This window comes from Kribbella sindirgiensis (assembly GCF_004331435.1).
GTDB classification, from domain to species: Bacteria; Actinomycetota; Actinomycetes; order Propionibacteriales; family Kribbellaceae; genus Kribbella; species Kribbella sindirgiensis.
In genome coordinates this window covers 223,425-281,095 of record NZ_SJKA01000003.1, presented here as the reverse complement: position 1 = coordinate 281,095, position 57,671 = coordinate 223,425, and the positions used below count along the sequence as shown (strand labels likewise).

Below are 57,671 nucleotides of genomic sequence, written 5' to 3'. Positions count from 1 at the left end.
CCGTACAGGAGGTCGACGAGCAGGTTCGCGCCGAGGACCGCGAGCGTGATGATCAGGAAGACGCCCTGCATCAGCGCGTAGTCGTTGTTGCCGACAGCAAGCAGAAGCGCGGAGCCGATCCCCGGGTAGGAGAACACCGCCTCGGTGACGATCGAGCCGGCGACCACGAAACCCAGCGAGATCGCGAACCCGGAGATGGACGGCAGGACCGCGTTCCGGGCCACGTACCGGGACCGGATCCGGCGCGGTGTCAGGCCTTTCGCCTCGGCGGTCACGACGAAGTCCTCGGACATCGTCGAGACCATCATGTTCCGCATCCCGAGCATCCAGCCGCCGACCGACGAGATGACGATCGTCAACGCCGGCAGGGCTCCGTGGTACAGCACGGACTGCGCGAACGGAAGGCTCCAGCCCGGCGTCACGGAGTACACGTCGTACCCGCCGCTGAGCGGGAACACCGGCCAGGTGCTGCCGAGCAGGAAGAGCAGCAGCAGCGCGAGCCAGAAGTACGGCACCGACTGCAGCATCGTGGTGACCGGGATCAGGTTGTCGACCCAGGAACCGCGCCGCCAGCCGGCGGCGCGTCCCAGCAGGATTCCGATCGCGAACGAGATCACCGTCGCGAGACCGATCAGGCCCACGGTCCAGGGCAGCGTCTGGCCGATGACCTGGGACACCGGCGCCGGGAAGTACGCGATCGACGTACCGAGGTCGCCGGTGACCAGGTGGTGCAGGTAGGTCCAGTACTGACTCCACAGCGACGAGTGCGTGTCCGTGCCGAGCAGTGCCTCGATCGCGGTCCGGGTGGTCGGCGTGACCGGTCCCTTGGTCGCGAGCTTGGACAGCATCAGGTCGACCGGGTTCCCCGGCATCAGGCGGGGAACCAGGAAGTTCAGCGTCAGGGCCGCCCAGAGGGCGACCACGTAGAAGGCGAGTTTCCGCAGCAGGTAGCGCACAGCCGGCCCGGGCTCAGCTGGCGGGCTTGATCGTCTTGAGGACGATGCCTGCGTCCCAGGCCTTCCACGCGGCGGGCAGGACGTACAGGTTGTCCTTGGTCGGCCAGCCGGTCGCGCGCGAGGTGTTGAACTCGGTGAGCATCGAGTTCACGTAGACCGGGATGTAGGGCAGCTGGTCGGCGATGATCGACTGGATCTTCGCGTACTCCACCTTCTGCGCGGCCTGGTCCGTGGTACCGGCGGCCGTCTTGAGCGCGGCGTCGACCGCCGGGTTCGAGAACCGGGACTGGTTACCGGCCGACGCGGACTTGCCGACCGGTGCGGTGTTCGTCGTGGCGAGCTTGCTGTCGTAGGTGAAGTACGGGTTCGTGGACGCGCCGAGGCCGACGGAGTCGAGCGACAGCTGGAACTTGCCGTTGGTCTGGGCGGCGTTCCACTCGTTCCAGGACACCTGACTGGGCTTGAGCTCGATGCCGACCGCGGCCAGCTGCTGCTTGAGCGTGTCGTTGATCAGGATGTAGTCGCTCCACCCGGTGACGGTCTGGACGGTCAGCGACAGCCGCTTGCCGTCCTTCGCCCGTACGCCGTCACTGCCCTTCGTCCACCCGGCCGCATCGAGGAGCTTGCCCGCCTCTTCCGCGTTCGCGCTCTGCGGGAGTTTCGCCGTACCGGCGTCCGCGATCCAGCTGTCGTCGCGGCCCGGGAGCAGCATCGTCGGCGAGCCGACGCCCGCGACGCCACCGCCGGCCAGCTTCGCGAGCTGTTCGCGGTTCATCGCCAGGTAGATCGCCTTGCGGACGGCCGGGTCGGTCTGCGGCCCGGCGCACCCGAGGGCGGCGTTGGAGCAGGTCACGACGACGGTCGTCATCACGGGGGTGTTCACATAGGTCAGGTTCTTGCCGGACTTCATGATGTTGTCGATGCCGGGCAGGTACGCGCTGGCCCAGTCGACCTTGCCCGCGACCAGAGCGGCGCTGGCGGCGTCGGCGGACGTCACCGGCAGGTAGCGCACCTCCTTGATGGTGGGCTTGCCCGCCTCCCAGTACTGGTCGTTCTTCGTCAGCACGAAGCTCTGCGGCGTGTACGACTTCACCTTGAACGGGCCGGTGCCGACCGGGTTCTTGTTGAGGTCCGTCGTCGGGTCCTTGATGTCCTTCCAGATGTGCTCGGGCACGATCGCCTGGTTGGCGAGCACGGCCGGCTCCTGCATGAAGGACTTCGACTTGAAGGTCAGTACGGCGGTGTCGTCCGACGTGGCCTTCGCGGTCGCGGCGAGACCGGACGGGTTCAGCGCCGGGGTCTTCGCGACCAGGTTGAACGTGAAAGCGACATCCTTGGCGGTGAACGGCTGGCCGTCGTTCCACTTCACGTCGTGCCGGGTCTTGATGGTCAGCTCGGTGCCGGCGGCGTTCCACGAGAAGCCCGAGGCGAGGACCGGCGTCGGGTCGGACTGCTTCGCGAAGTTGTACCAGTACAGCGGCTCGTAGATGACGCCCAGCGTCGGCTGCAGCGCGGTGCTGCTGAACGGGTTGAAGTTCTCGGTGGTGATGTCACCGGCCGCGACGGTGATCGAGGCGTCCTTGGCGGCGGGCTGGTTGCCGGCCGCGGCGCCTTCGCAGGCGGCGAGCAGGAGTGCGGTGGCGGTCGCGGCGGCGACGGCGCCCACCAGGCGCCGCGCCCTCGCTCGGTTCATCGGGTTCTGGGGCATCGATTGGATCCTCTCGGCACGACCGGCGCGAACGCGGTCCTCGAAACGCGTCACCCGGCAGCCGCCAGGGAAGCTGGCCGTAACTTAGTTCGCCTAATAAACAAGGCGCAAGAGCTAGCCCAGTAACGGTTCGACTGCGAAGGGTGCCAAGTCAGGCAGAGATCGCGCGCTCGGAGCGGAGCATCATCAGGGCCGCGCCGATGGCGGCGGCGTCGTGTCCGCGCTCGTCGAGCACCACTTCGGTGTTCACGGCGCGCCCGAACGAGGAGCTCAGGATCCGCTCCTGGATGACCGGCAGGTAGATCGTCCCGGCGACGGCGAACGCCGGCCCGGTCAGCACCAGCAGCTGGACGTCGTACATGTTGGTGATCGTCTGCGCGCCGAGCGCGAGCCAGGACGCGGAGTCCCGCAGGATCGCCTCGGCCCGGGAGTCCCCGGTCAGCGCCAGCCGGGCGATGGCGGCGAACGCCGCGACCCCGGTACGGCGTGGCGATCCGAGGTCGAGCCCCGCCGCGCGGGCCTTGGCGACGACCGTGGCGGGACCGGCGATCGCCTCCAGGCAGCCGGTGCTCCCGCACCAGCACTGCGGCCCGCCGATCTGGACGCAGATGTGCCCGACCTCGCCGGCGTTGCCGTGGGCGCCCTGGTAGACGTTGCCGTTCAGCCGCAGGCCGGATCCGATGCCCTCGCTCATGAACAGCGCGGCCATCACCGAGACGTCGTGGCTGGTGGTGAGCCGGGTGCCCGCGGCGGCCGCGGTCGCGTCGTTCTCCAGCAGTGCGGGCAGGCCGAGCCGTTCCTCCAGCCGGCGATGGATCGGGAACCCGACCCAGCGCGTCATCGACGGCGGCGCGGACGTGACGCCGCGGTTGCGGATCAGCGGCCCGGGACACACGAAGCCGAGCCCGAGGACGAGCGACGCATCGATACCCGAACGCTCGATCAGCTCGGTGGTCTCGGCCGCGATCCGCTCCACGACCTGCTCCGGATCGCTGTCGTCGCCCGGCCCGGCGCGCCGCCAGCGGGCCACGACGGCGCCGGCGTAGTCGACCAGCACGTACGTCAGGCTGTCGGCGCTCAGATGTACGCCGACGACGTACCGCGCTGCCGCCCTGATCCGCAGCATCGTGCGAGGCTTGCCACCGGTGGACGAGCCGCGACCGGCCTCGTCGACCAGGCCGTCGTCGATCAGCCGCCGGACCAGCGTGGTGACCGAAGGGGCGGTGAGGCCGGTGATCTGGGTGAGTTCCACCCGGCTGACCGTGCCCGCGGAGCGGATGCTGTCCACAATGAGGGCACGGCTGTTCGTCGGTGCCGGGTCGTAACCCGGTGATCGCGACGTGTCGCTGACCCGCTGCATCGGGACATCCGCTCTCTGCTGAGTTTGTTAGGTCTGTGAATATAGTGGCTTCGGTGGCCTTGGAGGGGAGTCTATGCAGGACGTGACGCGGGAGCGGATCGCCGGGCTGGTGCTGGCGCGTCCCGGGCGGTTGCTCGGGATGGAGCCGTTCATGGCCGACGTCGTGCAGGGGATCGAGGAGGTCTTCGTCGGGCGGCGGGTGAGTCTGCTGATCGAGTTCGCGGCCGATATCGCCGACGAGATCGCGATCTGGCAGCGCTGGGTGGCCAACGACCACGTCGACGGCATCGTCATGGTCGACCTCCGGGCGCAGGACGCGCGGCTTGCCGAGCTCGAGCGGCTGGGAGTGCCGGCGGTCCTGCTCGGCGGGCCGGAACTCGAGGTGCCGATCACCAACGTGCTCGTCGACAACGCCGAGGGCGCCCGGGCGGCCGTTCGCGCGCTCGCGGATCTCGGGCATCGCGACATCGCGCGGGTCAGCGGGCCGCGGGACATGCTGCACTGCCAAGCCCGCGACGACGCGTTCATGGAGACGTGCGCCGAGCGGGACGTACAGGGGCGGGTCATCGAAGGCGACTACTCCGAGGACGCCGGCCGGGAGGCGACCCGGCAGCTGCTGACCGGCAGCCAGGTCCCGACGGCCGTTGTGTATGACAACGACCTGATGGCGATCGGCGGCCTCGCCGCGGCCAAGGACCTGGGCGTTCGGATCCCCGAGCAGTTGTCCGTGATCGCCTGGGACGACACGGCGGTCGCCCGGTTGGCGCATCCGCCGTTGAGCGTCGTGACGGTCGACGTCCACGGCCTCGGCACGATCGTCGGCGAAGCGATCCTCACCGTCATGCACGGCGGCGGCGTCACGACGTACCAGGTGCCGAAGCCTACGATCCGCCTCGACCGGTCGACCGCGGAGCCGGGGACATGAGGCCGGATTCCCACGCCCACACAGCGATCTCGGTCCGGTTGCGGGCGGCGATCTTGCGCTGAACCGCGGCCAGATGCGACTTGACGGTGGACAGCGAGATCGTCAGCTCCGCGCTGATCTCGGCGTTGGTGCGGCCCCGGGCGACGGCCTTGACGGCGGCCAGTTCGCGGTCGGTCAGCGCAGGTTCGGGGCGGCGCGGACGGCGGCCGGCGGTACTGAAATGGGCCAGCAGCCGGGTTGTGATCGACGGCGACACGAGCGCATCGCCGTTGGCCGCGGCATGCACCGCCTCCACCAGCAGCCTCGGCCCGGCGTCCTTCAGCAGGAATCCACGGGCGCCCGAGCGGAGTGCCTCGTGGACGAGTTCGTCGAGGTCGAACGTCGTCACGACGAGCACCCGCAGCGGGTCGGCGACCTCGGGACCGGCCAGCAGCCGGGTCGCGGCCAGGCCGTCCATCAGCGGCATCCGGATGTCCATCAGCGTGACGTCGGGACGCAGCTCCCGGGCCAGCTCCACCGCACGCCGCCCGTCCTCGGCCTCTCCGGCGACCTCGATATCGGGCTCCCGTTCGAGGATCAGCCGGAATCCCGTACGGACCATGGCCTGGTCGTCGGCGAGCAGGACTCGCACCGTCATGGTGTTGTTCTCCCTTCCGGTCCGATGCCACCGGGGAGGGGCAGTTCGGCCAGGACCCGCCATTCGTGCTCGCCGTGTTCCCCGACGGTCAGCCTTCCGTCCAGCGCGTCGATCCGCTCGCCCATTCCGATCAGTCCGTAGCCGTCCGCGTTGCGGTGGCGGCTTCGACCCTGCCGAGCCCCGTCGTTGCGCACCTCGACCCGCAGGTACCGCCGGCCGGTGTCGGCGGACGGCTCCACCGTGACCGTGATCTGGCGCGCGTCCGGCGCGTGCTTGCGTACGTTGGTCAAGGATTCGAGCAGGACGCGGTGCACCGTCGACACCGTCTCCGGAGCCACCTCGACGTCCGCGAGCTGGGACGCCAACCGCAAGGTGACGGCCTCGTCCCCGTCGACGCTGGCCTCGATGGTCTCCACCAGAGTCCCGGCGGTGAGCGGCAGTTGCTGCTCCGGACTGCGCAGCACCATCACCAGCCGTCGTACGGCGCCGAGCGCATCGGCTCCGGCCCGCTCGATCTCTTGGAGCAACTCCCGCTCCGTGCCGTCGGCGAGTACCACCTGTGCCGCCTGCGTGCGCACCACAACCCCTGTGATGTGGTGCGCCACCAGGTCGTGCAGCTCTTGGGCGAGCGCGATCCGTTCCCGGTTCCGGGCGGCCAGTTGCGCGGCCTCGCGGCGGGCTTCGCCATCGCGCAGGATCAGACCGACTGCGACACCGCTGCCCCACAACAAGGCCCAGAAGACCGCGACGGTGAGGCTGACCGAGTCTCCGCCGTACCGCAGCACGGGCGCGAGGACGGCGGCCACCCCGCCGAACACCGCGATCGCACCGGCTGCGCGCGGCCCCAGCCGGTGGCAGCTCGCGCCGACCAGCAGAATCAGGGCGAGTGTCTCCGCATCACCGGCGAGCTCCCCGCCCGGCTTCGTGAGGAAACCGGCGAGGCTGCACAGCAGGGACAGTGCGATCGCGGCCGTCGCGAGCTGTGCGAGCTGTGCGAGCCGTCCGGGCAAGCGTCGTCGGAGCAGCGCGAGCGCTCCGATCGCCACACCCGCGCAGGAGTACAGGACCTCGCCCGCCGGCGGCGATCCGTCCAGGACGAGACGTCGTACGACGTGCTCGGTGTTCAGGCCGACCAGGACGAGGACCTCGGTGACGAACAGGCCGCGGCGCACCAGTCTGTTGGTGGTGAGGATCACCGAGTCATCGTCCTTTCTGTCATCTCCGGGTCAGCGAGGCTCTGCTTCGGCCGGGCAGTGGTAGCTGCGCTCCGGGCGTTCGCCAGTGGTCAGGAACGTCGTGACCGCGTACTTCGCGCACTGATTCCGGCCCGCCGGGTAGACGCCGTGGCCGCCTTGGTCGGCCGTTACCATCGTGGCACGGTTGCCCAGGGCCCCCAGCATCTTCACGGCGCCGGCCAGCGGTGTGGCCGGGTCGCGCAGGTTCTGCACCAGGAGCACGTTCGACGGCCCCCGGTCGGTGATGCGGACCGGCGGCTCGGTCGGCTCCGGCCAGAACGCGCAAGGCTGGATGTTGGCCCCGGCCGCGCCGAACAGCGGATACCGGATCCGGTCGGCGGCGACGTTGCGCTGGTAGGTCTGGACCGAGGTCGGCCAGCGCGAGTCGTTGCAGATCATGGCGTAGCGACCGGAGATCAACTCCTCCGGGTCCTCCGCCGTACCGCCGCCCGGCAGTGGTGGCGGCGCCTGGTTCGCGTCCAGCGCCTTCCAGATGCCGGCCAGCATCGGCAGCTGCGCCGAGCCGTAGAGAAGACCGAAGTTGAGCAGGCGGAACGTCACCGCGTCGAAGGGCCCGTCGGGCGTTGGGACCGGCGACTTGTCCAGCCGCGCGGCCAGCTCGTGGAACTTGGCGGTCACCTGTGCCAGCGTCCGGCCCAGCCCGTACTCGCGGTGGTTGGCGGCGGCGAACTTGGCGAAGTCCGGGAAGCGGTCCTCGACGCCACGCGACCACAGCCGCTCGCTCGGGTAGTCCCAGCCGCCCGGTCCCAGGTTGCTGTCGAGCACGATCCGGTCGCTGCGCTGCGGGAACAGCGTGGTGTACACCGCGCCGAGGTACGTGCCCCAGGACGCGCCGGCGTACGAGATCTTCGACTCGCCCAGCGCGGAACGGATCCGGTCCATGTCACGAGCCGTGTTGGCGGTGCTGACGTGTGGGAGCATCCAGGACGACTCCGAGGCGGCGCACTGTTCGGCCACCTTCTTCATCTCGACGGCCCGTTTGGCCACGTCAGCGGAGTTCCGTGCGTACGGCGGAATGTTGCCGGTGGCCTGCTGCGATGACGTGAGGTTGCACGTGACCGGCGTGCTCTTGCCGATGCCGCGTGGATCGAACCCGATCACGTCGTAGTTGTCCAGGACGCTCTGCGGCAGACCGGCCGTGACGAGAAAGGCCGGGTAGCCCTGACCGGCGCTCGGGCCGCCCGGGTTGGTCAGCAGGACACCGCGTCGTGCCTCCGGCTTCTTGCTTGCCAGCCGGGAGACAGCGATGTCTATGGTCCGGCCGTCAGGTTTGCGGTAGTCCAGCGGGACCTTCAACGTGCCGCACTGCATGCCTTCCGGGATCGGGAACGGGGAGATGTCCGCCGGGCATTTGCCCCAGTCGATGCCGCCTGATGGTTGCGCCTGCGATGCTGCGGCGCCTACCTGCGAGACTCCCGGGAGCAGGGCGGTGGCCAGCGAGGCAACAGCAACGGTCAAGGTCAAGGCTGTGCGTCTCATGTTTCCCAGTTTTCGGGAGCCGACTGGTCGAGCACACCCATCCGCAGACCATTTCGGATGGCCGAAAGTACGAGACCAGAGAGGTGAATCCGGGCGTGAGCGCAGAGCATCGTGAGTTGGAGTTGTTCCTGCATTTGGCGCGGACGCTCAACTACGGGCGCACCAGTCTGGAGTGTCACGTCAGTGCGGCCACGTTGACTCGGACGATTCAGCGGTTGGAGACGCGGGTTGGCGCGCAGTTGCTTGATCGTGGGCCGCGGGGTGTGGTGCTGACGGCGGAGGGGCGACGGTTCTCGGCGTACGCCGAGCAGGCGCTGGGGTTGTGGGCGGAGTATCAGGCTGGATCTGGTGAGCCTGCTGGGCTGAGTGGTGAGCTGCGGATCTTCGCGACTGTTACGGCTTGCCAGACGTTGCTACCGGAGTTGCTGGCGCCGCTGCGGGTTGCGCATCCGCAGATTCGGCTCGACATCCGCACCGGCGACGCGGCCGCCGCCCTCGCCCGCTTGGATGAGGGCGAGGTGGACGCCGCGGTCGCGGGCATCCCCAAGCGCCTCCCACAAACCTTGGTGAGCCGACCAGTCGCCATCACCGACCTAGTGCTGGTGAGAGCCCGCGAGAGCCCGTCCGACAAGCAGTCCGACGCCGGATCCGACGGGCCGTCCACAGCCCCGTCCCACGGGCCGTTTGTTGTGCCGGCGCGGGGGCTGGTTCGGGAAGCTGCGTTTCGGTGGTTTCGGAGGTCTGGCGTGAAGCCGGTGATCGCCGCGGAGCCGGATGGGCATGAGGCGTTGCTTGCTCTGGTGGCGTTGGGGTGTGGGACCGGTGTCGTGCCGCGGCTCGTGCTCGAGTCGTCCGCGGTTCGCGATCAGCTCGTCGAGTTGCCGGCCGACCTGGAACCGCTCACGATCGGGCTTTGCGCGCGCCGCGCCGACCTGCACCGCCCTTTGATCGCGGCGCTCTGGGACCTGCGACCGTAGCGCCCGGGGAGAACTTGGCGGGGATGAGCTGCGGCGGCAGCGGGTCGTCGCCTTCGAGCTGACGCAAGAGGGCCTGCGTGCCCAGCTGACCAAGCTCCGGGCCAGGCGTGCGCATCATGGTGAGTTCGGGATCGGCCATCGCCGCGGTTTCGGGGACCGTCAGCAAGGACAGGACGGAGATGTCGCCAGGGATGTCGTGACCGGTGTGCTTGAGGCCGGCGACGACGCCCAGGGCGGCGTACTCGTTGAGGACCAGGATTGCGGTGGTCTCGGAGTGCTCGGTCAGCACCCGCGCGGCGGCGTCCTTGCCGGCCTGGGTGGTGTCGGAGCAGGGGATGATCCTGAGCGGCAGGTCGTACGACGCGGCGACCCGGCGGTACGCCTCCTCGGTACGGACCCAGGGCCCGTAGTCGTGGAACCGGGGATCGTCCAGATCACCCGAGATCAGCGCCAGCTCGCGATGCCCGAGCTCATACAGGTGCCGGACCGCGTCCTCGACCGTGGTGTCGAAGTCGATGTCCACATGCGACAACCCGTCGAGCTCCGTCGTACGCCCGATCAGCGCGAAGGGCGTCCCGGACTGCCGCAGTACGTCGATCCGCGGGTCGTCCAGCTGTACTTCCATCAGGACGACGCCGTCCACCAGCCCCTGCCCCAGCAGCTCGCGGAGCTCGACGCCGTCGTTGCCGACCGGCCACAGCACCAGGTGATAGTCCTGCTTGCGCGCTGCCTCGGCCGCGCTGGTGAAGAACTCCGACGTCGACATCCCGAACCGGTGCTCGAGCGCCGGGTACGCCATGGCGACGATATGGGTCCGCCTGCTGGCCAGCGCGCGAGCGACCATGTTGCGCCGGTAGCCGAGGTCGAGCATCGCCTGCTCGATCCGCGCCCGGGTGGCCGCGGTCACCGGCTTGGTGTCGTTCAGCAGGAACGAGACGGTCGCGATCGAGACCCCGGCCCGCTGAGCGACGTCTTTCATCGTGACCATCGATCGACCCCCTCTGAACTCTTGACAGCGGTGTGACGTACGGAACATAGTCCTTCAACGCCTCAGTTAAGCGGTTTACCGCACAATTCACAAGCTTCTCGGCAGTCCCCACGTTCCTCGGTTAAACGCTTAGAAGGAGTCCGATGTCATGATCAGCAAGCGGATCGCCGCCGCGCTGGCGGGTGCGACGACGGTGTCGCTCCTGCTGGTCGCCTGCGGTGACAACGGCGGCGACCAGTCGTCCGCGTCCGGCGACAGCGTCAAGAGCCTCACGATCCTGGACTACTACAACAACGACCCGGACAAGTCCCTTGTGCAAAAGGGACTTGACTCCTGCGCGTCCAAGCTCGGCATCACGATCCAGCGGGAGACGGTGCCTGGTGACACCTTGATCCAGAAGGTGCTGCAGCAGGCGTCGTCGAAGACGCTGCCCGACGTGCTGATGCTCGACAACCCCGACGTACAGCAGATCGCCGCGACCGGAGCGCTCGCGCCCTTGAACGACATGGGGCTGAACGCCGACGGAGTCATCCAGGGCATGGTCGACGCGACGTCGTACGAGGGCAAGCTCTACGGACTCGCGCCGGTGACGAACACGATCGCGCTGTTCTACAACAAGGACATGCTCGCCGAGGCCGGCGTGCAGCCGCCGAAGACCTGGGAGGAGCTGAAGGCCGCGGCCAAGAAGCTCACCAAGCCCGGCCGGTACGGGATCGCGTTCAACGCCAACGCGACGTACGAAGGTTCCTGGCAGTTCCTGCCGGCGATGTGGACCAACGGCGGTGACGAGACCGATCTGACCAGCCCGCAGGTCGCGGAAGCCCTGCAGCTGTGGGTGGATCTGGTGCAGTCGGGCTCGGCGTCGAAGAGCGTCATCAACTGGACGCAGGGCGACGCCAAGGACCAGTTCGCGGCCGGCAAGGCCGCGATGATGGTGAACGGCCCGTGGCAGATCCCGGCGCTGGAGAAGACCCCGAACGTCAAGTGGGACGTGGTCACGTTCCCGCTGAACAAGCCGGACCAGACGCCGGTCGCGCCGCTCGGCGGTGAGGCCTGGACGGTCCCGCTGAACAAGGACCAGGCCAAGCAGCAGAAGGCCGCGGACTTCGTGAAGTGCCTGAACTCGGACGAGAACGAGCTGGCCTGGGCGAAGGCCCGGTTCACCCTTCCGACCAAGACCGCGCTGCTCGATCAGTACGCCAAGGAGGTGCCGTCGATGAAGGCGTTCGCCGAGCAGGTGAAGACGGCCCGCGCCCGGACCGGCAAGCTCGGTGACAAGTGGCCGGATGCCGCGAAGGTGATCTACCAGGCGATCCAGCTGGCGCTGACCGGTAAGGCCTCGGCCCAGGATGCCTTCAAGCAGGCCTCCGGCGGCTGACGGCATGGTGACGCTCACACGGACGACGGTGGCCGGCCGCGAGAAGGTTCGCGGCCGGCACCACCGCGGCGAGTCCCTCACCAAGGTGCTGTTCGTGCTGCCGGCCGTGGTGGCGATGGTGGCGCTGTTCGGCTACCCGGTGGTGAAGAACCTGCTGATGAGCCTGCAGGACTACGGGCTGAAGACGTTCTTCACCGGGGCCGCGCCGTGGGTCGGGCTGAAGAACTACAGCACGGTCGTGACGGACAAGCTGTTCTCGGACGCGATGCTGAACACCGCGCTGTTCACGGTCGGGTCGATCGCCTTCCAGTTCGCGATCGGACTCGGGCTCGCACTGTTTTTCCGAAACCGTTTTCCGCTCAGCGGCCTGTTGCGTTCGCTGCTCCTGCTGCCGTGGCTGCTGCCGTTGATCGTGTCGAGTGCGACCTGGCGGTCGATCCTCGAGCAGGACAGCGGCATCCTGAACCGCACGCTGCTCAAGCTGCACCTGATCGGCGATCCGGTGCCGTGGCTGAACTCGCCGTCGGTCGCGCTGATCGCGGTGATCGGCGTGAACATCTGGATCGGCATCCCGTTCAACGTGACCCTGCTGTACTCCGGTCTCGCGGAGATCCCCGACGAGCTCTACGAGGCCGGCCAGCTGGACGGCGCGACCGGGTGGCGAGCGTTCTGGTACATCACCTGGCCGAACCTGCGGGCGGTCGCGAGCGTGCTGCTGATGCTCGGCGTCGTCTACACGATCAAGGTCCTGGACATCATCCTCGGCCTCACCGGCGGTGGACCGGCCAATGCCACCCAGACGCTGGCGACCCAGTCGTACGAGAAGTCCTTCGTCGACTTCCGGTTCGGCCAGGGCGCGGCGCTGTCCAACATCCTGATCGCGATCTCGTTCGTGTTCGCGATCTTCTACCTGCGCGGCACCCGCCGTGCCGTCGACGAGTAGGGGGAAGGCATGATGCGACGTACGGCGTACACCGTGATCGGCGTGCTGATCCTGTGCGTGATGCTGTTCCCCGTCTACTGGATGCTGAACGCCTCGCTGCAGCCGTCCGGAAACACCCTGACGGCGGGTTTCCTGCCCTTGAATCCGACGTTTTCCGGCTACAAACGCGCGCTCGACGAGCAGGGCGGAAATCTCGTCACCAGCATGATCATCGCGGCCGGGACGGTGGTGCTGAGCCTGGCGATCGCGACCCCGTGCGCGTACGCGTTGTCGCAGTTCCGGTCCCGCTGGGTGTCGGTCGGGCTGCTGGCGATCCTGATCTCGCAGATGATTCCGGGGATCGTGATCGCGAACGCGCTCTACACGGCGTACGAGCGGATCGGGCTGCTGAACTCGATCCCGGGGCTGATCGTCGCCAACTGCAGCAGCGGGATCCCGTTCGCGATCCTGATCCTGCGGTCGTTCATGCTCTCGCTGCCGCCGTCGCTGGTGGAGGCGGCGCGGGTGGACGGCGCGGGGCTGTTCCGGGCGTTCGTCGCGATCGTACTGCCGATCAGCAAGAACTCGCTGATCACCGCCGGACTGTTCAGTTTCCTGTTTTCCTGGAGCGATTTCCTGTTCGCACTGACGCTGACCACGAAGGGCGGCGTCCGGCCGGTGACGTTGGGGATCTACCAGTACCTCGGCACGCAGGTGCAGAACTGGAACGCGGTGATGGCCACCGCGGTCCTCTCGGCCGTCCCGGCCATCGTGCTGCTGATCGCCGCACAGAAGTACATCGCCGCCGGTGCCATCGGCGGAGCCGTCAAATAACCCTTAAGGACAAGAACAATGAACGTACTCGTCTGGGGCGAGAACCGGCACGAGCAGGTGGAACCGCATGTCCGGGAGATCTATCCCGACGGCATGCACGAGACCATCGCCGCCGGGATCCGCGAGAACCTCGAGGCGACGGTCACCACGACCACCCTCGACGAGCCCGAGCACGGCCTCACCGAGGAGGTGCTGGCGGACACCGACGTACTGGTCTGGTGGGGCCACGCCGCGCACGGTGAGGTCGAGGACAAGGTCGTCGACCGCGTGTACCAGCACGTGCTGGCCGGGATGGGCCTGGTCGTGCTGCACTCCGGTCACTGGTCGAAGATCTTCGGCAAGCTGATGGGGACGACGTGCACCCTGCGCTGGCGCAGCGAGCGGGACCGCGAACTGGTCTGGACGGTCGCCCCGACGCACCCGATCGCGCAGGGCGTCCCGCACCCGATCGTGATCGAGCAGCAGGAGATGTACGGCGAGTACTTCGACATCCCGGTCCCGGACGAACTGGTCTTCGTGTCGTCGTTCTCCGGCGGCGAGGTGTTCCGCTCGGGCTGCACGTTCCGCCGCGGGCACGGGAAGATCTTCTACTTCTCGCCAGGGGACCAGGACTACCCGGTCTATCACCACAAGGACGTGCGTAAGGTGATTGCGAACGGCGTCGCCTGGGCGCGTTCCGACCGGCCCGAGCGCGCGGTGCCGACGCTGCTGCGCTACGAGACCGGCGACTTCTTCAACGGACATGGGTACACCGGACCCATCGAGGAGCCTGCCGATGCCTGAACCCTTGCGCCTGCTGCAGGTCGGCGCCGGCGGGATGGGGCGCGCGTGGCTGCGCACCATCGCGGCCAACCCGGACGTGCGGCTGGTGGGTCTGGTCGATCTCGACCTGGAGACGGCCCGGACCGCCGCCGACGAACACGGCTTCACCGACCTGCCGGTGGCGGCCTCGATCGGGGAACTTGCTGCCGAGTTCGACGCAGTCATCGACGTGACTGTGCCGGTAGCCCATCCGAAGGTCAGCGTGGAAGCGTTGCTGAGTGGCGCCCCGGTGTTGTGCGAGAAGCCGCTCGCCGAGACGGTCCGCGAGTGCCTGCAGATGGTGGCGGCTTCGGAGGTCAGCGGGAAGTTGCTGATGGTCTCGCAGTCGCGTCGCTACTTCCGCGCGGTGAACGCCTTCCAGCGACAGCTCGCCGAGCTCGGCCCGATCGGGACGCTGTCGTGCGAGTTCTACAAGGCCCCGCACTTCAGCGGGTTCCGGGAGCGGATGGCCGAGCCGCTGCTGGTCGACATGGCGATCCACCAGTTCGATTTGTCCCGCAAGCTGCTTGGGTCGGAGCCCGTGTCGGTGTACTGCGACTCGTACAACCCGCCCTGGAGCTGGTTCGACGGCAACGCGGCCGCGTCCGCGATCTTCACGTACGCCGACGGCAGCCGCTTCACCTTCACCGGGAGCTGGTGCGCACCGGGTCTGGAGACGTCGTGGAACGGCCGCTGGCGGGCGAGCACTTCGGGCGGTACGGCGACGTGGGACGGCGACAACGCCCCGATCGCCGCGCTGGCCTCCGGTGAGGCACTCCCCGCGGTGATGGCCGACGAGCCGGAGGAGATCGCCGGTTCGCTGGTCGAGTTCGTCGACGCGGTCCGTACGTCGGCAACGCCGCAGTCCGAGGTCCACTCCAATGTCGTCAGCCTCGCGATGGTCGAGGCCGCCGTACGATCCGCCGGCTCCGGTGCTCCCGTCCGGATCGCCGACGTCATCACCGACGCCTACACCGCAGCACTGGCAACCACCCAGGACCCGGCCCTCCAAGCCGCCCTCAAGGCCTGGCCCAACCCCCTGAAAGCCGTCGGCCTGGAAGCCTGATATTTCAGTTCCTGCAACGGGGCGGTGCGGACATTGCGCTTGCTGCAATGACCGTGCCGCCCGTTGACTGGTGGCATGAAGAGTTCGGTGTTTCGGGTTGAGCGGATGGATGTTCCGGGCGGGTCCGAGGACATCGTGCGCGGCGGGCGGGATCTGTTCGGTCTGCTGCCCGCGGCGTTGCACGGTGTGGAGCGGATCGGCGTCCTGGGTTGGGGCCCACAGGGGCGGGCGCAGGCGCTGAACCTGCGCGACTCGCTCGACGGCGCCGGGATCACCGTGTCGGTGGGGTTGCGGCCGGGGTCCCGATCCGTCGATGACGCCCGTGCGCAAGGGTTCAGCGAGGACGACGGGACGCTGGGGGACTTGCTCGAGGTCGCCGCGGCCGCGGACCTGGTGCTCCTGCTGATCGCGGACGCGGCGCTGGCGGCGCAGCACGAGGAGATCTTCGCGGTCCTGAAGCCGGGCGCCACCATTGGTCTGTCCCACGGTTTCCTGCTGGGTCACCTGACCTCGATCGGCAGCGCCTTCCCCGCCGGGCATCCGGTGATCGCGGTGTGCCCGAAGGGTATGGGGGACTCGGTACGGCGGCTGTACCAGCAGGGCGCGACCGTAAACGGCGCCGGGATCAACGCGAGCATCGCCGTGCACGCGGATCCGGACGGGCACGCGTGGGACCGGGCGCTCGCGTGGTCGATCGGGCTCGGGTCGCCGTACACGTTCGCGACCACGTTGCGGTCCGAGTACCTGTCCGACATCGCGGGTGAGCGGGCGATCCTGCTCGGCGCGGTGCACGGTCTGGTGGAGGCGCTGTACCGGCATTTCCGGATCGAGGGCGCGGACCCGGTGACGGCGTACGAGCGGTCCACCGAGACGATCACCGGGCCGATCGCGCGGACCATCTCGAACCACGGTCTCGCGGCGGTGCGGGCGGCGAGCGGGGACGAGGACCTGTTCGACCGGGCGTACTCCGCGGCGTACGGCCCGGCCCGTGACCTGGTCGCCGAGGTGTACGACGAGGTTGCCGACGGCACCGAACTGCGCAGCGTGATCCTGGCCGAACGCCGGCTCGCGACCCGTCCGATGACCGAGATCGGCGGCAGCCCGATGTGGTCGCACAGCGCCGCGGTCCACGCCCGCCGCGATACCGCGCCGGCCGGCATCGATCCACTGACCGCGGGGCTGTTCGTGGCGACGATGACGGCGCAGGTGGACGAGTTCGCGGCCCGCGGGCACGCGTGGTCCGAGATCGTCAACGAGTCGGTCATCGAAGCCGTCGACTCGCTGCTTCCGTACATGCACGCCCGCGACGTCGCCTACATGGTCGACAACTGCTCCCGCACCGCCCGCCTCGGCACCCGCCGCTGGGGCCCGCGCTTCCAAGCGGCGTACGAACAGATCGCCCTCCCGAACCTCGACCGCCCCGCGGATCCTGAACTGGTGAAGGGGTTCCTGGAGAACCCCGCCCACGAAGCGCTTACAGCAGCGGCCCGGCTCCGCCCTTCGGTGGACATCTCGGTCGGCTGATGCCGTCCGGCGTCAGGTCTTGAGCCAGCGCTGGACGGTGAAAGTGAGACCGCGCTGATCGGGATCGTCGGAGTCCTTGCGCACCTTGGCGAGCGTGAGCAGCGCGACGTGGCCTCGTGTGGTCACGACGCAGAAGCGTTTGCCGGCCACCAGCGCGGTGGCCGGCACCTTCCCGGCGGCGTGCGAACTCGCATCGCGACGACAGTGCTGCGGCGTCTTGGTGGCAGCGGTCGTGGTCCCCAGAAAGGCGTCGTACCCGGCGAACAGCCCGTCGCCGTACGACCAGAAGAGGTCCGCGTCGCTGCTGTCCAGGCCGCCGGGGACGAAGTTGCCGACCACCATCCGGTTCGGGTCGAGGTCGGCGCCGAGTCCTTGCTCAGCGATCGGGTTGGGTAGGTCGATGCGAGCGGCCGGTAAGGCTTGGTACTCCGGCAGCGGCTTCAGGTTCGGTCCGACCGGCGACTCGGCGTCCACGACGATGATGGTCGACTCGACCCCGGGTGCCGCCTCGATGACCGTCTCGGCCGTACTGATCCGGGCTTGGAACGTCCCGTTCAGGAAGACCCGATAGGCCCGGTCGCAGCGGATCTCGTAGCGATCCACCAGCTTCCGGCCATCCTTGCGATAGCTGACCGCCAGCCGGTGAACTGCTGGGCTGGACGGCTTGTCGTCGTTCTTGGCGACCTCGAGGTCGACGGTCCCCAGCGGTGTCGTCCACGAGGCTGCCAACGACACGCTGACCTCGCCCTCGGAGTTCAGTGTGATGTGCAGCGGGATGAACACCGGTGTGAAGCCGACCGCCGCTTTGACCGGCTTCTGCTTGGCATCACAGGATCCTTGCCCTGCGGTGGAAGCGGAGTCCGTGGAGGAGCAGCCCGCCAGAGCGGCAAAGACCACCAGGAGGGCGGCGGCGATCTTCATCCGCATGTCGGCTACCTCTCGTCCGCGAACGTTCACAGTGAGTGTTCCATGTGGGACGGTCACTGGTCGGGGTCTGCAGCTCGACAGGAGCTGTCGGCCGATCGGGTGGTTGGTGGGTGGCGGCTGAGCGGGGCGAGGGCGGGTAGTAGACATATACGTACTGTCGAGTTGCCGGACATGCGCGTCCGCTCCGTCTAATCTGTGCGCCATGACATCTCCTGCGACGCGGATGCGGCTGGTTCCGATGCGGCCGCGGGATCCGCATGAGCCTGGCCGGACCGCGTCGTCGCTGGAGTTGTTCTTCGATCTGGTGTTCGTGGTCGCGGTGAGTGTCGCCGCCGCCCAGCTGCATCACGCGTTGTCCGAGAAGCACATCGCCGATGGCCTGATGTCCTACGGGATGGTGTTCTTCGCGATCTGGTGGGCGTGGATGAACTTCACCTGGTTCGCGACGTCCTTCGCGACCGACGACTGGCTGTACCGGGTGCTCACGATCGTGCAGATGAGCGGCGTCCTGGTGCTCGCCGCCGGGATCGAGGCGGTGTACGCCGACCGCGACTTCACCGTCGTCGTGTTCGGGTACGTCGTGATGCGGTTCGCGATGATCGCCCAATGGCTGCGGGCGTCCCACACGGCCGGGGAGAGCCGGCAGGCGACCCTGCGGTATGCCGGCGGGATCGCGATCGTGCAGGTCTTGTGGCTGACCACGCTGGTGATGCCCGAGAAGCTGGTCGTCGTCGCCTGGTTCGTGTTCGTGCTCGCCGAGCTGGCGGTACCGGTGGTGGCGGAGCGGCGCTGGACGACGCCCTGGCACCCGCACCACATCACCGAGCGGTACGGCCTGTTCACGCTGATCCTGCTCGGCGAGAGCCTGCTCGCGTCGGCGAACGCGATCTTCGAGGCCGTCCACGAACACGAGGACCTCGGCAAGCTGATCGCGCTCTCGGTGCTCACGCTGGTGGTCACCGCCGCGCTCTGGTGGATCTACTTCTGGCCGCCGCACCACACGGCGATCACGTCCTTCGCGCGCTCGATCCGCTACGGGTACGTGCACTACTTCGTGTTCGCCGCGGCCGGTGCGTTCTCGGCCGGGATCGAGGTGCAGATCGACAGCATCACCCACCACACGAAGCTGAGTGAGCTCGCGGCGTCCTACACCGTGACGATCCCGATCGCGATCTTCGTCCTCGGCATCTGGTGGATCGCCCTGCGCGACAACGCCGACCGCGTGGTCAACCTCGTCGTACCCGTGGGCGCGGTGCTCGTGCTGCTGGATCCGCTCATCCCGGTGCCGTTCGCCCTGACGGCGCTCTTCATGGCGCTGATCGTGGTGACGCTGGTCTTGCGGCCACCGGTGGAGCGGTCAGCCTAGTTCGGCGAGGGCGGTCGCTACGCGGCCGTGCGCGGCTTCGAGCGCGGCCCGGGCGGCCGGGATCGGCGTACCGGTCAGGAGATGGACGAGGGCGGGCTTGAGTTCGCCGTCGGCCTCGGCCAGAGCGGCCTCGCAGGCGGCCTCTTCGGCGCCGGTGGCCTCGGCGAGGATGCGGAGCATCCGGCCGCGGAGCTTCTTGTTGGTGGCGACCAGGTCGACCATCAGGTTGGACCAGGTGCGGCCGAGCTTGATCATCAGCGTCGTCGAGAACGCGTTGAGGATCATCTTCTGCGCGGTGCCGGCCTTCAGCCGGGTCGAGCCGGCGATCACCTCGGGCCCGGTGTCCGCGGCAACCACGACATCGGCCAGCGGCGCCAACGGGGCGTCCGGGTTGGACGTGACCAGCACGGTGGTCGCCCCGGCCGCGCGGGCGGCTTTCAGGGCGCCGGCGACGTACGGCGTGCTCCCGGAAGCAGCGAGGCCGACGACGAGGTCCTGACCGGTGACGGCGGCCGCGTCCCGGGCGCCGCCTTCCTCGGAGTCCTCGACGTTCTCGACCGCGCGGAGCAGCGCCTCGGTGCCGCCGGCGTGGTGGGCGACCACCAGTCCGTCCGGGACGTGGAACGTGGGGAGGAGTTCGGCCGCGTCCAGGGTCGCGAGGCGTCCCGACGTACCGGCGCCGAAGTAGTGCACCCGGCCGCCGCCACGGACCGCCTCGACGGCAGCGTCCACCGCCTTGGTCAGCTCCGGGATCACCGCGCTGACCGCCCCGGCGACCAGGGCGTCCTCGTTGTTCAGCAGTTGGAGGATTTCGGACGTGCCCACCGCATCGATGGCCAGCGTCCTCGGGTTGCGCTGCTCGGTCGGTGAGGTCACGGGATCGATGTTAGTTTTCTACTGAAGGATTTTCAATTCCGTTGAATCTTGACAGGCTGCTACTCCGACCCCTTCAGCCGGTGCCCGCGGACCGCCGAGGCGGTTTCCTCCAGCGCTTTCCGCGCGTCCGGCAGTACCTGCTGCGCGACCCCGATGAACAGGCAGTCGATCACGGTCAACTGCGCGATCCGGCTGGCCATCGCACCCGAGCGGTACGTCGTCTCGCGGGCGGCCGTGGTGAGGACCAGATCCGCGGTCCGGGCCAGCGGGGAGCGCGGGAAGTTCGTCACCGCGACCGTGGTGGCGCCGTGCTTGGCCGCCTCCTCGAGTGCCTCGACGACCTCGACCGTGGTGCCGGTGTGCGAGATGCCGATCGCGACATCGCCCTCGCCGAGCAGCGCGGCACTCGTCAGCGCGATGTGCACGTCCGACCAGGCGAACGCGACCCGGCGGATCCGGTGCAGCTTCTGCTGCAGGTCGAGGGCCACGAACGCGCTCGCGGCGAAACCGTAGAGGTCGACCCGGGGAGCGTTCACGACCGCGTCGACGACCTTGGCCAGGGTGTCCACGTCGACCTGCTGCGCGGTCTCGCGGACCGCACGCTCGTCGGCGAACGCGACCTTGCTGACCACGTCGGCCAGTGAGTCGCCCGGCTCGATGTCCCCGCCGACCTCCGGCCGGATACTCTCCTGCGCCGACTGGGCCGCCAGTTGCAGCCGGAGCTGCGGGTAGCCGGGGACGCCGATCTGCTTGCAGAACCGGATGACCGTGGTCTCCGAGGTGGACGCCACCTCGGCCAGTTCGGAGATCGTCATCGCCGCCACTCCGCCCGGATCCGCGAGGACCGCGTTCGCCACCCGCTGCTCGGCCGGCGCCAGCGCGGGCATCACCGCGCGGACCCGGACCAGCAGCGGCCCCGTGGGTTCTGGAGAGGTTGTCGAATTCATAACAGCACGGTACGGCGACGAACCACGAGATGGGGTCACCGACGCGAAAGTCTCCAACCTGTTGCGGTAAATGATTCAGGCGTTCGTTCACCGTCGAGAAGAAGACCAGCCTCGCTCGTGATCTTCACACCGTCGACGTACACGCCGCGGCCCTGGTACAGCGGGTCGGAGGTGTAGCGCCAGCGAACGGTCTGCTCGCCGCTGCTCAGCTCAGCGGTCACCTGGTGCCAGTGCCGGTCGCCGGAACCGCTGATCGAGCCGTCGGTGTCGACCACCGAGCCCCGGTCGCGCACCGAGAACGGAACCTTCGTCCAGGTCGTTCCGTCCGCGGACGTCTCCAGATACAGCAGATCGGAGACCTCGGTGTCGACGAACAGGTCGAACGCGAGCTTCGCGCCCCCGGCCGGTACGGCGACCTTCGCGTCGAGCGTGCTGGTCGCGTTGTCCGTCGTACCGGAGAACCAGGCGTCCTTGCCGTGCCGCGGGCCGACGCCGAGGGCGAGCGCGAGGCCCTGCGCGACCGCGCGTCGGGCCGGGTTGTTGCTGCCCCAGTTGCGACTCGGGTGCACGCGGTTGCTGAGCAGGATCGCGAACGAGCGGGAGTCGAAGTCGATCACGATCGACGTCCCGGTGTAGCCGGTGTGGCCGGCCGCGCGCGGTCCGGACAGGCCGCCCATGTACCAGCGCTGGTTCAGCTCGAAGCCGAGGCCGTGGTCGTTGCCGGGGAAGCCCTGGTTGAAGTTCGTGATCATCGCGGTCACCGAGGATTCCTTGAGGATCCGGGCGCCGCGGTAGCTCCCGCCGTTCAGGAACGTCTGCGCGAGCACGGCCATGTCGTCGGCCGTGCTGAAGACGCCCGCGTGGCCGGCGACACCGCCGAGAGACCAGGCGTTCTCGTCGTGCACTTCGCCCCAGACCATGCCGCGCGGCGGTGAGGCCTGGTACTCCGTGGCCGCGATCCGCTGCTTCTTCTTCGGGTCCGGGTTGTAGCCGGTGTCGCGCATCTGCAGCGGCTTCGTGATCCCGTCGGCGACCAGCTTGTCCAGCGTTTTCCCGGTCACCCGATGGGCGAGCTCACCGAGCGCGATCAGGTTCAGATCGCTGTAGAGATAGGTGCTTCCCGGCGGGTTGATGAGCTTGGCCGTCAGCGCCATGTGCAGACGGGACGCCGGGTCGGGCTGGGCGCTCCACAGCGGGAGCCAGGACGGAAATCCACTCGTGTGCGTGAGTGCTTGCCGGACCGTGACGTTTTCCTTGCCGTTTTCCGCGAACTCCGGGATGTAGGTCGCGATCGGCGCGTCCAGGTCGACCTTGCCCTTCTCGACCAGTTGCAGCACGACGATCGACGTGAACAGCTTCGACACCGAGGCCATGTCGAAGATCGTGTCGGTGCGCATCGGAATCTGCTGGTCCGGCGGCAGCTCGGTGCCCTGCCCGTCGGCGTACTTCAGCGCCAGGCCGGTGGCCGTCCGGGTGACGATCTTTCCGTCGTGGCCGAGCAGCGTGACAGCGCCGGCGAACAACGGTTTCGTCGTACCGCTCGGCTGGGTCCAGCCGGCGACCTGGGCCAGCGCGGCGTCGATCGGCGCGGGGTCCAGGCCGGCCTTCGCCGCGGTCGCGTCGCGCAGCAGCGTGGTCTTCGGCGCGTAGCCGTCGTACGGCCGGTCGAACCGGCCGGAGTTGTTGCTGCCAGCAACGGCAGGGGAGGCCATCGTGAGTATCACCGCCGAAGCTATCGTGAGCGCGCCGAGCCGTCTCATCGGTGCGCGCCCTTGTACAGAAGATATTTCGCCCGCCGGGCAGTCCAGGCGTCGGTCTCGGACTTCCAGGCTGCCACGATCTGCTCGGCGGTCGCATCCGCCAAAAGCATGGTCCGGAACCGATCGGACCCGGTGAGCAGGTCGATCCACCGGCCGGGTGGGGTCTCCGCCCGCCAGGTGAACTCGGGGTAGAGCTTACGGGCCTCGACGATCATGTGCGTCGCCGCGGTGATCGCCTCGACCCGGTGCGGGTCGGTGATCTGCACCTGGACGCCGCCGCACAGCACGTTCGCGTTCTTGCTGATGGTGGGCGTGAAGTACGCCTCGCGGAACGCGACGCCCGGAATGTTCTTGGTCTGCAGGGCCTGCGCCCACTTGTAGTCGACGTACGGCGCGCCGATCAGCTCGAACGGCCGCGTCGTACCGCGGCCCTCGGACATGTTGGTGGCCTCGAACAGGCACAGGCCCGGGTACAGCAGGGCGGTGTCCGGGGTGGGCATGTTCGGGCTCGGCATCACCCACGTGAGACCGGTGTCGTCGTACAGCTGGTCGCGCTTCCAGTTCTTGGCCTCGATGACCTTGAGTTCCTTGAGCCGGCCGCCGTTCGGCTCCAGCGGCAGGTACTCGGCGTTGAACATCCGGGCCAGCTCGCCGACGGTCATCCCGTGCTGCTGGATGATCTCCTTCTTCCCGACCCCTGAGGTGTAGCCGGGTTTCAGCATCGGGCCGCGAGCGTACCCGCCGACTGGGTTCGGGCGGTCCAGTACGACGAACCGCGCGCCGGTCCGGACCGCGGCGAGCATCGCCTCGAACATCGTCCAGATGTAGGTGTAGAACCGGGCGCCGACGTCCTGGATGTCGAAGACAACGGTTTCCACGCCGGACTGGGTGTAGAGCTTCACCAGCTTGTCCGCGTTCGCGCCGTACGCGTCGTACACCATGATCCCGGTCCGCGGATCGACGTGGTCGCCCTCCGAACCGCCGGCCTGCGCGCTGCCGCGGAAACCGTGTTCTGGACCGAACACCGCGACGATGTTCACCTTGCCGGACGCGTGCATCGTGTCCACGAGGTGTGTGAAGTCCGGCAGGATCCCGGTCGGGTTGCTGATCACGCCGACCTTCTGGCCGGACAGCGCGCGCCAGTCGTCCTTCGCGAGCACCTCGGCGCCGGTCATCACCTTGCGGCTGGACACGGCCTGCGCGGCGTGGGCGGTGGGTGCGTCGATGAGCGGGGCGGCGGCGACTGCACCGGCGCCGGCGAGCAAACTGCGTCGCTTCATGAGGTCTCCTCAGGAACGGAACGAGAGGTCGGCGATCATCGGGCGGTGGTCACTGGCGGCGTCGGCGACCGGGACCTCGGCGGGTACTTCGGCGCGTCTGACGGTCAGGCCCCTGCCGACGGTGACGAAGTCGATCCGCTTGCTCGCGGCGACCGCCGGATAGGTGTTCGGCCCGCCAACGTTTTCCGCGGCAGCCGTCCATGAGTCTGTCAGCCGCGTCCAGAGCCCGGCGAGCTCCGGCGCGGCGGCGTCGGCGTTGAAGTCACCCACGAGAATCTGCAGATCCTGCCGCCGGTCCTGGGCGAGGATCTTGACGGTGTCGGCGACCTGCATCGTCCGTACGGTCGGATCGCCGCGGTAGTCCAGATGGGTGGAGTAGACGTGCACCCGGCGCCCGCGGACATCGACCTCGACCTCGAGGAACCCCGGCGCCGGAGCGGGTACCGGGTCCGGGTCCTGCGTCGACAGCCGCGTGATCGGGTGGTTCTCCGTCCGCACCAACGGGAAGCGGGACAGCACGCCCACCCCGTACTGACGCCGCGGCTGACCGGCGGCCGGCGGGTCGAGGTCGTAGATCGGCGCGAACGCCGGGTACATTCCGAGCTTTCCGGCCAGTTCCGCGATCGTGTCCAGCCACTGGCTGCGGTCGCCCCAGTGCACGTCGACTTCCTGCAGTCCGACGATGTCCGCGTCCAGGGCCTTGATCGCTCGCGCGGTCCGGTCGAGCTCGAAAACGTTGTCCGCGCCGGCTCCGGCGTGAATGTTGTACGAGGCAACTGTCAGCCGGGTCACCCGCGGATCGAACGAGAGCCCGTGGCCGAACGGGTGCAGGACCGGTGCCGGGTCCGGGCTGTTCGGGTCCGGCTTCGCGGGGATCTCCACCGGCAGCTTGCCCGTCGGCGCGATCTCGCCGTACAGCACCTTGGCGAGTGCTTCCATCGACACCACGGTGCTTCCGTACGTGACCAGCGTGGTCGCCGGGGCGTCGAAGTACGCGACGTCGTACGGGTCGCGGACCGGGACGACGATCACCGGGCGGCCGGACGCAAGCAGGCCGTTGACGAGCTTCTGCTGCTTGGCCAGTTTGTCGGTGACCTCGGTGTCCCAGGCCTTGTTGGTCAGCACGATGGTCAGGTCCGCAGCAGCCGAGGCGGCCAGGGCGTCGGCGATCTTCGCGTCGGTCGGCGTGCTGCCGGTGTCCTTCACGGTGGTCGTCGCGCCGCGCTTCTGCAGGGCGGTCGCCAGGTTGGTGGGGCTGTACCCGGTGACCACGATCTTGCGCGGCGCGGGGGAGAGCGGGAGCAGATCGGCGTCGTTGCGCAGAAGCGTCGTACTGCGGTCCGCGATGCGCTGGGCCTCGGCGTAGTTGGCCGGCGTCCCCACGACCTTGGCGATGCGGGACAGGTCGACGTACGGACGGTCGACGAGACCGCCCTCGTGCTTGAGCGCGAGGATGCGCGTGACGCTCTCGTCGATGCGGGCCTCGGAGATGCGACCGCTCCGGACGGCGTCGAGGACCGAGTTGTACGCCAGCCCCGGATCGACCGGCATCAGCAGCTGGTCGACGCCCGCCTCGATCGCCCGGAGCGGGATCTCCGCGTCGCCGTACTTGTCCCGGACGCCCTTCATCCCCAGCGAGTCGGTGATCACCACGCCGTCGAACCGCAGCTGCTCCCGCAGGATCCCGGTCAGGATCGGCCGGCTCAACGTCGCCGGATCGCCCGACGGGTCGAGGGACTTCACCACGATGTGCGCGGTCATGATCGACTTGATGCCGGCCCGGATCGCGGCCTGGAACGGCGGCAGATCGATCTCGGTCCACTCCTCGCGGGTGTGGTGGATCTCCGGGATCCCGACGTGGCTGTCGGTCTCGGTGTCGCCGTGGCCCGGGAAGTGTTTCGCGGTCGACACGATCCGGCCGTCGCGCTGGTAACCCTTGACCTGGGCAGCGACGATCTCCGCGGCGAGCGCCGGGTCGGAGGAGGCCGAGCGGACGCCGATCACCGGGTTGAGCGGGTTCACGTTGACGTCGGCGTCCGGGGCGAAGTCGGTGGTGATCCCGAGGGCCTTCAGCTCACGCCCGGCGATCGCGCCCGCCGCGCGCGCGAACCCGGCCGAGCGGGTCGCGCCGAGCGCCATACCGCCGGGGAACTGGGTCGCGGGCGGTCCGACCCGGACCACCGAGCCGTACTCCTGGTCGGTGCTGATCTGCAGCGGGATGCCGGTGTTCGTCAGCGACGCCTTTTGCAGGCCGTTCGACAGACCGGCGATCTGCTGCGGGTCCTTCGTCGAGTCGGTCCACGTGAAGTAGATGACGCCGCCGAGGTTGAACTTGGCGACCACCTCGGCCGGCGTCGCCACGCCGTACAGGCTGGTGTTGCGGGCGTCGGCGGTGTCAGCCGCCGGGCCGTACGCATACAAGACGAACAGCTGGCCGACCTTCTGCTCCAGCGTCATCCGGCGCAGGGTGTCGCGAACCCAGCGATCGGTGTGCGCGCTCGCGGTCGTGGTGGCGGCGACCGTCGACCCGGCGACGGTAGCCGCCGCGAGTCCGAGGGTCTGGCGTCGGGTCAGTTCCATCGGTGTCACCAACTCAGTCCAGGCGGGCAGGGGCGAACGCCAAAGTAATTGAATTACAGATACTCCCCCGCGACGCGAAAGTTACCCACGCACACACGCCGGGTCAAGAGTAGGTGACACCCCGACGCCAACCGGCGCCGCCACCGCGAGCACAGCACCCGGCAACGACAGGTGCGTCACCACCAAGCCAGGCTCCACCTCGCCACCCCCCAGCGGCATCTCGCGCCGAAGCCCCGCCCCCCGCAACCCAACCCCCAGCGCCTTACCAACGGCTTCCTTAGCCGTCCACAACTGAAGAAATGCGACCAACTCATCGTCCTGCTGCCGCATCCACTCCAACTCCCGCACACCAAACCACCGCTCAGCCAGCCCCGTGACCTCCCGCCCCCGAATCTCCTCGAGATCAACCCCCACCGGCCCGCCGTACGCCGCAGCAACCGCAACCAACCGCCCCGAGTAAGCCACACTCACCGCCAACCCCGCGATCTCCGGCCGCCCCGCCTCGTCGTGACTCAACCGAGGCCGACCGACCAGCGTCCCCGCAAGCTCAAGCAGCAGCCCATGGGCCGCCTCTCTCGGCTCACCCCCAGCCGCCGCCACCCACACGTAAACAGAACCTCCCACCAACCGAACGTATCGCGCTGACGCTCCTCGCCGGCCGGCGTTACAGATTTTCGGGTATTTGCAGGAAGCTGCAGATTGCTGACTGCGCACGGTCACCTGGTGCTACGGTCTGTTCCGGCGCTGGCGGGGTCGGGGGACCCCAGGCTTCTGTTGCAGGTCGTCCACGCCCCAGGGGGATCCATCATGGCCGTGTCCAGGCTGTCTTCTCGTGCTGCCCGCCGCCGGGTTCGCGTTGCGAAATCGGTGGCGGTTCTTGCTGCCTTGGCAGTTCCGTTGACGGGTATCGGCCCGGCGTTGCCCGAGGCCGTGGCTGCGGGTTCGCCGCCGCCTGTGCCGCCCGCGGCGATGTCGGGTAAGGGCGAGGCGAAGGCTCCCGCGCAGCGTGTCGGTGCTGGGAAGCTGCCGGCGCCGCTTGCGGCGGGGCAGAACAAGGTCGAGCCGCCGACGGTACGGGACATGTTCCCGGTGACTGCGGCCAAGCCGGTGAACGCCGCGGCTGAGCAGCCTGCGCCGAAGCCTGTGCAGGCGTTGCCGTCGAAGCAGGCGGCGGTGAAGGGGTTCGACAAGCAGACGAGTCGCGAGTTGCCGGAGAAGCGGGACCGGTTCACGCAGACGTTCGTCAACACCGACGGCACGGAGACGAGTGTGGTGTCGCCGGCGCCGTTGAACTTCGAGAAGCCTGATGGTTCGTGGGCGGAGATCAACGCGAATCTGCAGCCGCGAGACGGTGGCGGCTGGGAGACGATCTCGACGGAGGTCTATTCCTGGATCGCGGGGCAGGCGAACGCGGATCCGGTGGCGGGGATCGAGTTGGGGGATGGTCACACCGTCGGCTGGGGTGGGTCCGGCGCGGGTGCGGTCGCTGGGCAGATGGCGGGCAGCAAGGTGCTCTTCCCGGAGCTGATGCCGGGTACCGATCTTGAACTGGAGTCGCAGCCGCGGGGCATCAAGGAGACGATCGTCCTCAAGTCGGCGGCGGCGCCCCGCTCGTTCGTGTTCCCGCTGAGTCTGAGCGACAACCTGACGGCGTCTCTGGTGGGTCGCGAGGTCGTGCTGAGTGATGAGCACGGGACTGAGCGGGCGCGGATTCCGGCCGGTGTGATGGAGGACTCGAACACGGTCGAGGTGCGCGCGACCTCGAGTGCGGTGTCGTACGAGCTGGTCACGGTCGATGGTCGTCAGGCGTTGAAGGTCACCGCCGACAGCGCATGGTTGGACGATCGGGCGCGGGTGTTCCCGGTGCGGATCGATCCGACGGTGATTCCGACGGACCGGGTGACGCCGAACTACGCGGTCAGTGCGGGCGTGAACGGTTCGGTCAGCGGTGCGAGCGACTTGCAGATCGGGTGCCGTCCGGCGGCAGGTACGACGAACTGTTCGTCGGCGTCCGGGTGGAACGCGTACACGTCGTTGCTGTCGTTCCCGAGCCTGGTGGATGCGTTCCGGTACGACACGATCGTCGCTGCGCAGTTGGAGGTGTTCAACTACCAGGCGGATACGTGTTCGTCGCGTCGGGTGGATGTGTACGGCGCGATGGAGGGTTGGCAGTCCACGCCGCTGCCGAGCTTGAAGTATCCGGGGCCGGCGACGACGCCGTCGGTGATTGCGTCGAGCAGTTTCTCGCGTGGCTACGTGTCGAACACGACCGGTACGACGGCGTGCCAGCCGACGTACGACTACATCCCGTTCAACGCGGCTGGTGTGTCGTGGCTGCAGAGCCTGGTGGATGGTCAGCGGTCGAACTTCGGGTTCGCGATGTTCGCGAACCAGCGCACGGATCGGTACTCGTGGAAGAAGTTCGCGGGCATCACCACCGCGAACCCGCCGAAGCTCGCAGTGACGCATTCGCCGTACCACGCGGCGTACGCGTTCCGGGCGCAGAAGCCGGAGGACTACGTCACGCAGGACAAGGCCGGCAAGTTCCCGATGACGATCACGAACCTGGGTGGATTCACGTGGCAGCCGGGCGACGACTACATGAGCTACCGGATCTACAAGGACGGGAAGCTGCAGAACTGGGCGGTGCTGTCCACTCCGGTGACGGCGGCGGTGCCGCATGGCGGCAAGATCAATCTGGATGTTGCGGTCGCTGCGTTGCCGGGTTCGGCCGCCGGGATCGACTATCAGCTCGAGTTCTCGATGGTGCACCGAGATACGACGGTCCATCGGTGGTACACCGATTGGGGCGTCGTACCGGGGGCGCGGCTGATCACGATCCAGAACGTGCCGCCGGTGGTGGATCCGTCGCAGGTGTGGCCGTTGAACGGGGCGCAGGCGTACACGTTGACGCCGCAGGTGTGGGCGTCAGGGATCGACCCGGATGCGCCGGAGAGCACGCTGAAGTACAGCTTCCGGGTGTGTGAGGTCGTTGACGACGACCCGCTGGTGGGGTGCTTCTTCAGCGGGGACTACACGCCGTCGAAGACCTGGGTGGTGCCTGCCGGGAAGCTGGCGTGGAACCGCGAGTACCAGTGGCAGATCTATGTGCAGGACAACGACGGACAGCACACGATCGGCGAGCCGATCACGTTGTTCACCGACGTGCCGCAGCCTTCGATCACCGGCCACATCGCGAACAACGACGGCAAGTCTCAGGACAAGCCGTACGACCCGGCGGTCGGCAACTACACGGCATCGGCGCTGGAAGCTGTGATCCCGGTGGCGGGACCGGAGCTGAACGTTTCGCGGACGTACAACAGCCTGGATCCGCGGCGCGACGGCATGTTCGGCGCGGGCTGGTCGAGCCGCTACGACATGCGGGTGGAGGCCGAGGCCGGCGTGTACGCGCTGGTGACTTATCCGGATGGTCGTCAGGTGCGGTTCGGCGCGAACGCTGATGGGTCGTACGCCGCTCCTCGCGGTACGAAATCGACCCTCACGGGGGTCTCCGCGCTCGGACCGTGGACCCTCCAGATCGTGCCTGGCACGAAGTACGAATTCACGCGCGGGGCGGGGAAGCTGAGCAAGATCTACAGCACCCAGGGCAAGCCGGTCGCGCTGGCCTATCGCACGGACGGGACACTGGAGTCCGCGGCGAGCCTGGACGGCGCAGGCCGGAAGCTGACGTTCACGTGGACTGCGGACCAGAAGCACGTCGCGTCGGTCAGCACGCAGCCGGTGAACGGCGCCGCGCTGACATGGACGTACGAGTACTCCGGTGATGTGCTGACGAGGACGTGTGACGCGGAGCAGAAGTGCACGACGTACGGCGCGGCGCAGGGCTCGCACTACCGCAGTGCGGTGATGGACAGCCGGCCTGACGGCTACTTCCGGTTCTCCGACGACGGCACCGACACCGGCGCCACGAACGAAGCCGCCATGTCGTGGCGCGACGGCTTCGGCACGTATACCAACGTTCAGTTCAACCAGGCCAGCCCGCTGACCGGTGTGGGCGACGCGGACAAGTCGGTGTCGTTCACCGGCAACTCCTGGGTTTCCTTGCCGGACGGTATGGCGACACGGAGCCGCGACGAAGCGGTCGAGTTGTGGTTCAAGACGAGCGGCGCAGTGAGCCAGCCGTTGCTGGGATATCAGAAGCAGCGGCTGGGTAGCGCGACGACCGGTGGTATGCCGGTGCTGTACGTCGGTGCTGACGGCAAACTTCGTGGACAGTTCTGGCACGGCACCGCGGAGCCGATGACGTCCGCTGGTGCAGTGAACGACAACCAGTGGCATCACGTCGTGCTGAGTTCGATGGGGACACGGCAGTCGCTGTACCTGGACGGCGTCGCGATCGGGACGATCACTCAGAGCGTGGTCGACCACGAGCAGTTCGCGGTGAACGAGATCGGTGCGTCTGTCGCGGCGGCGCCGAGCGCGTGGCCGTCGTACGGGACTCAAACAGTGCGGTACTTCACCGGCCAGATCGACGAGGTCGCGCTGTACTCGCACCCGCTCACGACCCGGGACGTGGCGGCGCACTGGCAGCAGGGCCGCAACGCGGCCGATCAACTGTCCTCGATCACGTCTGCGGGTGGTCGCACGACCGCCGAGATCGAGTACAACCCGGCCAGCGACCGGGTCCAGAGGTACGTCGACGAGAACGGTGGAGCCTGGACCGTCGGCACCCCGGAGCTCCGCAACGGCTCGACCAGCCAGGCCGCCAAGTCCCGCGTGGTTCACGTGACGGGCCCGAACAACAGCGACTACGTCTACGAGTACGACCTGCTCGGCGGCTGGCTGCGGCGTACCGGCCGGCCGCTCGGCGAGGACACAAGCCAGCCCCCGACAGCGGGCACCACGCAGCATTGGCCTGATACCGGGTACGCGATTCGCAGCTACACCCATGACAAGACCGGCCAGCTCACCAAGGTCACCAGTGAGATGGGTGGCGAGGTCAGCATGACCTACGACGATCGCGGCAACGTGACGTCGACGAAGACCTGTCGTGGCGCGGGCGGGACCGATTGCCATACGGCGTACACGACCTACCACGGCGACGATGCTTGGCCGGCGCTTGATCCGCGGTGGGACAAGCTGGCCACCTCGCGCGATGGGCGGTCGGCCAGCGCGACCGACGACACGTACAAGCGGTACTCGAACCTGACGACATATGGTGACGTGGCCTCCGATGTGAGCCCGGACGGCGGCGTCAAGCTCTACACGTACACCGATGGTGTGCAGCTCGGTCCGGATGGGAAGGCGATGCCGCCGGGTTTGCTGAAGACCGAGTCGGTGAAGGTGAATGCGTCGACGACGGCGGTGACGCAGTTCCTGTACGACCAGTACGGCGAGCTCGTCCAGACGACCGCACCATCGGGGCTGGTCACGAAGTACACCTACGACGAGGTCGGCCGGAAGAAGACCGAGACACAGGTCTCCGACACGTACCCGAGCGGTGTGGTCACGACGTACGACTACGACAAGATGTCGCGGGTCACGGCGATCACGGGTCCGGTGACGACGGACGCGGTGACGGGGGAGCAGCACCAGCAGAAGGCCGAGATCGAGTACGACGCCGACGGCAACGTGGTGAGGACTACGTCGAGGGACTTGAAGACGTCGGACGAGCCGCGGGTCACGACGTTGACCTATGACGACCGCAACCGGCTGGCGTCGACGGTGGATGCCGATGGCAAGCTGTCGCAGCAGGGGTACGACGATGCGGGGAACCGGACGTGGTCGGAGGACGCGAACGGGAACCGGTTCGAGTACAAGTATTCCGATCTGAACACGCCGACCGAGGTCTGGGACATGAACCTCCCGGCCGACCCGAACAACCCGCCGGTCGACGGGCCGCGGGAGGGGATCGACTACGCGGTCCGGTCGAAGACGCAGTACGACCTGGCGGGACGCAAGCGGGCCGAGGTCGACGCGATGGGCCGGCTGGTGACCTACGACTACAACCTCGACGACACACTCAAGACCAAGAAGCTCGAGGGATTCCACGACCCCGACGGGTCGACGCGGCCGTACATGCTCGAGCAGAACACGTATGACGGCGCGGGGAACCGGACCACGGCGCTTACGGATAACGGCAAGTCGACGACGACGTACGTGATCGATGCCGCGGGGCGGGTCTCGTCGCAGACACTCGATCCGGCGGGTCTGCAGCGCAAGACGACTTATGTCCATGACTTGGCCGGCAATGTGACTCGCACGGAGAACACCGGTAACTGGTCGAATGCCACGCTGGCTGGGCCGACGACGGTGACCGAGGCGACCAGTTATGTGTTTGATGTGGCCGGGCGGAGGGTGTCGCAGACGGTCGAGAACACCTCGGGTGCGATGACGACGTCGTGGACGTACGACCAGCGGGGGCTGGCGACGTCGATGACGACGCCGCGCGGTAACGCGAGTGGTGCGGTGAAGGCGGACTTCACTTCGACGTATGTGAACGACGAACTCGGGCGGCTGATCAAGACGGTCGCGCCGAAGGTGAAGGCCGAACAGGACGGCGGCGCGGCGGCGGACGTGCAGCCGACTGCGATGGTCGGGTATAGCGCGTTCGGGCAGGCGACTTCGTCGAAGGACGCGCTCGGGAACGTGGTGAAGTCGACGTTCGACAAGCTCGGCCGCACTGTCGAGGTGACTGCTCCGTCGTACACCCCACCGGGTGGTACGGCGGTGACGCCGAAGACCAGCTTCAGCTATGACGTGGTCGGGAACCTGCTGCAGCAGGTCGACGAGCGCGGGAACGCGACCCGGTTCACCTACGATCACCTCAACCGGCAGATCGAGGTCGACGCGCCTGGGAAGACCAACGACGAGCGGGCGATCACCAAGATCACCTACACCCCGAACGGGGACGTCGAGTCGACCACCGACCCGCTGGGCGCAGTGAAGAAGTACACCTACGACGACCTCGACCGGGTCGTCACCTCCACCGATGTGGAGCGGAAGCCGACCGCGGCGAACTTCGTCACCCGGCTGGCCTACGACGACCTGGACAACGTCATCAGTGCCCAGTCGCCGTCGGGTGCGGTCGCGCTGAGCAGCTACGACTCGCTCGGGCAGCTCACCAAGTCCACCGACCCGAACAACGTGGTCACCCAGCTGGGGTACGACTATGCCGGGCGGCAGGTGGTCTCCACCGACGCGATGAGTCGCAGCAGCGTTGCGACGTACGACAAGGCCGGACAACTGGTCGCGTCGAAGACCCTGAACGCATCCAACGTCGCGCTCGGGACCACAGTGCTCGGGTACGACCTGGACGGCAACCTGGTCTCGTCGACACCCGCGTCCGGGAACCGTGCGTCGACGTACACCTACGACGCTGTTGGGCGGTTGACCTCGCAGGTGGATCCGGTGTCGGCGACCGAGCAGGTCGGCGTCTCCTACGGGTACGACGCCGCAGGTAACCGGACCCGCTACACCGACGGCCGCGGCAACTCGACGACCTACACCGTCAACACCCTCGGGCTACCCGAGAAGGTCATCGAACCGTCCACCACGGCGCATCCCGCACTGACCGACCGCACCTGGACCGCGTCCTATGACGCTGCTGGCAACGCGGTCTCGTTGCTGTCCCCGGGCGGGGTGCAGCGGACGCGAATCTTCGACGCGGCTGGGCGGCTCGAGACCGAGACCGGAGCGAACGCGGAGGCGCCGACCGCAGCGCGCAACCTGACCTACGACCTGGCCGGGCGGCTCGCGACGTCGAGTGCGCTCGACGGCGTCAACACCTACACCTACAACGACCGAGGCATGCTCCTGCGCGCCGACGGACCCTCCGGCACCTCGACGCAGGGCTACGACCCCGACGGTCAGCTCACGCAACGCATCGACGCCGCCGGAACCGCCGACTTCACCTACGTGAACGGTCGTCCGGCAACCGCCACCGATCCGGTCACCCGGGTTCTGCAGACGCTCGGCTACAACGCCGCCGGGCAGTTGGCCACGATCGACTACGGCTCTTCGCGGATCCGCACCATCGGGTACGACGCCTACGGCCGGATGAACTCCGACGTACTCAAAGCCGGGACAACGTCGATCTCCTCGATCACGTACGGGTACGACGCCGATAACAACATCACCTCGAAGAACACCACCGGCGTCGCCGGCGCCGGGAACAACACCTACGCCTACGACCAGCTCGGCCGGCTCACGTCCTGGACGAAGGGAACTACCACCACCGCGTACGGGTGGGACGCGAACTCCAACCGGATCAAGGCGGGCACGGCGCTGGCGTCGTACGACGAACGCAACCGGCTCCTGAACGACGGCACCTCGACCTACACCTATTCACCCCGTGGCGCGTTGCTGACGCAGACCACCGGCACGACGAATGAGGCGTTCAGTTTCGACGCGTTCGACCGGATGATCACCCGCTCCGACCGCGACTTCACCTACGACGCCCTCGACCGCCCCGTCCAGGCGGGCACCGCTCGGATGCGCTACGACGGCTTCAGCGACGAGGTCGTCTCCGACGGCACCCAATTCTTCGGCCGCGGAGCGTCCGACGGACTGCTGTCCGTCGGCTACGACACCACCAAACGCCTCGTCCTGGCCGACCGCCACGGCGACGTCATCGCAGGCTTCGACCCCGCCGACACCACGCTCGGCACCGGTCTGCCCGACACCCGAACCTACGACCCCTTCGGCAACTCCACCAACGCCACCGGCCTCAAATACCGCATCGGCTACCAAGGCGACTGGACCGACCCCCGCTCCGGCGACATCAACCAAGGAGCCCGCTGGTACAACCCATCAACCGGAACCTTCAACACCCGAGACACGGTGTCGTACAACGCCGGCACGGCCAGCTCGACGCTCAACCTGTATGCCTACGCAGGCGGCAACCCACTCACGTTCAACGACCCCGACGGTCACCTGTACGACGATCCCGGCGGCTCCGACAGCCACTGCTACCACGATCCGAAAAAGCCGATCAGTGGCCCGGAGATCTATCCGCAGTACGGCCTCACCTGTGATCCGTACGATGACAAGCCGGACTGCAAGAAGACTAATTCCTGCAATCCATGTAAACCGACAACCCGAACCTGTGAAACGGGAGACGGTGACGGAGACGGCGGATGCAAGAAGGGCTGCGACGGCGACGGAGACCCCGGCGACGGCGACGGCACGTGCAAACGGAACTGTGAGCCGAAATGCAAGTCGGCCAGCTGCAAACAGAAGCCCCCGCCGAGGTGCGATGCCCAGTGCCAGCTGAAGAAGAAGGTCAAGAAGGAACGCGAAGACCTCGAGCAGGACGCCAAGACAATCAGTCAGCCGCCGCCTGGTGACCCTGTCTGCGCGAACGGCAACCCGGCCCTCTGCCCAGGCGACCCCACAACACCGGCCACCGTCGTCACCTCCGAAGGCGACCTGACCGACGAAACCGCCGACTGGTCCAACCAGCAATATCAAACGGCCCTCGACACCGCCGGATCCGTCATCTCCAACGTCGCATCCACCGGCAACTACAACTGGTTTAACGGTATCGAGATTTGTGAGTCCGCCGACTGCGGCGGTGGAGAACCTGGCCCTCCGCAAGTCGGAGGCGTTGCCGGTCGCGGCACTATCGAGACCGGGAGGGGCGGACGCAGCGGGCGGGCGCCGGCCGAGGCCGTCGAAGCGCCGTGCGGCTGCACCCCTGGGACGTCAGTGGTTCCAGAATCTGCGCCTGGACTCCAATTCTTCAATGGTGGCGCCCGCCCCTGGCGTGTCGGTGACCCGGTCTACAATCCGACGCAAGCAGGGAACTCTCCGTCCTGGACCACCGTTCGCGGACGCTATTGGAAGAACGAGGCGGCGAAGCCTGGAGCGGACCAGCGATGGAGCAAGGACAACCTCGACCGCATGCAACGGGGCTCGGCTCCCCGGCGTTTCAACGCCGACAAGGGGGGAAAGGAATCGATGGAATTGAGCCATGAACCTGTACCATACCGAGACGGTGGGACAAATTTTGTGCCCCGGTGGCCACAGGATCATGCTGCCATTGACCCATTCAGGTTCCCAGGATATTAAGGTGATGCAGTGACGTTAGGTGACCGGTTCCTACGATCGGACGGGCGTCCGATCGACGTGGATGGCAATACGGCTCACATGTCGTATGAATGGGCTGTTCCACCAGACATCCAGCGGGTAGACATTGCGGTCGTTCGTGCCTCGACTACCGTGCGCCACGGCATCAGTTTGTCAGCTCGCGGTGTGGACCTGCGGATCAATGGCCGCCTACTGTCGAAAGCAATCGTATGGATCGACAGCGCTCCTTCGCCATTCGCCGTAGAAATTGTTCCACAGCGCCGGACCGCCAAAGCTGCGAACCTCGAGGGGAATGTCAGAATTTGGAATAGCTGGGATGATGGTACCGGCGTCACGCACGCCTGGATTGGGAATGCAGGGATTCTGATCGATCCGCAACCGGATGGCATTGTTCGACTACATTGTAGTGACGGCGTCGGCGGAGTGGATTTCGAATCATTAGTGCTGGATATCAAAGCGATATGACTGTGTTCCACAGAATGTAGAGTCGTGAGCTCAGCAAGAGTCTGGTGATGGGCTGCAGTCATCGGCGGTGAGGATCACGTTCGCTGATGGTTGCGGAGCCGTCGGTAGTGCTCGGGGAACTGGGTGGGACGGTGCGCCGCGTCCCGCATTTGGCATCGCTATCGCCAGCCGGGACCACAGAGCTGTGATCGCCCCACGCATCGCGGATTCTGGATCGCTGGTTCGTCAGCTCGTGTTGGGGCTTGGTCAGGCGCTTCGTGACTCGCGACAGCATCACACGAGCGGACCACCTGTGGCGCCTCGACTCCAGGATGATGGACGGCCAGCACCGACTGAAGGACCTCGGCTGGACGAGCACGGAGTACTCGCGGTCCTGCTCCTCTCACAGCGCCGCTAGCTACCGGAGATCCTATCCGCAGGCAGGCGCTCCAGAGACGCGACCGGACAGTGGATAGACGTGCGTCGGGCACCCTGATCGTGCCGAGAAAGAACGCCGGTGCCGGCATCTCACCAGTCCCATCGGTCGCACTCGGCGCGGACTGCGCGTCATCGACGCGTGATTGGAGGCTACTAACACGCAGACGGCGTCTTGGCGAACAAGCTGTCGTCAACCTCAGCTACCTCGCGTCATGGTGGTCGAATCTGACGTGGCCACAGAAACGTTGGCTGCGGCATCCGTTGAGTCCATGGTCTAGGACAGTCGTCCTGGCTAAGGGATCCAGGATTGGGCGGAGGCGCCAGATGAATGAGGACGTGTCGAAGCGTGACGACCCTCGCACGCGGGTTGTTGAGCTCGTCATTCGGGCTGAGGCGATTGTTGAGCGGCTTGAGATGGCTGCTGCCGAATCAAGGCGGGCACGGCGCTGGCGTCGTACGACGAACGCAACCGGCTCCTGAACGACGGCATCTCGACCTACACCTATTCACCCCGTGGCGCGTTGCTGACGCAGACCACCGGTACGACGACGGAGGCGTTCAGTTTCGACGCGTTCGACCGGATGATCACCCGCTCGGACCGCGACTTCACCTACGACGCCCTGGACCGCCCCGTCCAGGCCGGGACCGCCCGGATGCGCTACGACGGCTTCAGCGACGAAGTTGTCTCCGACGGCACCCAGTTCTTCGGCCGCTCCGCCTCCGACGGGCTGCTGTCCGTCGGCTACGACACCACCAAACGCCTCGTCCTGGCCGACCGCCACGGCGACGTCATCGCAGGCTTCGACCCCGCCGACACCACGCTCGGCACCGGTCTGCCCGACACCCGAACCTACGACCCCTTCGGCAACTCCACCAACGCCACCGGCCTCAAATACCGCATCGGCTACCAAGGCGACTGGACCGACCCCCGCTCCGGCGACATCAACCAAGGAGCCCGCTGGTACAACCCATCAACCGGAACCTTCAACACCCGAGACACGGTGTCGTACAACGCCGGCACGGCCAGCTCGACGCTCAACCTGTATGCCTACGCGGGCGGCAACCCACTCACGTTCAACGACCCCGACGGTCACAAGTACGACGAGCCCGCCGACCCGTACACAGAGTGCCAGAAGGTCCGCGTCCCGCCAGATGGGTACCGCTGGGTCTGCCCGCCCGACAAGCCGGCTCCAGTCAAGCCGGTGAAGCCAGTCAAGCCGGTCAAGCCGGTCAAGCCGACCGATGGAGGCGATGACGACGGCGGCGACGATGACGGGGGCGGCGATGGCGACTGTAAGAAGAATTGCGACCCGCCGTGCAAGTCGCAGCGCTGCCAGCCCAAGCCGCCGCCTCCGGAGATCTGTGACGCCGTCTGCAAGAAGCGAAAGGAAGCAGAGGAAAAACGCAAGGACATCGAGCAGGACGCCAAAACCGTCCAGCACGAGCCGCCCGGCGACCCCGTCTGCGCCAACGGCAACCCAGCCCTCTGCCCAAGCGACCCCACAACACCGGCCACCGTCGTCACCTCCGGAGGCGACCTAACCGACGAAACCGTCGACTGGTCCAACCAGCAATACCAAAACGCCCTCGACGAGTATGGCTCCGTCATCTCCAACGTCGCCTCCACTGGCAGCTACAACTGGTTCAGCGCGGTTCCGACCAGCTACTACCCGGAGGAAGGCGGCGGCCCGGGGATGGGCGGAGCCGTCGCCGGGGGCGTCGGCGTAATAGTCGGCACAGGAGCAACTGTTCCGCTCTGGGTAAAGATCGCCATGGGTGGACTGTTGAGCACAGCTTGGCTCCTGTCCCACGACCAGACCGGTGGAGGATCCTCAAGCGGAGATAACTCAGGTGCCGCAGCGCAGCCACCGAGTGGATGTGAACCGGGGGAGTCGGACAACTGTGTCAATCTGTACAAGGCGCCAAGCAAGGGAATGACTGACAAACTGATCAGGGATGGGTTCGACCCGGCAGACTTCCCTGGCTCGGGCAACGGTTACCCGGATGGACGCGCCTACTTCGGCGTACGCGAACAGGGTAAGGACATCGCCTTCGACTACGCGTCTCGTGGCGGCTATGATCTGACCGTGATCCGAGTCCGCATACCGCGCGCAGATTTTGATAAATACTTCAGCAAGTATGTGGAGAATTATGACGGCTTGGAGGGTGGTCAAATAGCAATCCCGAAGGAAGAGTTCGGGCGGTTGAATATGTATCCCAGATCTCTGACTGGACGCTGATGACCCCAACCAATGATGGATCGAGATTGCCTGAGCATGAACGCTCCCTGATGGGGAGCATCGTGGAGGGCCGCGTACTCGCTGTCTTCCGGTGGGGCGTAATCGTAGATCTCGGCCTGTCGCATGTCGGTTTGATCGATGCGCTATACATTGATGACGGTGATATGTATGTGGTCGGTGGCGTGGCGCGTGGCTATTTGACTGAATTCAACCCGGGTATGGAGAAGTTCTGGATTCGCCCTCTCGGGAAAACTCCAATTAAGGAGCGCTACGGCCGTGGTGGTCAGTGTGATTGAGGGTTCTGTGCGTCTGGCGGTTAGTTAGTAGTTCCGCAGTAGTTCGTGATCTGACTCGGTAGGAGTAATGTCGGACGCATCAGCATTCGAAGTGGAGTTCCCGAAATATCTCGACGGGTACGAATTTGAAACGGAGTCCAAGGGGTATCTTTTCGACGTGATAGTGCGCAGCGGCACTCGCCAGTGGAGCGTGACAGTGTATGACGTTGCCCGCCTCCATCAGGAGGTATCTGACGAAGTACAGGCCTCCGGAGGCTTCGCGTTGTCGAACCTTCTCGTGGTCGATCGGGTGACGCGATCGACTATATTCGATGCGTTATCCGAATTGGCGAATTCGGATTTTGTGGAGTTCTCTCAGGTGGAGATTTGAGTCCGTCGGGCGTATTCGCTGGGTGTCGAAATATCTGCGCCTGTTCACCGCGACGTCCGCCACGCTGCCGCGGAGTTCGGCAGTTGCGCACGGTGGAATATTCGGTGGCGAGGCCAGAACTGTAGAATGCATTTAATGACGGTCCGGTGAAGAAGGTCACGCATGCGTTGACGATGAACGGTCGGGTTCATGGGGAGGTCAAGGATCCGGATCTGTTGCCCCGGGAGGTGATTGAGCAGCGGCTTGGGCTCCTCGACGGCGTGGATCGCTACTCGCTGAGCCTCTGGAGGCTTCCTGTAGGCGTCCCGTTCGATCGTGTCGATCTTGCGGTGTGGCCGCAGGAGTACGTCCAGGTGGCTGGCTCGGCGGATCGCATGACTGTGGAGGTTCGTCGACCAGGGGATCCAGGGGAGCGACAGTACGTCGTGGGGCGGGCGGTGCCTGACAACTCGGGGCCGGCGGGTGAGGTCGTCATTCGCTGGAATGGCTGTGAGTCGCGTGTGTACTCGTATGAGGTGTTCTCGGCGGCGGAGGCTGCTGAGGTGTTCGTGCGGTACTACGAGACCGGCCAGGTTCCGGATACCTTCCGCCTCCGGGCGCTCCCTCTCTGACGATCAGGAAGGTCTTGTCGACAAAGACACAGTGAAACTGGTCCTCTCAGCAACTGTGGAACTGGATCTGTAGGGCGTACCGGTACCGCTTTAGCTTCTAGGTATGACCACCGCGTGCGAGATCCCCACCATCACTGCCGACCGACTCCTGAGCAGCCAGCTTTTGCGAGTGCTGGTGATGGTTTTCGGGTCGGGCCTGAGCATGTACTTGTTGACTTCGGTGGTGCCGTTGTACTTGGCGGCCAACGGGGCGGGGGGTGTGGGGGCGGGGCTTTCTACTGCGGCGATGATGTTTGCTGCGGTGGGGGTTGAGTTGGTGGTGCCGCGGATGTTGGTGCGGTGGGGGTACCAGGTGGTGCTCGGGGTTGGGCTTGTGTTGTTGGGGGCGCCTTCGTTGGTGTTGTTGGCTTCGGCTTCGTTGCCGGTGGTGCTCGGCGTGTGCATCGTGCGGGGTGCGGGGCTGGCGATTCTGGTGGTGGGGGCGGTTGCGTTGGTGGCTGAGATCACGCCGGCGGCGCGGCGGGGTGAGGCGCTGGGGGTGTACGGCGTGGCGGTTGGGGTGCCTGCGGTGATCGGGCTGCCGTTGGGGGTTTACCTGATCGACGTGATCGGGTTCGGTGCGCTGTTCGTGCTGGCGGCGGTCGCTTCGCTCGCCGGGCTGGTCATGTTGATCGGGCTGCCGGCGCGGATCGCGGTGGAAGAGCAGCACGTCAAGGTGCTGGGCGGCGTACGGCGGAGCCGGTTGTTGATGCCGACTCTCGTGTTCGCGGCGGTGACTGTTGCGGCCGGGATCAGCGTGACGTTTCTACCGCTGGCTGTTGCGGGGGACCGGCAGGCGATTGTTGCGACAGCTCTTCTGGTGCAGGCGATTGCGGCTCCGGCGGCGCGTTGGCTGGCCGGGCGGTACGCCGATCGTGTGGGGCCGGCGAAGTTGCTCGCGCCCGCGCTCGCGCTCGCGGCTGTTGGTGCCGGGTCGCTCATCTTCCTGCCGAGTGCCGTCGCGATCCTGATCGGTTCCGTGTGCTTCGGCGCTGGGTTTGGCGCGGCGCAGAATCTCACGCTGGCGCTGATGTACAACCGCGTCGACCGCTCCCGGTTCGGGCAGGTCAGCGCGCTCTGGAACCTTGCGTACGACGGCGGTTGGGGACTCGGCGCGCTGGCCTTCGGTGCGATCGTCGGCGGAACCGGCTACCCGGTGGCGTTCGCCCTGACCGCCGCGGTCGTCGCGCTGGCCGTCGTACCTGCGGTCAGAGCTTCCGTAGCCTGACCCAGCGGACGGCGTGGTCGGCGCCCTTGCGGAGGACGAGGGTGGCGCGGGATCGGGTCGGGAGGATGTTCTCGCGCAGGTTCGGACCGTTGATGCCGTCCCACAGCGACTCGGCCTTCTTGATCGCTTCCTCGCGGCTCAGCTCGCCGTACCGGACGAAGTACGACTCGGGGTTGCGGAACGCCGTTTCCCAGAGTTTGAGGAAGCGGGCAACGTACCAGGAGCGGACGTCGTCGGCGGCCGCGTCGACGTACACCGAGAAGTCGAAGAAGTCGCTGACCGCGAGGCCGCTCTTCCCGTCCGCGTGCCGAGGCGCCGGCTGCAGGACGTTCAGCCCCTCGAGCAGCAGGATGTCGGGCTGCTCGACCGTCGTTCGTACGCCCTCCATGCGGTCGTAGTGCAGGTGCGAGTAGACCGGCGCCTCGACCGTGTCGATCCCGGATTTCACCTCGACCACGAACCGCAGCAGGGCCTTGCGGTCGTACGACTCCGGGAAGCCCTTGCGCTGCATCAGGTTGCGGCGCTCGAGTTCGGCGTTCGGCCAGAGGAACCCGTCGGTGGTGACGAGCGCGACCCGCGGGTGCTCGGGCCAGCGGGCCAGTAGTTCGCGCAGCAGTCGCGCGGTGGTGGACTTGCCGACGGCAACCGATCCGCCGATCCCGATCACGAACGGGGTCCGGGTCTCGGCCGGTTTGCCGAGGAAACTCTCGGTGTCGGCGTGCAGCGCGCGGGCGTGCCGGACGTAGAGCGAGAGGATCCGCGACAGCGGCAGGTACACCTCGCGGACCTCGTCCATGTCGATCTCGTCCCCGAGACCGCGCAACCGCTCGACCTCGTCCGCCGTCAGCGGGGAGACGGTCGTCTCGGCCAGTTGCGCCCAGGTGGCCCGGTCGAGCTCGGTGTAGGGAGTCACCTCCCGCGACGGCTGCAGCATGTGGCCCATTCTTCCCATCGGCGCCGGATGCACCCACATCGGGACAGCGTGGCCTTGGTCTCAGAGCGTCCCCAAGGTGTCCCAGAGTGTCTCAGCTACGGTACGGTCTCGAAACTTTCGGTCACGGCTCGGTGACCGTCTGGTGTGTCAGCATCGATTCTCGATGACCGACTCCGCCTGGTTGGGTACGCAGCGCCTGCCTGAGGTCACGGTGCACGCGTCCGGGGTGCTCGCGCAGACGATCCGCGCGGAAATCCGGCAGACACGCCGTTTCCGCACCGATGTCCAGATCGCCGTCTGCACGCTGACCCGGGTCCGCGAGACGGCTCTCTGGCAGGAGGTCGAGGCCGCCGTACCCGAGCACGGGCTGGGCGTCGAGGGGTTCGTGGTGGTGCGACGAGGCAACGATCTGGTCGTCGCGGCCGAGGGCGGGCACGGGCTGCTGTACGGGTACTTCTACGTGCTGCGGTACTTCGAGTGGATGAGCGGCGACTTCACCGTCGTCGAGCAGCCCGCCGTACCGATCCGGATGCTGGACCACTGGGACGAGCTGTCCGGTGCGGTACGGCGCGGATACTCGGGCGAATCGCTCTTTTTCCGTGACGGCGCGGTGGTGCCCGACCTCAGCCGGGTCCGGGCGTACGCGCGGCTGCTGGCGTCGATCGGGATCAACGCCGTCGCGCTCGCCACCGCGGAACTGCCCGATGTGGCGCGGTTGGCCGGCGTTTTCCGCGAGTACGGGATCGCCGTCAGTCTCGCGGTCGACTTCATCGACGACCCCAGCGACGAACGGGTCGCGCGCTGGTGGACCGCCACGATCGCCCGCGTGTACGACGTCGTACCGGATCTCGGCGGGCTCGTGGTGCGGTCCGCGCGGGACCCCGAGGGCGCGAACCTGCTGGCCCGGGCGGTGGCGCCGTACGGCGGAACCGTTTTCTGGCGATGTTCCGGCGCGGAACCCGAACAGGACTGGCGGGACCGGCGGGCGGATCGGGCGCGGGCGGCGTACGACGCGTTCATCCCGCTGGATGGGCGGTTCGAGGAAAACGTTGTCTTGCAGGTCAAACACGGACCGCTCGACTTCCAGGTTCGGGAGCCGGTCTCGCCGCTGCTCGGGGAATTCCAGGAAACCGTTTTCGGTGTCGAGTTGCAGGTCACGCAGGAGTACTCCGGCCAGCAGCAGGATCTCTGCTACCTGGGGCCGTGGTGGCGGGAGATCCTGCAGTTCGACACGACCGGCGGCGGTGGCGTGACCGTTGCCGACCGCATCGGTGCGATCGTTGCCGTGTCCAACGTCGGCGACGACGTGAACTGGACCGGGCACAAGCTTGCGCAGAGCAACCTCTATGCGTTCGGGCGGCTGGCGTGGGACCCGGCCGCGGATCCGGTCAGCCTGCTGCACGAGTGGGCGGCCGCGACGTTCGCGATGGACGACCGGACCCGGGGCGAGCTGGTGACCATCCTGTCCGGGTCGTGGCAGACGTACGAGCGGTACACCGCACCGCTCGGGGTCGGGTTCATGGTCACGCCGGGGACGCATTACGGGCCGAGTGTGAACGGCTACGAGTACTCGGGCGCCGGGAGGTACCACTTCGCGGATCGGTACGGCGTGGGCGTGGACAGGACGGTGAAGACGGGCTCGGGGTTCACCGGGCAGTACCCGGAACCGCTCGCGAGTCTGTACGAGGACGTGTACACCTGCCCCGACGAGTTGCTGCTGTTTTTCCACCACGTGCCTTACGACCACGTGCTGCAGAGCGGGAGCACTGTGCTGCAACACATCTACGACACGCACTTCCAGGGGTACGCCGAGGTGGAAGCGATGGTCGCGCGCTGGCAGGTGATCGCCGAGCGCTTCGAGCCGGCCATCCGCGAGAACATCACCGCCCGCTTCGAGACCCAGTTGGCGAACGCCCGCGAATGGCGCGACCAGGTCAACACGTTCTTCTACCGACTCTCCGGCTTACCGGACACCCACGGCCGCACGATCCATAGGTAGGCTGGTTCGAAAGTTTCGGATCGGGAGGCGTCGTGGCCGAGCGGCCGACCATTGCGAAAATTGCGGAGCAGGCCGGGGTGTCGGTGCCGACCGTCTCCAAGGTGCTGAACGGGCGCGCGGACGTGGCGGCGGCCACCCGGGCGCGGATCGAGAGCCTGATCCAGGAGCACGGCTACCGGCGGCGCAGCTCGAGTACGGCGGCCGGGCCGATGATCGACCTGGTGTTCAACCAGCTCGGCGGCGAGTGGGCGATGGAGCTGATCCGCGGCGTCGAGGAGGTCGTCCGCGCCGAGGGCGTCGAACTGGTGCTGTCCGAGTGCGGCGGCGCGCTCCGGCCGCGGCAGGAGTGGATCGAGTCGGTGCTGAACCGGCGGCCGCTCGGCGTGATCATGGTGTTCTCCGACCTGGACGCCGACCAGCGCGCGCAGCTGGAGGCGCGGCGGATCCCGTTCGTGGTCGTCGATCCGGTCGGCGACGTCGGGGACGACGTACCGTCGATCGGCTCCGCCAACTGGAACGGCGGCCGGCTGGCGACGACCCACCTGCGGACGCTCGGTCACACCCGGATCGGGATGATCGGTGGTCCGATCGAGACGCTGTGCTCGCGGCAACGTGTCGACGGGTACACCGATGCGCTGCGCTCGACCGGTGCCGAGGTCGATCCGACGCTGATCCGATGGGCCGATTTCGAGGTCGCCGGTGCCCATCGCGAGGCGCTCGTTCTGCTCCGCGCCGCCGACCGGCCCACCGCGATCTTCGCCGGGAGTGACATGCAGGCGTTGGGCGTCTATCAGGCCGCCCGCGAACTCGGGCTCGAGGTTCCGCGGGACCTGTCGGTGGTCGGGTACGACGATCTGCCCGTCGCGCAATGGGTGACTCCGACGCTCACCACGGTGCACCAGCCCCTGCACCAGATGGCCGAGCTCGCGACCCGCGTCGTACTCGACCTCTCCCGCGGCCGCACCCCCACCGCCCTCCGCCTGGACCTGGCCGTCGACCTGCGGATCCGCCAGTCCACGGCGCCCCGCTAGGGTGGCTGCATGATCGTCGGCGTGGGTATCGATGTGGTCGACGTGGATCGGTTCATGCGGACGCTGGAACGTACGCCGGGGTTGCGGGATCGGGTGTTCACTCCCGTGGAGGCGGTGAAGCCGCCGGCGTCGCTGGCGGCACGGTTCGCGGCCAAGGAGGCGCTCGCGAAGGCGCTCGGGGCGCCCGCGGGGATGCACTGGCACGACGCCGAGGTGCAGACCGACGAGACCGGGCGGCCGTGGCTGGAGATCACCGGCACCGTCGCGGCGCAGGCGGCGAAACTTGGCGTCCAGAGCCTGCATCTGTCGTTGAGCCACGACGCCGGGATCGCCTCCGCCGTGGTCGTCCTGGAGGGTTGAGCATGCGGCACGCGCATACCGTCGAGCAGGTTCGGGCAGCCGAGGCAGAGCTGATGGCGAAGCTGCCCGAGGGCACGCTCATGCAGCGTGCGGCGACCGGGCTGGCGGTTGCCATCAGCAACTTCCTTGGCGGTACGTACGGCGCTCGCGTCGTGCTGCTGATCGGTTCCGGGGACAACGGCGGCGACGCCCTGTACGCCGGCGCGAACTTGGCGCGGCGCGGCGCTCAGGTCACCGCAGTGCTGCTGTCGGACAGGGCGCACGCGGGCGGGCTCGACGCGTTGAAGGTCGCGGGCGGACGGGTCGGATCGACCGACGACATCCCGAGCACCGACGTCGTGGTGGACGGGATTGTGGGGATCGGCGGGCGGCCGGGGCTCCGGGCCGAGGCGCTTGCGGCGGTGCGGGTTGCCGAGCGGTACGGCGTACCGATCGTGGCTGTTGATACGCCGTCCGGTGTCGACGTGGACACCGGCGCGACGCCCGAGCCGCATGTGAACGCCGCGCTCACCGTCACGTTCGGCACGCACAAGATCTGCCACTTCGTCGACCCCGCCGCCACCGCCTGCGGCCCGGTCCATCTCGTGGACATCGGCCTCGACCTCCCATCCGCGGAAGTGCAGGTGCTCCAAGCCGCGGACATCAGAGCGCTCTATCCCGTCCCGCACGGTGAGTCCGACAAGTACTCGCGCGGCGTACTCGGCCTGATGGTCGGGTCCACCCAGTACCCAGGCGCCGCGGTGATCGCCACCGCCGGCGCTCTTGCGGGCCCGGTCGGAATGGTCCGGTACGTCGGCCCGGATGCGGTGGCGAACGCCGTCCGCGAGGCCCACCCGGAGGTCGTCGGCGACGGGCGGGTGCAGGCGTGGGCCATCGGCTCCGGACTCGGCGACGAGCTCGACATCCCGCGGATCCGCGAACTGCTCGACGCCGACGAACCCGTCGTCCTGGACGCGGACGGTCTGAAGGCGCTCGACGACTCCGGCGACCATGTCGACGTACTGATCACCCCGCATGCCGGCGAGCTCTCGCGCCTGCTCGGCGTCGACCGCGCGACCGTCGAGGGCGAACGGCTCAAGTACGCGCGGCTCGCGGCCGAGACGTTCGACGTCACGGTCCTGCTCAAAGGCGCTACGACCGTGATCGCCAGTCCGGACGGTGAGGTTCGGATCAACACGAACGCCACCCCCTGGCTGGCGACGGCCGGCGCCGGCGACGTCCTCGCCGGCCTCTGCGGCGCCCTCCTCGCCGGCGGCCTGACGCCCCTCGACGCAGCCAGCGCCGGCGCCTACCTCCACGCCGCCGCAGCCAACCTAGCCTCCGCCGGCGGCCCCACCACGGCCATCACCGTCGCCCAATCCCTCCCCGAGGCCACCCGCCGCCTCCTGAGCTGAACCGACCAGGACGCGCGGTAAGCGGTTGCGCGGCTCGTGGGGCCGCCTCGGCCGCTCACAGGCGATCCAGTCGATGGGGATCGGCCGGACCATCGACGTACCGGTCGTCGTCCACAACTGGTCCGCCAAGCAGCAGACCGGCGCGGTCTCGCTCGACCTCCCGCCGAACTTCACCGTCGACGCCAACGCGAAGCCGTACGACCTCGCACCCGGCGCGGACGCGACCGTGACGTTCAAGCTGACCAACACCGACACGACCTTGCCCGCCCAGCAGAACATCAGGATTCCGATCCGGACCGCGACCGGAAGCGAAACGCTGACGCTCACTCTCGTCCCGACATCAGCCATCCCGCAGACCACGCAGGCGCCGGTCGTGGACGGCAAGGCCGACCCGGGTGAGTACCCGGGCCCGACGCTCGACCTAGGCCGGATCTGGCAGGGCGCGAGCGCCTGCACCGGCGTCGACGACTGCGGCGTTTCGTCAACAGGGGAAGGGAATACGGCCAAGGTCAGCTGGTCCGATGACGCGCTGTACTTCTTCATCCACGCCCGCGACGACTACCAGTCGTACGCCGTGACGCCGGAGGTTCACGCCCTGCGCGATCACCGACGGCGCGACGCCGCCATGGTCACCGAACATGAGCGGTCACCTGGTGAAGCAGGCCACGCAGCAGGTCACCCGCGGCGTGCAGCACTGGACGATCCCGTTGACCGCAACCCAACGGCAGCAGCTGAAGGACCGCGGTCACCTGCTCATCTCCTACGAGACAACCAAGAACGAGGTGCAGGCGTTCGACCTCAGCGTGGCCCGGTGAAGTCCAGTCCGCCACCGGAGGAACGCAGCTGGAGCGTCGAGCCGTCGATCGTGTAGGTCAGCTCGCCCTTCAAGCCCTTCAGGACAAGGGATTCCATCGCTGCCGCGTCGCCGGCGCACGCCCGGCGGGTGGTGGCCAGTTCGCCGAAAGTGAGCTTGCCGGTGTCGCGCGCGACCGTGCCCTGGAACTCGTTGCAGCCGGTCGACCCGGTGACGCGTTCGCCGTTCAGCGTCATCCAGACCTTCTCGAAACCGGCCTGGTGCGACGCGGCCTCGCCGGTGACGACCGTTGTCAGCTGCCACTTCGTACCGTCGAGGGCGAGGTCAGGCTGCGCGGTCTCCTTGTCGAGCAACGAGATCGTCGTGCTCTCGGTGCTGAGGACGAGCTTGTCGCCGTCCAGCTTCCAGGCCGGCTTCGTCGAGAGGACGCTCGCAATCCAGGTGTCCTGCTCTTGTGCAGCGCCCATGCAGCCGATCAGCGTCGACGTGATCTCCTTGCCGAGGCTCAGCCGCCCGTCGGACGTGGACACCGTTGTCTCCGACGTGTTGCAGCCGGCGTTCCAGGACATCCGGCCGTTGGTGGTGAACTGCAGCCGGACCTGGCTCTTCGCGGCGAGCGGTCGCGGCTTCCCGTTCTCGGTCACCTCGGTGGACAGGAACGTTCGTCCGGTCAGCGACGCCTCGGGGCCGGACCGGGTCACGGACTCGTTGCCGCACGCGGTGAGAGCTAGCAGAACCGTCGCGGCGAGTGCGATCATTCGTTTGTTCACACACTTGTTCACACTCTGAGGACGCTGACGGGGGAGTCCGCGTTGCACGTGAAGGCTTCGTTAATTCAGGACCCGGGGTTGACACCTCTTGATCACGGTTCGATAACGTCAAGGCCGCGTACGCGAGAGCAATTCTCTGGGGACCCAACCAACCAGTTGGTCATCCGGTAGCACTGGGGCAACACCGGGCGGCCTGTCAGCCAAAGACAGGAATGTTTTTCACATGCCCCCCACCCGATCTCTCCGGAGCCGCATCCTCGTCCCGGCAGCCGTACTGGCCGTCGGCGCGCTGGTCGCGGCACCAATTGTCGTGCACGCGGGCAAGGACTCGCCGGTCGCGACCGCGAACGCCGCGGACAGCACGGTGACAGCTCTGCCCAGCGTCGGACGAGTCGAGACGTGTGTCCTGGACGCATCCTCGGGATGCACGGTCCTGCACGGGTTCGGTCAGAAGCCGGTGGCGATCACCGCGACCGCGTCCGGTCCGGCGATGCTGTCGATCGACCCACGCCGTACGACGGACACCAGCTACCGGCTGCGTGCGCTCCGGTACGACGGCGACCGGTACCGCACCGGGACCAAGCTGACCTACACGGTGCACTACGACTTCACGGCGGCTCCGGCACAGCCGACGACGCCGACTCCGACCACCACCACCACGACCCCGACGAAGCCGCCGACGTCCAGCACGCCGACGCCGACACCGACGCAAACCTCGACCACGACTCCGACCAAGCCGCCGACGTCGACGACGACACCACCGACGACCACGACACCACCGACGACGACGCCGACGTCGACCGGCAGTCCGAGTCAGACCTGCACCAACCCCTCGTTCGTCACCACCTCGACGAACAACCAGGGCGACGGCCGCACGTTCGGTGCGTACTACGTGCACAACAACATGTGGAACAACGAGAACGGCACGTACACGCTCAGCGCCTGCAACTACAACAACTGGTACGTCGACGTGACCCAGCCGCTGCCAGGTGACAAGGGCGTTCAGGCGTACCCGAACGTGCACAAGGACTACAACGACGTGGCGCTGTCGAAGATCCAGTCGGCCAAGTTCGCGGCGAGCACACCCGCCAACTGTCCGGCCTGTATCTACAACGTCGCGTTCGACGCCTGGATCGGTGACGACCTGAACAACGAACTGATGATCTGGACCGACAACAAGGGGCAGGTGCCTGCCGGGCGCAAGATCGGCACCGTCACCTTCGGCGGCTTCACGTACGACGTCTGGCACGAGAACGGCTACACGGCGTACGTGTCGCAGGTGACGCAGAAGTCCGGGACGATGCCGCTGGCCAGCTTCTTCAACGACATGATCACCCGCGGCTGGGCGCCGAAAGCGACCACCTGGCAGGTCGACTTCGGCGTCGAGGTCGTCTCGACCGGAAACACCAAGCAACGCTTCAACTTCACCGACTTCTCCATCCAGGAGAACTGACCCTCGCTCTCGCGACCCCGGCGGTCACCGCGCTCGCGCGGTGGCCGCTTAGGGTTCCGGGTGTGAGTGAACTCGTGATCTTCGACAACGACGGTGTGCTGGTGGACTCCGAGCGGCTGGCCAACACGATTCTGGCCGAGCTGCTCACCGAGGCGGGGTTGCCGTACACGTTCGAGGAGGCGGTACGGGACTTCATGGGCGGGTCGATGGCCTCGATGCGGCAGCAGGCCGAGGCACGGCTCGGGCGGCCGCTGCCGGCGGATCTCGAGGACCGGTACCACCAGCGGCTGTTCGACGGTTTCGCCCACCTCCAGGCGATCGAGGGCGTTGAGGCTGTCCTCGACCACCTGGAGGCGCGCGGCGTCACCTACTGTCTGGCCTCCTCGGGCACCCATCGCAGGATCCGTACGGCGTTGACCGCGGTCGGCTTCCTGCACCGGTTCGAGGGCCGGATCTTCAGCGCCGAGGACGTCGCGCACGGCAAGCCCGCCCCGGACCTCTTCCTGCACGCCGCCGCGTCGATGGGCGTGAAACCGGTCGACTGCCTGGTGATCGAGGACAGCCCGCTCGGCGTCGCCGCCGCGATCGCCGCCGGGATGAAGGTCTTCGGGTACGCCGGCATGACCGACCCCGCGAAACTTTCCGATGCGGACACGGTTTTCCACAACATGAGCGCCCTCGCCGACCTGATCGACGCCACCTGAGACACTGGACTGACCATGTCTACTCCTGAGTCACGTCCGGTCCGCGCTGAGGCCGTGGTCGATCTGGCCGCGATCCGTCACAATGTGACCACGTTGCGTGCCCGCGCCGAGGGTGCGCAGCTGATGGCTGTGGTCAAGGCCGACGGGTACGGGCACGGGATGGTGCCGGTCGCCCGCGCGGCCCGTCAGGCCGGTGCGGACTGGATCGGCGCCGCGGTGCTCGAGGAGGCGCTCGCGCTGCGGGCGGCCGGTGACACCGGGCCGATCTTCTGCTGGCTGACCACCCCCGGCGAGCCGCTGGCCGACGCGATCGAGGCCGGGATCGACCTGTCCGCGGGCGCGCCCTGGGAGATCGACGAGCTCGTCGCCGCGGTCCAGGACCACCCGGCGCGGGTGCACCTCAAGATCGACACCGGCCTGTCCCGCGGCGGCGCCGTACCGGAGGAGTGGCCGGCGTTGATCCGCGCCGCCGTCCGCGCACAGGCGAGCGGGCAGATCGAGGTCAAGGGTATCTGGTCGCATCTCGCCTCCTCGGACGAGCCGAAGAGCCCGGTGAACGAGTCCCAGCTGGCGACCTTCACCGAAGCGGTCGAGGTCGCCGAGTCGTTCGGGATCGACGCCGAGTTCAAGCACCTCGCGAATTCCGGCGCCACGCTGGCGCTGCCGGAGACCCATTTCGACCTGGTCCGCCCGGGCGTCGCGACGTACGGGCTCTCGCCGTTCGGGCATGCGCTGCCGTCGGCCGAGCTCGGGTTGCGGCCGGCGATGACGCTGAAGGCGCGGCTGGCGATGGTGAAGCGGGTGCCGGCCGGTGCGGGCGTCTCGTACGGGCTGACCTGGACCGCGCCGCGCCCGTCGACACTCGGCCTGATCCCGCTCGGGTACGGCGACGGTCTGCCGCGGCACGCCTCGAACGGCGGCCCGGTCCAGGCGTACGGCCGGCGGCGGGCGATCGTCGGCCGGATCTGCATGGACCAGTGCGTCGTGGACCTCGGCGACGACGAGGCCGCGGCGGGCGACGAGGTCGTGCTGTTCGGCCCGGGGACGTCGGGTGAGCCGACCGCGGACGACTGGGCCGACGCCGCCGGGACCATCAACTACGAGATCGTCACCCGCCTGGGCCCCCGGATCCCGCGCAGGTACGTCGACAGCGAAAGGTAGATCGGCATGTCCAAAGCAGGGCGGACTGCTGGTCTGATCGGGGCCGCGGTCGGAGTGCTGGCCGCGGGAGCCGCGGCCGGTGTCGCGGTCGAGCGTCAGGTGATCGGCCGGCGCTCGGGGCAACGCAAACAGCTGGAGGCCGAGCCGTTCGGGTCCCAGCGCGGGACGCCGTACATCTTCACCGCCGACGACGGCGTCGAGCTGTACGTCGAGGTGGACGAGCTGAAGCGCTCGCGGCGACCGGCTCCGCCGCCGAAGCGCAGGATCGGCCGAAAGTTGCCGCTACCGCCCGAGGACCTGACCGTGATCTTCGCGCACGGGTACGGCCTGAACATGGACGCCTGGCACTTCGAGCGCCGGGACCTGGCCGGCATCGGGACGATGGTGTTCTACGACCAGCGCTCGCACGGCCGCTCCGGGCGGTCCGCGAGGGCGAACGTCAGCATCGACCAGCTCGGCAAGGACCTGTACGGCATCATCGAGCGGTTCGCGCCGACCGGACCGGTGATCCTGATCGGTCACTCGATGGGCGGGATGACGATCATGGCGCTCGCCGAGCAGCATCCCGAGCTGTTCGGCGACCAGGTGATCGGCGTCGGCCTGTGCTCGACCAGCGCCGGCGGGCTGGACCAGGTGCCGATCGTGTTCCCGGGCAAGGTCGGCATGCTCGCGCGGGCGCTCGCCACGCCGACGGTCGCCGCGCTGGCCCGGATCCCGGACGTGGTGGAGCGCAGCCGGAAGGCCGGGACGGACATCAGCTACCTGCTGACCCGGAAGTACTCGTTCGGCTCCGAGGTGCCGCCGGCGTTCACCGAGTTCGTCAACGAGATGATCGCGGCGACGCCGATCGAGGTGATCGCGGAGTTCTACCCGATCTTCGCGCTGCACGACAAGTACGACGCCCTGGAGCCGTTGCAGAAGGTGGAGTGCGTGGTGGTCGGTGGCGACAGGGATCACCTGACGCCGTTCGCGCACGCCGAGGAGATCGTCCGGCGGGTCCCCGGCGCCGAGCTGGTCGAGGTGCAGAACTGCGGTCACCTGGGCCTGATCGAGCACCACCGTGAGTTCACCGCGGCCCTCCTTGGGATGATCGAGCGAGCCGAACAATCCCTAGGACCCACCTGATGACCGACTTGCACGTCGTCGACGCCACCCAGGACCACGTCGACGACATCGTGAATGTGATCCACCACGCCTTCTCCGCGCGCCGGGTTCTCGACCCGCCGTCGACGGCGTTGTCCGAGAACGCGACCACGGTCGCCGCGGCGATCGCCGAGCACGGCGGTTTGCTGGTGCTGAGCGACGGCGTTCCGCTCGGGGCGGTGCTGTTCGAGCAGGTCGGTGACGTCCTGAACCTCCGCCGGGTCTCCGTCGACCCGCGGTACCAGGCGCGCGGCGTCGCCTCGGCGATGGTCGGTTGCGCGGAGGAGGTCGCCGTACGTCGTGGGCTCGGCCGGGTGAACCTGATCGCGCGGGTCGAACTGCCGGACACCGTGGAGTTCTGGCGGCGGCGCGGGTACTCCGTTGTCGACCAGCAGGCGCACAACCTCACCTATGCCAAGGCGATGCCGATCGAGTTGACGGTGCCGACCGCCGACGAGATGCAGGCGATCGGCGAGGAGCTGGCCGGTCAGCTGCGCGCAGGCGACGTACTCGTGCTGTCCGGTGATCTGGGCGCCGGCAAGACGACGTTCACGCAAGGACTCGGCGTCGGGCTGAAGGTGCGCGGGGCGATCACGTCGCCGACGTTCGTGATCTCGCGCGTGCATCCGTCGCTGGCCGGCGGTCCCGCGTTGGTGCATGTCGACGCGTACCGGATCGGTGGGTTCGCGGAGCTGGACGATCTCGACCTGGACGCGAGCCTGGACGACGCGGTCACCGTGGTCGAGTGGGGTCATGGACTGGCCGAGGCGCTCGCGCCCGATCGGCTGGACATCGTGGTGACCCGTGGCGACGACGACACCGACGAGACGCGGTCCCTGCGCATCACTCCGGTGGGCCCGCGGTGGGCCGCGTCCGGCGTACAGGTGTCCGTACTGGAGAAGAACTGACATGTTGCTTGCCTTCGACACCTCGAGTGCCGCCGTCACCGTCGCGCTGGCCACGCCGGCCGGCGAGATCGTCGCCTCCTCGACGACCGTCGACGCGTTGCGCCACGGCGAACTCCTCGCGCCCGCCATCGCGGCGGCGCTGGAAACGGCGGGAGTCACCCCGCGTGACCTGACCGGGATCGCGGTCGGCGTCGGCCCGGGTCCGTTCACCGGGCTGCGGGTCGGGCTCGTGACGGCCCGGACGATGGGCGAGGTGCTGGGGATCGAGGTCTCCGGCGTCTGCAGCCTGGACATCCTCGCGCGGCAGTCGACGCTGACGTTACCCGTCGCGGTCGCGACGGACGCGCGGCGCAAGGAGATCTACTGGGCGCTGTACGACGGTCCGGCCGCGGACGGCAGCCGTCGGCGGCTCGAGGGACCCGCGGTCGACAAGCCGGCCGAGGTCGCCCACGTGCTGTCCGGTCTGCCCGTGATCGGCCGCGGCGCGGTCCTGTACGCCGACGCGCTGAACGTTGTCGCGGACGATGTCGTGGAGTACCCGTCGGCCGAGGTGCTGGCGACGGGTGTCGCGACTCGGACGCTCGAGGTCGTCGCGCCGGATCCGCTGTACCTGCGCCGTCCGGACGTCACGATGTCCAGCGGGCCGAAGAGTGTGCTGTGAGACCTGCCATCAGAGCGGCACGTCCGGAAGACCTCCCGGAGCTGGTCGCACTGGACGAGGTGTGCTTCGGGCCGACGGCCTGGAGCGAGGGCGCCTGGGCTGACGAGTTCGACCGGCTGACCGAGGACCGCGTCGTCCTGGTCGCGGACGAGGGTGCGCTCGTCGGGTACGTCGTACTGCTGGTGCCGCCGGTGGTGGAGGACGTGGTCGAGGTACTGCGGGTCGCGGTAACTCCGGCCGAGCGGCGTACCGGGATCGGCGGGCAGCTGATGACGACGGCCCTGGATCGTTGTGCGGGCAGGACAGTCCTGCTCGAGGTTGCCGCAGGCAACGAGTCGGCGATCGCGCTGTACCGGGCCTTCGGGTTCGAGGAGATCAGCCGGCGGCGTGGGTACTACGGTGGCAGCGAGGACGCGGTGATCATGCGGTGGAGGAACGATGAGTGAGCCCCTGATTCTGGGGATCGAGACGTCCTGCGACGAGACCGGGGTCGGGATCGTGCGCGGGCAGACTTTGCTCGCCGACGCGATCGCGTCCAGTGTCGAGGAGCATGCCCGGTTCGGCGGGGTCGTCCCCGAGGTGGCCAGTCGCGCGCACCTCGAGGCGATGGTGCCGACGATCCGGCGGGCCTGCGAGACGGCCGGTATCAAGCCGACCGATGTCGACGCGGTCGCGGTGACCAGCGGGCCCGGCCTGGCCGGAGCGCTGCTCGTCGGTGTCGCCGCTGCGAAGGGCCTGGCGTTGTCGCTGGACAAGCCGATCTATGGCGTCAACCACCTGGCGGCGCACGTCGCGGTCGACACCTTGGAGCACGGCGATCTGCCGAAGGGCTGTGTCGCGATGCTGGTGTCCGGCGGGCACTCGTCGCTGCTCGCGGTCGAGGACATCACCGAGGGCGTCGTACCGATGGGCAGCACCATCGACGACGCGGCCGGTGAGGCGTTCGACAAGGTGGCGCGGGTGCTCGGGCTGCCGTTCCCGGGCGGTCCGTGGATCGACAAGGCGGCGCGTGACGGCGGCGACCGGATGTACGTGACGTTCCCGCGCGGGCTGACGTCGCAGCGGGACCTCGAGCGGCACCGGTTCGACTTCTCGTTCTCCGGGTTGAAGACTGCGGTCGCGCGCTGGGTCGAGGCGAAGCGGCGCGACGGCGAGGACGTGCCGGTGAACCACGTCGCGGCGGCGTTCCAGGAAGCGGTCTGCGACGTACTGACCCGCAAGGCGATCGACGCGTGCAAGGACCGCGGGTTCGAGCACCTGCTGATCGGCGGCGGCGTCGCGGCGAACTCGCGGCTGCGGGTGATGGCCGAGGAGCGTGCGGCCGCGGCCGGTATCGCCGTACGGGTGCCGCGGCCCGGTCTGTGTACCGACAACGGCGCGATGGTCGCCGCGCTCGGCTCGGAACTGGTCCGCTCCGGCAAGGCGCCGTCACCTCTCGATCTCCCCGCTGACTCGTCGATGCCCGTCACGGAGGTACTGAACGCATGAAGTGGACCGGGCCGGACGGGTTCGAGGCCGACGACTCCGCCGAGCGGATCGACGTCGGCGTGGTGCAAGGCTTCCTGAGTACGTCGTACTGGGCCGAGGGGATCCCGCGCGAGGTCGTGGAGCGCGCGGTGGCCGGTTCGCTGAACCTCGGGGTGTACGACGCGGACGGGGTGATGGTCGCGTACGCGCGGATGGTGACGGACCGGGCCACGTTCGCCTGGCTGGCCGACGTGTTCGTGCTGGAGTCGCACCGTGGGCACGGCCTCGGGCGGTTCGTCGTGTCGACCTTGCTCGAGCATCCGGACCTGAAGGGGCTGCGGCAGGTCCTGCTGGCGACCGCGGACGCGCACGAGCTCTACCGCTCGTACGGTTTCAGCGAAACGCCGCCTGGACGGATGATGGCGATCCGCAAGGACGCCGCCGAGTTGTACGCGCAGTCGTGAGGCGCCCGGGTGTCGACCTCGTCCGGCACCCGGCGGGCGCGAGTGAGCTGGTGCTGCTCGCTCACGGCGGCGAGGAACATTCGTACGCCGACCCGCACCTGTGGCGCCCTGCCCTGCTGCGGATGTGGCCGTTCGCGCGGGCCGC

The 57,671-nt window shown here is 67.7% G+C and carries 47 protein-coding genes (2 of these 47 cut by a window edge); 31 read left to right on the top strand and 16 right to left on the bottom strand.

What is annotated here, in order from left to right; genetic code table 11:
* The 3 genes from E0H50_RS09750 to E0H50_RS09740 all read right to left on the bottom strand — a co-directional run.
* A protein-coding gene (locus E0H50_RS09750; protein ID WP_131286305.1) for an ABC transporter permease crosses the window boundary here: on the bottom strand, positions 1–956 show its 5' portion. It extends 34 nt beyond the left edge of the window; only the first 956 of its 990 coding nucleotides appear in the window; the start codon lies at positions 954–956; the stop codon falls past the left edge of the window.
* A 13-nt stretch (positions 957–969) separates the two neighbouring features.
* On the bottom strand, positions 970–2,664 hold the full coding sequence (locus tag E0H50_RS09745; RefSeq protein ID WP_238150870.1) for an ABC transporter substrate-binding protein: 1,695 nt from the start codon (positions 2,662–2,664) through the stop codon (positions 970–972).
* Between the two features lie 151 nt (positions 2,665–2,815).
* A complete protein-coding gene (locus E0H50_RS09740) occupies positions 2,816–4,024 on the bottom strand; it encodes an ROK family transcriptional regulator (protein WP_131286304.1) in 1,209 nt (402 codons plus the stop codon).
* Positions 4,025–4,097: 73 nt separating this feature from the next.
* On the opposite strand from E0H50_RS09740, the gene E0H50_RS09735 reads away from it, so the two are divergent.
* Positions 4,098–4,949, top strand: a complete 852-nt coding sequence (locus E0H50_RS09735; RefSeq protein WP_131286303.1) for a LacI family DNA-binding transcriptional regulator — start codon at positions 4,098–4,100, stop codon at positions 4,947–4,949.
* On the opposite strand, the gene E0H50_RS09730 is transcribed toward E0H50_RS09735, so the two are convergent.
* Genes E0H50_RS09730 through E0H50_RS09720 form a run of 3 tightly spaced genes read right to left on the bottom strand, consistent with a single transcriptional unit; the run spans position 4,906 to position 8,321 of the window.
* On the bottom strand, positions 4,906–5,586 hold the full coding sequence (locus tag E0H50_RS09730; protein WP_131286302.1) for a response regulator: 681 nt from the start codon (positions 5,584–5,586) through the stop codon (positions 4,906–4,908). The two genes, E0H50_RS09735 and E0H50_RS09730, sit on opposite strands and share 44 nt — an antisense overlap.
* A complete protein-coding gene (locus E0H50_RS09725) occupies positions 5,583–6,782 on the bottom strand; it encodes a sensor histidine kinase (RefSeq protein ID WP_131286301.1) in 1,200 nt (399 codons plus the stop codon). The genes E0H50_RS09730 and E0H50_RS09725 overlap by 4 nt, the downstream gene beginning before the upstream one ends.
* A gap of 30 nt (positions 6,783–6,812) precedes the next feature.
* Complete coding sequence (locus E0H50_RS09720) at positions 6,813–8,321, bottom strand: alpha/beta hydrolase (protein ID WP_131286300.1); 1,509 nt, start codon at positions 8,319–8,321, stop codon at positions 6,813–6,815.
* A gap of 95 nt (positions 8,322–8,416) precedes the next feature.
* On the opposite strand from E0H50_RS09720, the gene ilvY reads away from it, so the two are divergent.
* Complete coding sequence (gene ilvY, locus E0H50_RS09715) at positions 8,417–9,298, top strand: HTH-type transcriptional activator IlvY (RefSeq protein ID WP_131286299.1); 882 nt, start codon at positions 8,417–8,419, stop codon at positions 9,296–9,298.
* Here ilvY and E0H50_RS09710 read toward each other — a convergent pair.
* A complete protein-coding gene (locus E0H50_RS09710; RefSeq protein ID WP_131286298.1) occupies positions 9,222–10,286 on the bottom strand; it encodes a LacI family DNA-binding transcriptional regulator in 1,065 nt (354 codons plus the stop codon). The genes ilvY and E0H50_RS09710 overlap by 77 nt on opposite strands.
* Positions 10,287–10,434: 148 nt before the next feature.
* Between E0H50_RS09710 and E0H50_RS09705 the strand changes: the two genes are divergently transcribed.
* From E0H50_RS09705 to E0H50_RS09680, 6 genes are all read left to right on the top strand, one after another.
* Complete coding sequence (locus E0H50_RS09705) at positions 10,435–11,664, top strand: sugar ABC transporter substrate-binding protein (protein ID WP_131286297.1); 1,230 nt, start codon at positions 10,435–10,437, stop codon at positions 11,662–11,664.
* A gap of 4 nt (positions 11,665–11,668) precedes the next feature.
* Positions 11,669–12,607, top strand: a complete 939-nt coding sequence (locus E0H50_RS09700; protein ID WP_131495794.1) for a carbohydrate ABC transporter permease — start codon at positions 11,669–11,671, stop codon at positions 12,605–12,607.
* A 9-nt stretch (positions 12,608–12,616) separates the two neighbouring features.
* Positions 12,617–13,420, top strand: coding sequence for a carbohydrate ABC transporter permease (locus E0H50_RS09695; protein ID WP_131286295.1), 804 nt, complete (start codon positions 12,617–12,619; stop codon positions 13,418–13,420).
* An 18-nt stretch (positions 13,421–13,438) separates the two neighbouring features.
* Positions 13,439–14,203, top strand: a complete 765-nt coding sequence (locus tag E0H50_RS09690) for a ThuA domain-containing protein (RefSeq protein WP_131286294.1) — start codon at positions 13,439–13,441, stop codon at positions 14,201–14,203.
* Positions 14,196–15,287 (top strand): Gfo/Idh/MocA family protein, encoded by a 1,092-nt coding sequence (locus E0H50_RS09685; RefSeq protein ID WP_131286293.1) that lies wholly within the window; start codon positions 14,196–14,198, stop codon positions 15,285–15,287. The genes E0H50_RS09690 and E0H50_RS09685 overlap by 8 nt, the downstream gene beginning before the upstream one ends.
* 75 nt (positions 15,288–15,362) lie before the next feature.
* Positions 15,363–16,811: a ketol-acid reductoisomerase gene (locus E0H50_RS09680; RefSeq protein WP_131286292.1), complete on the top strand. Its 1,449-nt coding sequence runs from the start codon at positions 15,363–15,365 to the stop codon at positions 16,809–16,811.
* A 12-nt stretch (positions 16,812–16,823) separates the two neighbouring features.
* On the opposite strand, the gene E0H50_RS09675 is transcribed toward E0H50_RS09680, so the two are convergent.
* Positions 16,824–17,738: a hypothetical protein gene (locus E0H50_RS09675; RefSeq protein ID WP_131286291.1), complete on the bottom strand. Its 915-nt coding sequence runs from the start codon at positions 17,736–17,738 to the stop codon at positions 16,824–16,826.
* A 202-nt stretch (positions 17,739–17,940) separates the two neighbouring features.
* On the opposite strand from E0H50_RS09675, the gene E0H50_RS09670 reads away from it, so the two are divergent.
* The gene (locus E0H50_RS09670) at positions 17,941–19,104 is read left to right on the top strand and encodes a low temperature requirement protein A (RefSeq protein WP_202868080.1); all 1,164 of its coding nucleotides are present in this window, start codon (positions 17,941–17,943) and stop codon (positions 19,102–19,104) included.
* Here E0H50_RS09670 and murQ read toward each other — a convergent pair.
* The 6 genes from murQ to E0H50_RS44470 all read right to left on the bottom strand — a co-directional run bounded on the left by murQ (position 19,096) and on the right by E0H50_RS44470 (position 26,961).
* Positions 19,096–19,980, bottom strand: coding sequence for an N-acetylmuramic acid 6-phosphate etherase (gene murQ, locus E0H50_RS09665; protein WP_131286290.1), 885 nt, complete (start codon positions 19,978–19,980; stop codon positions 19,096–19,098). The genes E0H50_RS09670 and murQ overlap by 9 nt on opposite strands.
* Positions 19,981–20,039: 59 nt before the next feature.
* Positions 20,040–20,927, bottom strand: coding sequence for a MurR/RpiR family transcriptional regulator (locus E0H50_RS09660; protein WP_131286289.1), 888 nt, complete (start codon positions 20,925–20,927; stop codon positions 20,040–20,042).
* A gap of 35 nt (positions 20,928–20,962) precedes the next feature.
* Positions 20,963–22,639 (bottom strand): serine hydrolase domain-containing protein, encoded by a 1,677-nt coding sequence (locus E0H50_RS09655; protein ID WP_238150869.1) that lies wholly within the window; start codon positions 22,637–22,639, stop codon positions 20,963–20,965.
* 44 nt (positions 22,640–22,683) lie between these two features.
* Complete coding sequence (locus tag E0H50_RS09650) at positions 22,684–23,967, bottom strand: exo-beta-N-acetylmuramidase NamZ family protein (protein ID WP_131286287.1); 1,284 nt, start codon at positions 23,965–23,967, stop codon at positions 22,684–22,686.
* A 9-nt stretch (positions 23,968–23,976) separates the two neighbouring features.
* Complete coding sequence (locus E0H50_RS09645) at positions 23,977–26,547, bottom strand: glycoside hydrolase family 3 N-terminal domain-containing protein (protein WP_238150868.1); 2,571 nt, start codon at positions 26,545–26,547, stop codon at positions 23,977–23,979.
* A gap of 81 nt (positions 26,548–26,628) precedes the next feature.
* Positions 26,629–26,961, bottom strand: coding sequence for a 4'-phosphopantetheinyl transferase family protein (locus E0H50_RS44470; RefSeq protein ID WP_420323242.1), 333 nt, complete (start codon positions 26,959–26,961; stop codon positions 26,629–26,631).
* Positions 26,962–27,444: 483 nt separating this feature from the next.
* On the opposite strand from E0H50_RS44470, the gene E0H50_RS09635 reads away from it, so the two are divergent.
* The 7 genes from E0H50_RS09635 to E0H50_RS09605 all read left to right on the top strand — a co-directional run bounded on the left by E0H50_RS09635 (position 27,445) and on the right by E0H50_RS09605 (position 42,263).
* A complete protein-coding gene (locus E0H50_RS09635) occupies positions 27,445–36,579 on the top strand; it encodes a LamG-like jellyroll fold domain-containing protein (protein WP_131286285.1) in 9,135 nt (3,044 codons plus the stop codon).
* A gap of 9 nt (positions 36,580–36,588) precedes the next feature.
* Positions 36,589–37,062 (top strand): hypothetical protein, encoded by a 474-nt coding sequence (locus E0H50_RS09630; RefSeq protein ID WP_131286284.1) that lies wholly within the window; start codon positions 36,589–36,591, stop codon positions 37,060–37,062.
* A 938-nt stretch (positions 37,063–38,000) separates the two neighbouring features.
* Complete coding sequence (locus E0H50_RS09625; protein ID WP_131286283.1) at positions 38,001–39,719, top strand: RHS repeat-associated core domain-containing protein; 1,719 nt, start codon at positions 38,001–38,003, stop codon at positions 39,717–39,719.
* Between the two features lie 26 nt (positions 39,720–39,745).
* Complete coding sequence (locus E0H50_RS09620; protein WP_131286282.1) at positions 39,746–40,015, top strand: S1 domain-containing protein; 270 nt, start codon at positions 39,746–39,748, stop codon at positions 40,013–40,015.
* A 67-nt stretch (positions 40,016–40,082) separates the two neighbouring features.
* Positions 40,083–40,385 (top strand): hypothetical protein, encoded by a 303-nt coding sequence (locus E0H50_RS09615; RefSeq protein WP_131286281.1) that lies wholly within the window; start codon positions 40,083–40,085, stop codon positions 40,383–40,385.
* A 146-nt stretch (positions 40,386–40,531) separates the two neighbouring features.
* Entirely contained in the window at positions 40,532–40,996 is a 465-nt protein-coding gene (locus tag E0H50_RS09610; protein WP_131286280.1) for a hypothetical protein, read from the top strand.
* Positions 40,997–41,099: 103 nt separating this feature from the next.
* Positions 41,100–42,263 (top strand): MFS transporter, encoded by a 1,164-nt coding sequence (locus E0H50_RS09605; protein WP_131286279.1) that lies wholly within the window; start codon positions 41,100–41,102, stop codon positions 42,261–42,263.
* On the opposite strand, the gene coaA is transcribed toward E0H50_RS09605, so the two are convergent.
* Positions 42,244–43,197 (bottom strand): type I pantothenate kinase, encoded by a 954-nt coding sequence (coaA, locus tag E0H50_RS09600; RefSeq protein ID WP_165547049.1) that lies wholly within the window; start codon positions 43,195–43,197, stop codon positions 42,244–42,246. The two genes, E0H50_RS09605 and coaA, sit on opposite strands and share 20 nt — an antisense overlap.
* A gap of 163 nt (positions 43,198–43,360) precedes the next feature.
* On the opposite strand from coaA, the gene E0H50_RS09595 reads away from it, so the two are divergent.
* Genes E0H50_RS09595 through E0H50_RS43405 form a run of 5 tightly spaced genes read left to right on the top strand, consistent with a single transcriptional unit; the run spans position 43,361 to position 48,852 of the window.
* A complete protein-coding gene (locus E0H50_RS09595) occupies positions 43,361–45,196 on the top strand; it encodes an alpha-glucuronidase (protein WP_131286278.1) in 1,836 nt (611 codons plus the stop codon).
* A 32-nt stretch (positions 45,197–45,228) separates the two neighbouring features.
* A complete protein-coding gene (locus E0H50_RS09590; protein WP_131286277.1) occupies positions 45,229–46,227 on the top strand; it encodes a LacI family DNA-binding transcriptional regulator in 999 nt (332 codons plus the stop codon).
* A 9-nt stretch (positions 46,228–46,236) separates the two neighbouring features.
* Complete coding sequence (locus E0H50_RS09585) at positions 46,237–46,587, top strand: holo-ACP synthase (protein ID WP_131286276.1); 351 nt, start codon at positions 46,237–46,239, stop codon at positions 46,585–46,587.
* Between the two features lie 2 nt (positions 46,588–46,589).
* Positions 46,590–47,981 carry an NAD(P)H-hydrate dehydratase gene (locus E0H50_RS09580; RefSeq protein ID WP_131286275.1) on the top strand — a complete coding sequence of 464 codons (1,392 nt, stop codon included), beginning with the start codon at positions 46,590–46,592 and terminating at the stop codon, positions 47,979–47,981.
* Between the two features lie 25 nt (positions 47,982–48,006).
* On the top strand, positions 48,007–48,852 hold the full coding sequence (locus E0H50_RS43405) for a DOMON domain-containing protein (RefSeq protein WP_202868079.1): 846 nt from the start codon (positions 48,007–48,009) through the stop codon (positions 48,850–48,852).
* Here E0H50_RS43405 and E0H50_RS09570 read toward each other — a convergent pair.
* Entirely contained in the window at positions 48,780–49,565 is a 786-nt protein-coding gene (locus E0H50_RS09570; RefSeq protein WP_238150867.1) for an META domain-containing protein, read from the bottom strand. The two genes, E0H50_RS43405 and E0H50_RS09570, sit on opposite strands and share 73 nt — an antisense overlap.
* Before the next feature lie 223 nt (positions 49,566–49,788).
* Between E0H50_RS09570 and E0H50_RS09565 the strand changes: the two genes are divergently transcribed.
* The 10 genes from E0H50_RS09565 to E0H50_RS09520 form a co-directional block, all read left to right on the top strand.
* Complete coding sequence (locus E0H50_RS09565; RefSeq protein WP_131286274.1) at positions 49,789–51,018, top strand: GH12 family glycosyl hydrolase domain-containing protein; 1,230 nt, start codon at positions 49,789–49,791, stop codon at positions 51,016–51,018.
* A gap of 62 nt (positions 51,019–51,080) precedes the next feature.
* On the top strand, positions 51,081–51,722 hold the full coding sequence (locus E0H50_RS09560; RefSeq protein ID WP_131286273.1) for an HAD family hydrolase: 642 nt from the start codon (positions 51,081–51,083) through the stop codon (positions 51,720–51,722).
* 15 nt (positions 51,723–51,737) lie between these two features.
* Positions 51,738–52,883 carry an alanine racemase gene (alr, locus tag E0H50_RS09555; protein ID WP_131286272.1) on the top strand — a complete coding sequence of 382 codons (1,146 nt, stop codon included), beginning with the start codon at positions 51,738–51,740 and terminating at the stop codon, positions 52,881–52,883.
* A 6-nt stretch (positions 52,884–52,889) separates the two neighbouring features.
* Positions 52,890–54,008, top strand: coding sequence for an alpha/beta fold hydrolase (locus tag E0H50_RS09550; RefSeq protein ID WP_131286271.1), 1,119 nt, complete (start codon positions 52,890–52,892; stop codon positions 54,006–54,008).
* Entirely contained in the window at positions 54,008–54,934 is a 927-nt protein-coding gene (gene tsaE / locus E0H50_RS09545) for a tRNA (adenosine(37)-N6)-threonylcarbamoyltransferase complex ATPase subunit type 1 TsaE (RefSeq protein WP_131286270.1), read from the top strand. Before E0H50_RS09550 ends, tsaE begins: the two co-directional genes overlap by 1 nt.
* 1 nt (position 54,935) lies before the next feature.
* Complete coding sequence (gene tsaB / locus E0H50_RS09540) at positions 54,936–55,595, top strand: tRNA (adenosine(37)-N6)-threonylcarbamoyltransferase complex dimerization subunit type 1 TsaB (RefSeq protein ID WP_131286269.1); 660 nt, start codon at positions 54,936–54,938, stop codon at positions 55,593–55,595.
* Positions 55,592–56,041: a GNAT family N-acetyltransferase gene (locus E0H50_RS09535; RefSeq protein ID WP_131286268.1), complete on the top strand. Its 450-nt coding sequence runs from the start codon at positions 55,592–55,594 to the stop codon at positions 56,039–56,041. Before tsaB ends, E0H50_RS09535 begins: the two co-directional genes overlap by 4 nt.
* On the top strand, positions 56,034–57,083 hold the full coding sequence (gene tsaD / locus E0H50_RS09530) for a tRNA (adenosine(37)-N6)-threonylcarbamoyltransferase complex transferase subunit TsaD (protein ID WP_131286267.1): 1,050 nt from the start codon (positions 56,034–56,036) through the stop codon (positions 57,081–57,083). The genes E0H50_RS09535 and tsaD overlap by 8 nt, the downstream gene beginning before the upstream one ends.
* A complete protein-coding gene (locus E0H50_RS09525; protein ID WP_131286266.1) occupies positions 57,080–57,526 on the top strand; it encodes a GNAT family N-acetyltransferase in 447 nt (148 codons plus the stop codon). Before tsaD ends, E0H50_RS09525 begins: the two co-directional genes overlap by 4 nt.
* Positions 57,523–57,671: the beginning of a dienelactone hydrolase family protein gene (locus tag E0H50_RS09520; RefSeq protein WP_131286265.1), read on the top strand. The gene runs 592 nt beyond the window's last position; 149 of the gene's 741 nt are visible here — the first part of the coding sequence; it begins with the start codon at positions 57,523–57,525; its stop codon lies off the right edge, out of view. The genes E0H50_RS09525 and E0H50_RS09520 overlap by 4 nt, the downstream gene beginning before the upstream one ends.

What these genes read in the sequence shown, in the direction of transcription:
- E0H50_RS09745 (WP_238150870.1), bottom strand. Translation starts at nt 2,664, where the DNA reads ATGCCCCAGAACCCGATGAACCGAGCGAGGGCGCGGCGCCTGGTGGGC.
- E0H50_RS09740 (WP_131286304.1), bottom strand. Translation starts at nt 4,024, where the DNA reads ATGCAGCGGGTCAGCGACACGTCGCGATCACCGGGTTACGACCCGGCA.
- E0H50_RS09735 (WP_131286303.1), top strand. Translation starts at nt 4,098, where the DNA reads ATGCAGGACGTGACGCGGGAGCGGATCGCCGGGCTGGTGCTGGCGCGT.
- E0H50_RS09730 (WP_131286302.1), bottom strand. Translation starts at nt 5,586, where the DNA reads ATGACGGTGCGAGTCCTGCTCGCCGACGACCAGGCCATGGTCCGTACG.
- E0H50_RS09720 (WP_131286300.1), bottom strand. Translation starts at nt 8,321, where the DNA reads ATGAGACGCACAGCCTTGACCTTGACCGTTGCTGTTGCCTCGCTGGCC.
- E0H50_RS09710 (WP_131286298.1), bottom strand. Translation starts at nt 10,286, where the DNA reads ATGGTCACGATGAAAGACGTCGCTCAGCGGGCCGGGGTCTCGATCGCG.
- E0H50_RS09705 (WP_131286297.1), top strand. Translation starts at nt 10,435, where the DNA reads ATGATCAGCAAGCGGATCGCCGCCGCGCTGGCGGGTGCGACGACGGTG.
- E0H50_RS09700 (WP_131495794.1), top strand. Translation starts at nt 11,669, where the DNA reads ATGGTGACGCTCACACGGACGACGGTGGCCGGCCGCGAGAAGGTTCGC.
- E0H50_RS09695 (WP_131286295.1), top strand. Translation starts at nt 12,617, where the DNA reads ATGATGCGACGTACGGCGTACACCGTGATCGGCGTGCTGATCCTGTGC.
- E0H50_RS09690 (WP_131286294.1), top strand. Translation starts at nt 13,439, where the DNA reads ATGAACGTACTCGTCTGGGGCGAGAACCGGCACGAGCAGGTGGAACCG.
- E0H50_RS09685 (WP_131286293.1), top strand. Translation starts at nt 14,196, where the DNA reads ATGCCTGAACCCTTGCGCCTGCTGCAGGTCGGCGCCGGCGGGATGGGG.
- E0H50_RS09680 (WP_131286292.1), top strand. Translation starts at nt 15,363, where the DNA reads ATGAAGAGTTCGGTGTTTCGGGTTGAGCGGATGGATGTTCCGGGCGGG.
- E0H50_RS09675 (WP_131286291.1), bottom strand. Translation starts at nt 17,738, where the DNA reads ATGCGGATGAAGATCGCCGCCGCCCTCCTGGTGGTCTTTGCCGCTCTG.
- E0H50_RS09670 (WP_202868080.1), top strand. Translation starts at nt 17,941, where the DNA reads ATGACATCTCCTGCGACGCGGATGCGGCTGGTTCCGATGCGGCCGCGG.
- E0H50_RS09660 (WP_131286289.1), bottom strand. Translation starts at nt 20,927, where the DNA reads ATGAATTCGACAACCTCTCCAGAACCCACGGGGCCGCTGCTGGTCCGG.
- E0H50_RS09655 (WP_238150869.1), bottom strand. Translation starts at nt 22,639, where the DNA reads ATGGCCTCCCCTGCCGTTGCTGGCAGCAACAACTCCGGCCGGTTCGAC.
- E0H50_RS09650 (WP_131286287.1), bottom strand. Translation starts at nt 23,967, where the DNA reads ATGAAGCGACGCAGTTTGCTCGCCGGCGCCGGTGCAGTCGCCGCCGCC.
- E0H50_RS09645 (WP_238150868.1), bottom strand. Translation starts at nt 26,547, where the DNA reads ATGGAACTGACCCGACGCCAGACCCTCGGACTCGCGGCGGCTACCGTC.
- E0H50_RS09615 (WP_131286281.1), top strand. Translation starts at nt 40,083, where the DNA reads ATGTCGGACGCATCAGCATTCGAAGTGGAGTTCCCGAAATATCTCGAC.
- E0H50_RS09605 (WP_131286279.1), top strand. Translation starts at nt 41,100, where the DNA reads ATGACCACCGCGTGCGAGATCCCCACCATCACTGCCGACCGACTCCTG.
- coaA (WP_165547049.1), bottom strand. Translation starts at nt 43,197, where the DNA reads ATGCTGCAGCCGTCGCGGGAGGTGACTCCCTACACCGAGCTCGACCGG.
- E0H50_RS09595 (WP_131286278.1), top strand. Translation starts at nt 43,361, where the DNA reads ATGACCGACTCCGCCTGGTTGGGTACGCAGCGCCTGCCTGAGGTCACG.
- E0H50_RS09585 (WP_131286276.1), top strand. Translation starts at nt 46,237, where the DNA reads ATGATCGTCGGCGTGGGTATCGATGTGGTCGACGTGGATCGGTTCATG.
- E0H50_RS09580 (WP_131286275.1), top strand. Translation starts at nt 46,590, where the DNA reads ATGCGGCACGCGCATACCGTCGAGCAGGTTCGGGCAGCCGAGGCAGAG.
- E0H50_RS09565 (WP_131286274.1), top strand. Translation starts at nt 49,789, where the DNA reads ATGCCCCCCACCCGATCTCTCCGGAGCCGCATCCTCGTCCCGGCAGCC.
- alr (WP_131286272.1), top strand. Translation starts at nt 51,738, where the DNA reads ATGTCTACTCCTGAGTCACGTCCGGTCCGCGCTGAGGCCGTGGTCGAT.
- E0H50_RS09550 (WP_131286271.1), top strand. Translation starts at nt 52,890, where the DNA reads ATGTCCAAAGCAGGGCGGACTGCTGGTCTGATCGGGGCCGCGGTCGGA.
- tsaE (WP_131286270.1), top strand. Translation starts at nt 54,008, where the DNA reads ATGACCGACTTGCACGTCGTCGACGCCACCCAGGACCACGTCGACGAC.
- tsaB (WP_131286269.1), top strand. Translation starts at nt 54,936, where the DNA reads ATGTTGCTTGCCTTCGACACCTCGAGTGCCGCCGTCACCGTCGCGCTG.
- tsaD (WP_131286267.1), top strand. Translation starts at nt 56,034, where the DNA reads ATGAGTGAGCCCCTGATTCTGGGGATCGAGACGTCCTGCGACGAGACC.
- E0H50_RS09525 (WP_131286266.1), top strand. Translation starts at nt 57,080, where the DNA reads ATGAAGTGGACCGGGCCGGACGGGTTCGAGGCCGACGACTCCGCCGAG.